Below are 43,718 nucleotides of genomic sequence, written 5' to 3'. Positions count from 1 at the left end.
GATTTTCAAAGAATTTGAAATAGGAATTTAAAATAAATTATGATTAAATCTAATATTTTATTTTTTAAATGAATTGTTATGATTTGCTATGCTAACGCAAGTTAAAATTAATATGTTTTTATCTTTCTTATAAACTAATACCAAATCGCTTTTTATATGACAATCTCTAAAACCTTTAAGGCTTCCTTGTAATGCATGGTCTTTATATTTTTCTTCTAAAACCTCATCGTTTGCTAGGCGTTTTATTATATTGTCAGTTAAATCTTTATCTTTTTTACTTAATTTATCATATTGTTTTTTATATGTTTTTGATAAATGAATTTCATACACTAGCAGTATCCATAGCTTTTTTATATTCATCAAAGTTTTTAAACTTAATTACATCTTCGTTTTCTACTTCTTTTAGAGCTTCTAAAAACTCATCACTCTTATAAAATTCAGCTAAATTACTTTTTTGCTTTTGTATTTTAATAGGCTCATTAAAAGCTTTTGCTAATTGTTTTACAGCTTTTAAAAAATGTGGGTTATCGTTTATTTTAATTGTTACTTCCATGTAATCTCCTTTGTAAAACATTATAAATAAACCAACTTAACATAACTTTTAAATTAAAAGAATTTAAAATAGGAATTTGGTTTAAATTCCTAATTCAAATTCCACAAATTTTAAGCTCTTATGTGTCCGTCGCCTATGATTTTGTATTTTGTAGTAGTTAGTTCTTTAAGTCCCATTGGACCTCTTGCGTGAAGCTTTTGTGTGCTAATACCAATTTCTGCTGCATAGCCAAACTCCGCACCATCGCTAAATCTAGTGCTTGCATTTACATAAATACAAGCTGAGTCTAACTCATCTAAAAACTTATTAATATTAGTAAAATCTTCTGAAATGATTGCTTCTGAATGATTTGTGCTGTATTTTTGAATGTGAGTTATAGCTTCATCTACATTGCTTACTATTTTAATCGCTAGGATTAAATCCTCAAATTCATCTTCGTAATCTTCTTTGCTTGCTTTAACAAATCTAGTTAAATATTTGCAAGATTTTTCGCAAACTCTTAGCTCAACATCACTTAAACGCTCTTGCACTAAAGGTAGCAAAGTTTTTGCAATATCTTCATGGATTAGTAAAGTTTCTACGCTATTACATACCCCTGGTCTTTGTCTTTTTGCATTATCAATGATTTTTAAAGCATTTTCTAATTTTGCATTATAATCAACATAAATATGACAATTTCCAACCCCTGTTTGAATACAAGCAATGGTGCTATTATTCTTAACTTCATTAATTAAACTAGCACTCCCTCTAGGAATTACTACATCTATGTAATTATTCATTTTTAATAGACTTTTTACTAATTCTTTGTTTGTATCGCTTATGATTTGAACGAAATTTTCATCTAAATTAAAGCGTTTTAATACTTTTTTAAAAATTGAAACTAAAAATAAATTAGTGTTAAGCGCTTCTTTTCCACCCCTTAAAATAACCACATTAGAACTCTTAAAACATAAAGCAAAAGCATCTACACAAACATTAGGGCGAGATTCAAAAATAATTGCAACAACTCCTAAAGGCACTCTAACTTGCTCTAATTTAAGATTATTTTCTAAAGTTTTACCAAATACTACTTGATTAATCACATCATCTAATAATGCAACATTTCTTAAAGTATTTGCCATATTTTCTATTCTGCTTTCATTTAATCTAAGCCTATCAACGAAAGCGCTTTTTAGATTAATATTTTCGTTTATATCTTTTAAATTAGCTTTTAAAAGCTCATCTTTATTTGCTAAAAGCTCATTTGCACATTCGTTTAATACTTCGTTTTTAAGCTTTGTGCTAAGTTTTATAATCTTTGTTTTAGCAAGTTTTGCATTATTTCCTAAAATTTCTAGCATTTTTCTTCCTTATCCAAAAATCGTTCCTATATCAGCTCCTGCTAAAACTTCTGTTATATTCATAGGATTATCTCCATTTAATATAGCCATTTTAATACCAGCTTTAGCACAAACTAAACCAGCTTGAAGTTTAGTCTTCATTCCGCCTACACTAAACTCACTACCTTTATCTTCTCCCATATTCATGATTTCATCTGTTATTTTTTCTACATAAGCAATTCTTTTTGCGTTAGGATTGTTTTTAGGATTTGCTGTATAAAAAGCATCAATATCACTTAAAATCATAAGCAAATCAGCACCACTAAGCACAGCAACACTAGCTGATAAACTATCATTATCGCTAAATTCAATCTCATAAGTTGAAATAGTATCGTTTGCATTAATTATGGGGATAATTTCATATTTTAATAAAGTATTTAAAGTATTTTGGGTATTTATCTTTCTTTGTTCTATTTCAAAATCATCTTTTGTTAATAAAATTTGAGCAACAAAACAACCAAAAGTTGAAAATGCGTTTTGATAAATATGCATAAGTTCAGCTTGACCTATTGCTGCTGCTGCTTGTTTTTCTTTCGTTTCTTTAGGTCTTTGTTTAAAGCCTAATTTCTTTGAACCTACTCCGATTGCTCCTGAAGTAACCAAAATCACATCTTTGCCTTGATTTTTCAAATCAGTTAAAACCCATGCTAATTTGCTAATTAAACCAAGGTTTAGATTTCCGTTTTCGTAAGTTAGAGTTGATGTGCCTACTTTAATTACGATTCTTTTGCTATTTTTTAAATTGTTTTTCATAATAATCCCCTTATTTTTTAGGAATATTAAAGATTTACAATTAACACTCGTAAAAGAATTTAGATTAGGAATTACTTTCCTAATCTAAATGATAAACTTCTTTCATATTTAGCCATTTTTGACCTGCATAGCCAAGTGATATTTGGCATGGATCCGTGCAAGCCCACCATTTGCGAGTATTCTCATCTGCTGCCATTTTTGCCATATCAGCATCAAAATCAGTTCCTACATACTCAAAATATGCGAATAAATACTCGCCAAAATTATAAATTGAATAATTACGAATATTGCAAGCCTTTATCATCTCATTTACGCCTGGCATAGGGTTTGCGTGAAGTCTTTCGTATTCAGCTAATTTTTCTGGAATAACTTTGATAATTTGTCCAAATCTTTGCATTAAATCTCCTTTATTTTATAAATTTCTTTTGCATTTAAATAAAAAATCTTTTCTTTTAAATCATCACTTTTAAAATAACTATCAATTATTTTAATCCACTCATTTGGTTTTAGCTCACTTACAGGATAATTTGAGCCAAAGCAAATCCTATCTTCTCCGAAAATATTAAAAGCCATATCAAGTAATTTTGAATAATCTTTACCTAAAACAAAATCATCTTGGCATGATAATTTCATATAAGCATTTTCTTTTTTAGCAATTTGTTTTAAGGTATCTTTGCCACTAAAATCCTTAATATTTGCAAAATGATTAAAGATAATTCCTGTTTTAAATTCCTTAATAATTTTATTAAAATTACTTAGTTCGTTTTCGTTTATGCAAACTTCAAACAATAAATCATTTGCATTTACTAAATTAATCGTTTTTTTAAACTCACTACCTAAACAATATCCGCTTTGCTTTGTGTGTAAAACTTCTCTAAAGCTATTTGCTCCTATTGTAGCAAGACATAAAGCAAGCAATTTTTCATGTTTAAAGCTAAGCATTTTAGCGCTTTCAGCCTTTGGCTCATCTGCGTTTATTTCCACATAAACGCCACCTAAAAAATCACATTCACTAAATTCAGTTAAGTATTCATCAAAAGCAAAATCACGCCTTAGTCTAGCTGGGGCATTTTGCACCCAACTAGCGTCATTTTGTTGCCATATATGAAAGTGTGTATCAATTACTTTCATGATTTTTTAGTCCATAAAAAGCTATATAATGCTACATATAAAAAGCAAGGAGCTAAAGCCAAAAACCCTGCACCTGTGCCGTAAGTATCATTTATGGCTCCCATAATTGTAGGCATTATTGCACCGCCACAAATACTCATTACTAAGATTGAACCACCAAGTTTTACTTGATTTAGTGGTAAATCTTTTGTAGCAACTGCAAAAATAGTAGGAAAGCTAATACTCATAAAGAAAAACACTAAAATTAAAGCATAAACACTAATCATTCCATCAGCTACATATAAATAAAAGCATAATGCAACATTTATAAGCGAATAAATACCTAAAATGCTCTCGCCTTTCATTACTTTCATAAGTGGAGTTGTAACAATTCTTCCTATCATAAATGCTACAAGTGCAGCTGAGAAGAAATACGCAGATTTTTCATCACTTAAAGCAGCATCGCCAAGGTTTGCTGTATGCTCTACTGCATAGTTTATAAAGAATGCTCCTGCTCCAACTTGAGCTGCAACATATAAAAATTGAGCTAATACTCCTAAATTAAAATGCTTATGTTTAAATACATCACTTGCTTTTGAATTGTCTTTAACACGAGCTTCGCCACTTACTTCGCTACCTTCTGGAATTTTATTAAATACGAATGCAAGTAAGATTAAAAATACTATTAAAGCAATTCCTACATAAACCATTTGAACGTTAAACATATTTTCAAGTAATGCTTGTTCTTTTTCAGCTGCTGTTGCGTTTTCTCCACTATGTGTGATTGATAAGAATAAGCTACCACCAATAATAGGTCCAACAAATTGTCCAAAACCATTAAAGCTTTGAGCTGCATTAATTCTAAATGAAGCGTTTTTCTCATCTCCAAGCTTTGTCATATAAGGGTTTGCGTTAGTCTCAAGTGCTCCAAGTCCGCAAGCAAGAACAAAGAAAGCAAATAAGAACATATTAAAACTAGCCATATTTGTAGCTGGAATTATTAGTAAGCAACCAATTGCATAAAGTGCAAGCCCTGTAATAATTCCTATCTTATAAGAAAATCTTGAAGCAATCCAACCAGCTGGAAGTGCCATTACAAAATACGCTCCAAAATAAGCCATTTGTAAAAGACCACTATTTTGTTGAGTAATTCCTAAATGGTTTTGAAAGTTTTTATTCATAACATCTACAAGTCCATAACTAACACCCCATAAGAAAAATAAAGATGTTACTAATCCTATTGCAATTTTTACATTTTTATTCATTTTTTCTCCTTTAGTTTTCCCAATTTAATGCACGATCAAGATGCATATAACCACCATCTGGCGTTAAGATTTGTCCTGTTGTATGAGATGCCCTTGGGCTTATTGTAAATACAGCAGTATCAGCGATTTCTTCGCAAGTTGTGAAACGATGTCCTAGTGGAATGAATTTTGCAATTTCTTGATATTGCTTTTCAGGGTCTGGGAAGTTTTTAATCCATTTTTCATAAAGTGGAGTCCAAACTTCAGCAGGGCAAATGCAATTTACACGAACATTATCAGGAGCAAAAGCGCAAGCCCACTCTCTTGTCATTGCTATTTGAGCACCTTTTGCGCTTGCGTATGCTGTGGTTCTTCCTTGTCCTGTGATACCTGTTTTGCTTGAAATATTTAAGATACTTCCTTGCTCTTTTTTAATATAAGGAAGGCAGCATTTTGTCATTTCGTAATAATGAAATAAATTACTCTCATAGCTTTTAATCAGATCCTGCGTTGTAGCACTTTCAATATGAAGATTATCATTCATACCTGCATTATTAACAAGTGCATAAATTGAGCCGTATTTAGCTACAATTTGCTCTACAACTGCACTAATTTCTTGCCATTTTGATAAATCTAATTGATAAAAGCCATAATTTGGGCAAAGCGCTTTAATCTCTGCTTCAAAATCACTATCAAGCTTAGAGCGAGATACAATAACAGGAATTGCACCTTCAGCTGCAAGGCATTTGCTAATGCCACCACCAATTCCTTTTCCGCCACCTGTAACAATTACAACTTTTCCTTTTAATCCTAAATCCATAATTTCTCCTTTGTTTTAATTTTTATTTAACAAGTTGTTGCAAGTCTCCAAACGCTAAAATCATTTTGTTTATTGATTTCTGCTTTTGTTAATTCACCTTCGCTAATTCTTACAATTAATTCAATTAATTCATCTCTAATATCTTCTTTACACTTATTGCCATCTACGATTTCGCCAGCATTTAAGTCAATTACATCAGCCATATTTGTGGCGCAAAAATTATTTGTACTTAGCTTAATCGTTGGAGTTGTAGGGCTTCCTGTTGGAGTTCCACGACCTGTTGTAAATACAACTAAGTTCGCCCCACCTGCTACCATAGCACTAAGCTGCTCTATATCATTTCCTGGAGTATCCATAAATGTAAGGCCTTTTTTAGTAACCGGCATTGCATAATCAATCACATCTACAACTTTAGTTGTCCCTGCTTTATAAACACAACCAAGGCTTTTTTCTTCAATAGTAGTAAGTCCGCCTGCTATATTTCCTGGGCTTGGATTTGCACCACGAATGTCTGAGCCACTATTTTTAACATTTTCTTCAAAGCCATAGATTTTTTCATATATTTTTTTCTCAACTTCAGCATTAATTGCACGCCTTGCTAAGATATTTTCAGCTCCTATTAGCTCAGTTGTTTCAGCTAAAATTACAGCTCCACCATTTTCAACCACATAATCACTTAGACTTCCTAGTGATGGATTTGCACTAAGCCCACTATAAGCATCACTTCCACCACATTCAGTTCCTAAGATAATATCGCTAAAATCGCCTTCACTCAATTTACATTTACTAGCATTTTCAAGCATTTCTTTAACTATTTTTATGCCTTCATTTGTTGTATTTGTAATACCACCTAGCTCTTGAATGCTAATCGCTCTTACATCTTTATAAGGTGCTAAGCTTTTAGCTAGTTCTTTAACCGAATTTGAGCTAATAGTCTCACAACCAAGCCCTACTACAAGTGCAGCATATACATTTGGGTTCGCACAATTTCCTGCCATTAGCATTCTTGTTTGCTCTGCATCAAAATCAAGTTGGCTACATCCGTGCTGATGAGTTACATATACAGCTTCAGGGCATGCTTTGGCAATATTTTCTACAACCTTATTAGCGCATACAACGCTTGGAATTATTAAGACTTTATTTCTTAAGCCAAACTTGCCATCTTCTCTTCTATAACCTTTCAAAACTACTTTTTCGTGTTTTGAATCTTGTGCGTTTAGATTTTTCTTGCTTGCACTCTCTTGGCTTAATTTTAAAGCATTTTCTAATTTTGAACTATCACAGCTATCGCCTCTACCACGAACGCCCTCGGTATTATTTGTATGAACCCATTCGCCTTTTTTGATTTCTTTACTTGCTGCTCCTATTACTTCGCCGTATTTAATGATAAAATCACCTTTTTTAATATCAGTTAAAGCGAATTTATGTCCGCTTTTAATATCATTTAGCAAAGTAACATCGCCAAAAACTTCGCCATTTTTTAAATCACTTATTGCAGTTGCGACATTGTCTATTTCGCTAACTTTTAAAAATCTATTTTTCATAATGCACTTTCTATGTTTTTAACTAATTCTTTTGCATATTCAAATTTTTCACTAAGTGCTTTTAGAGTTTCTTCGCTTAGTGGATGAATGCTTTTGTTTGCGAATGCAAAACCACGAGCTTTAAGTAAAAGTGCAAATCCCATAGGAAACGATAAGCTCATTCCAAATCTAATAGCTGGTAATAATGCTTTTTGAAGTTTTATTGCTCTTTCATAATTTTTTTCATTATATGCTTTATAAATCGCACTCATAACATCAGGAAAAACACATCCTGCACTTGTCATTGAACCTTTTGCACCCATCATTAAAGCTCCAAAATAATGCTCTTCACGACCCACAAATACATCAAAATCACTTGGCACAACATCTAAAATATGATTTAGTAATAATGCGTCTCCACTACTATCTTTCATACCTACAATATTTGGTAATTTGCTTAATTTTTCAATTAGATTTAAACTCATCGCAGGTGCAAAAAGTGGGATATTGTAAATATAAAGTGGAAGCTTTACTTTAGCTTGTAAGTCTTTTACATAAGTATAAAGCGTATCATCATTAAACTTATAATAATACGGCATCATAAGCAAAAGCGCATCAGCTCCTTTATTATAAGCTTCATTTGCAAGGTCTAAGCTTTCTTGGTAAATACAACTTCCTATTCCACAAATAACAGGCACTTTTTTATTGGCAGCTTTGATTGAAAGCTCTAGCATTTTTGATTTCATCTCATAAGGCATTGCTTGTGAATCTCCTGCACTTCCGTTGCAAAACAATCCATCAAGCCCATTAGCAATGCCCCATTCACACATTTTTAAAAACTCAGCTTCATTAATACTTCCATCATCTTTATAAGGTGTATATAAAGCTGGTAAAGTTCCTTTAAGTATTCCCATATTATTCTCCTTAACTTTTTGTATATACAAAAAAATTAAATTTTATTTTTTGTATTTATGAAAGATATTGCATAAAAGGTAAAAATTATTTAATTTAAATCAAAAATTCCAAATATTTTTAAAAAGTGTTACTTTTCGTATAAGTTAAATCATATTTTGTATATACGAAAAAATAAAAGAATGACATTTATGATTAAATGCAAAAAAATAATTAAATTAAAGAATAAAGATTAAAAAAGTTTTGGAATTTGAATTAGGAATTTCCTAATTCAAATTCTTTTAAATTAATGCTAAAGTTTGCTTTGCTATTGATAATTCTTCATTTGTTGGAATAACTAAAATAGGATATTTTGAATCAGCTTTTGCTATATTTCTTGCTACTTTTTCACGCTTAGCATTCTTTTCTTCATCAATACTAAAGCCAAGGTGTGCAAGTTGCTTACAAACAGCTGCTCTCATTAAATCATCGTTTTCGCCAATTCCAGCTGTAAAAATTAGAGCTTTTGCAGGAGTTACTGCAAGATATGAGCCTATGTATTTTGCTATTCTATAACAAAACATATCAAATGCTAATTTTGCTTTCTCATCGCCGTTTTGCATATTTTCTTCAATTTCACGCATATCATTAGCACCACAAATTCCTAATAAACCACTTTGTTTATTGCAAATTTTATCAAGTTCAGCAACGCTTAAGCCTTTATTATATGCTAGATAAAATAAAGCTCCTGCATCAATATCCCCACATCTAGTTCCCATCATTAAACCTTCAAGTGGAGTAAGCCCCATTGAAGTATCCACGCATTTACCACCTTTAATAGCACTAATACTTGCACCATTTCCTAAGTGAGCTGTAATTGCGTCAATATTTTGAACGCCTAAGAATTTTTCTGCTTCGCGAGTTACATACTCATGAGATGTTCCATGAAAACCATATCTTCTAACGCCATCTTCTTCATAGTATTTATTAGCTATTGCATAGCGATATGCGATTTCTGGCATTGTTTGATGAAATGCTGTATCAAATACTGCAACGTTTTTAACACTTGGAGCAAGGCTTATGATTGTTTTAATTCCTGAAATATTTGCAGGATTATGTAAAGGTGCTAATTTTACTAATTCATCTAAAGTTTTTAAGCAATTATCATCTACTAAAGTTGCTTTAATAAATTTATCTCCACCATGAACTACACGATGACCTACTGCTGCTAATTCGCTAAAATCAGTTAAAAGTCCGCTTTTTGCAAATAAATCACGAACTACTTTTAAGCCATCTTCGTGATTGTTTATGCCACCTAAATGCTCTAATTCTTTACCATCAAATTTAATTTTTGCTCTTGAATTACTTTCACCAATTTGTTCAACCAAGCCACTTGCAACGCTATCTTCATTGAAAAACAATTGAAACTTTAGTGAGCTTGAACCTGCGTTTAAAACTAATACTTTTTTCATTTTTCTTTCCTTTTTATAATTTATTGTGCTTGAATTGCACTAATTAAGCATGTATTTACAATATCTTCAACCAAACAACCTCTGCTTAAATCGTTGATTGGCTTGTTTAAACCTTGAAGTAATGGACCAACTGCAATTGCTCCTGCACTTCTTTGAACTGCTTTATAACCTATATTTGCTGCGTTTAAATCAGGGAATACAAATACATTTGCTCTTCCTGCAACCTTACTATCAGGCATTTTCTTACTAGCTGTTGCAATATCTACTGCAGCATCAAACTGAATAGGACCATCATATACTAATCCTTCATAAGCCTTTGCAAACTCGCAAGCTTGTTTGGTTAAATCCACACTAACACCACTGCCACTATTTGCAGTTGAATATGAAAGCATTGCCACTCTTGGCTCAAAACCAAAAGCTTCATAAGTTTTTGAACTAACATAAGCTATTTCAGCTAAGTTTTCAGGAGTTGGATTTGGAGTTACTGCACAATCTGCAAAATACCATACCTTATCACTTAAGCACATAAAAAATCCACCGCTTACACTCTTTACACCTGGCTTAGTTTTTACTATTTGAAGAGCTGGGCGAATTGTATCAGCAGTAGAACATGCAGCACCACTAACCATAGCATCAGCATAGCCTAAATGAACTAAAAGAGTTCCGAAGTAGTTTCTATCTTTTATAAGTTCTTTTGCTTGTTCGATAGTCATGCCTTTTGATTTTCTAGCTTCAAAAAGCGCATTAGCACATTCATCATCTAATGATGAATTACCTGGATTATAAGTCTTTACATCATCTAAGTCAAGACCTAAATCACTAGCCTTTTGTGCTATTTCTTTATTGTTTCCTAAGATTATTAGTTTTACTGCTTTGCTTTCTAATAATTTATGAGCTGCTTTTAAAATACGCTCATCGTTTCCTTCTGGTAAAACTATTGTTTTAATATCGCTTTTTGCTTTACTTTCAAGCATAACTTCAAATGCCATTGGACTTACATATTCAGGCTTTTTAAGATTTAATAATTCATCTATGCCTGTGTTTTCGTTATATAAACTAGTATAGTTATGATGAATTTTAGCAAACTCAAATTTGGTTAAATCACTATCAATTACATAATTTAGATTTAATTCTTTACTAAGTCTTAGATTAATCCAAAATGTATCAAGACCACCAAAAGCACCAAAACTAGAAACTAAAACAAAATCATATTTAGCTTTTAGCTCATTAAACTTGATAATTATACTTTTATAAAAAGCATTCTCATTTTCTAAATACTTCTTAACTCCACTTTGTGTATCAAATAAATATTCTGTTTTAATATTAAAATCTTTACTTAATTTATCTAAACCACAAACACCATCTTCACAAGCAAGTGCTTGAAAAACTACCATATTAGGGTATTTTTTAGATAATTTAATAGCAAGATTATTTAGGTTTTCCCTGTTACTTTTTTGAAAGTAAATCGCATTCATTGCTACTCCTTCATTGATTAAATTTTGCTAGAGTATATGCCTAAAGTATTAATAAATAAGGAAAATCTTGTGAAAAAAATATATGCTTTTATTTTAGGCGTAATAATTTCAGGTTGTGGCTTAGCAGACCCACAAATAGATATGAAAGCTCCAACTTATGTAGAACAAATTGAACCTAAGGCTGAAAATAATTTAGGAAGTCCTGGCTCACTCTTTGGCAAAGGCTCAAACCCATTATTTAGCGATAATAAAGCAATGAATGTAAATGATATTGTTACAATAATCATAAAAGAAGATGCTTCGCAAAGCTCAAAAGCAAGCAAAAGCACTAATAAATCTACAAATACTAATTTAAACGCAGGAGTATTCGCAGGATTATTATCAAAACTTAATAAAAATACTGATATAGGATTTAATACTAAAAATACTAGTGATTTTAGCGGAAGTGGTCAAGCAAGTAGAAACGAAAAATTTCAAACCACGATAAGCGCTAGAGTTATAAAAGTTTTAGCTAATGGAAATTATTTCATAGAAGGAAAAAAACAGCTTTTAATAAATGGCGAAAAACAAATTGTGCAAATCTCAGGAGTAATTCGCCCTTATGATATCTCAGGGCAAAACACAATTGAGAGTAAATATATCGCAGATGCTAAGATACTTTATTCAACTCAAGGAGAGATTGATAAGGCTACTAAAAAGCCTTGGGGAACTAAAGCAGTTGAGACTATTTGGCCTTTTTAATTCCTAATTCAAATTCCAAAGAGTTTATATGATATATTTACCTAATGAATTAGGAAAAATTAATAAAAAGGTGATTAATTCAAATTATCTTAATCTTTGCCTTTATGAAAAAAGTAAAAATGACGATTTTTATGAAGTTTGCTTTGATGATTATGCTTTAGTTTTTATAAACGAAGGGCAAAAAATAATTCATACAAAACAACAAGATTTTACTATTAATAAAAATGAGATTTTGTTTTTTACCAAAGGCTCATATTTGATAAAAGATTGCATTCGCAATAATTATTATAATTCAATCATTATTTGTTTTAAAGAAAGCATTTTGATTGAATTAATTTATAAATACAAATCTTTATTAACTAGCAATTTTGCTACTGATGAGCATATTTTTAAGCTTAATTCAAACGAGCTTTTAAACTCAATTTTTACTTCATTTTTGCCTTGTTTTTCTTATAAAACTAATGAAGAAATTATAAAATTAAAATTTGAAGAATTATTTTTAGCCCTACTTTATAGTAAAAATAATCAAAGTTTTATTACATTTTTAAAAACGATAATAACTAATTTTAAATTACCATTATTTCAAATATTTTCATATTGCGAAAAAGATTTTCAAAATGTTTTAGAAATGGCAAAATTTTCAAATATGTCGCTTACTAACTTTAGTAAAAGTTTTAAGCAAAGTTTTGGAATAAGTGCTAAAGAATGGCTTGATAATAAAAAATTTGAAAAAGCAAAATTCTTATTAGAATTTTCAAATAAAAATATCACAGAAATTTGCCTTGAAGTTGGGTTTAACTCTCCTGCTTGGTTTATTTCAAGATATAAAAAAAGATATAAAACAACCCCAAAACAATTCCAAAAAGCAAAAAACTTATATTTTTTACATTAAAACTATTAGAAAATAAAATTATTTTTTCTTATAATTTATACAAAAAACAAGGAGAGAAAAATGAGGAAAATTATTTTTAGCATGGTTGCACTAAGTTTTGTTAGTGCTTATGAAATTAAAGAAATCAATACTTTTGCTTCACCTGAAAGCGTTGTAGCAAATGATGATTATATTTTTGTATCAAATGTAGGAGCTAAATTAGAGCCACTAAATAAAGACAATGATGGCTATATAAATATAATTTCTAAGAAAAATGATAAATTAGAAGTATTTGCAAAAGATTTAAACGCTCCAAAGGGTATGAAAATCATTGATGATGTTTTATATGTTGTAGATATTGATACAATTTATGGCTTTGATATTAATACTTATAAAGAAGTGTTTAAATTAGTGATTAAAGATGCAGTATTTTTAAATGCTATTGAGAGTCTTGATGCAAATACACTTTTAGTAAGCGATACAGGAACTTACAAAATCCATAAAGTTGATTTAAATGGTGGAAAATATTCTGATTATTTAAATATTGATAAAGAAAATGGTGGTCCAAACGGCTTGTTAATTGATGAAAATTATTTGTATGTTGTAGGCTATGATCCTAGCGAAAAAGATGGCGGAGCTATTTTAAAGATTAATCTTAGTGATAAAAGTATTGAAAAACTAAGCGATAATTTAGAGCAATTTGATGGAATAGTAAAAGTTAATCAAGATATATTAATTACAAGCTGGGGCAAAGAATTAAAAGGCTATATTTATAAATTATCAAATAATAAATTAGAAAAGCTAAATTTAAGAGACTTAAAAGGTCCTGCTGATATGTTTTATGATAACAGCACAAAAACTCTATTAGTTCCTGAAATGGCTAATAATTCTTTATTAAAAATAAAATTAAATTCATTATGAGATTTTTCTCATAATGACTTATGAAAGATGTTCTTCTATTATCTTTTTATAATTTAATAATTCTGTTGTTATTATTTCTTTTTTCTCATCGTTTAAATGAAATTTTAAAATCGTTACGCTAATTGCTGCGAAAATCTCTTTATTTTTTCTAATAGGCACAGCAAAACAAGAAAAATCATCATCATATTCTCCATATTCATAAGAATATCCTAGATTTTTACAATACTCAATATTTTCATATAAATCATTTACATTATTAATCGTTCTTGCAGTGTTTTGCTCTAAGATTTGCTTTTTAAATATTCTTTTTAAATCAGCCAAAGTCTTATCAAATAATAATGCCTTGCCTAAAGCAGTTGCATTTGCATTCGCAACATCTCCTGCTTTTGTTTTTAAAGCGATTTTTTCATTCCCTTCGCTTTTATGCAGATATATAACCTTTTTACCATTTAGCATACCTAATTGAACATTTAATTTAATTTTTGCAGCTAATTCATCCATATAATAAATAATAATTTTTGTTGACTTTCTTTGTTCTAGCTCAGGATTTAGACAAAAAGATAATTTATAAACTTTATTATCGTAAGTTAAATAATCTAATTCACATAAGGTTTTTAAAATAGGATGCAAAGTCCCTACGCTTATACTGCATTCTTTAGCAATTTGGCTAATATTCAAACCTTCATCACAATTTTTCAAAGTTTCTAATACTTTTATAACCCTTAAAGTTGGTTGATGCAAATTTTCCACGATTATTCCTAAAGTTTAATTCCTATTTCAAATTCTTTCAAAATTACAAAGAATTTGAAATAGGAATTTCAAAAGAAATTCCTAGTTTTTAAATCTTGATTTTATCAGCACTAAAGCCAAAGTGTTTGAATACATCTTTTTCTTTTCCACTAGCGCCAAAACTATCCATTATTATAAGTTCATCGCAATATTTGTATAATTCATAAGATCTTGCAGCTTCAATTCCTATAACTTTTCCTTTTAATAAAGATTTATCAAATTCTTTATCAAATAGTTCAAAGCAAGGCATACTTAATACATTGATATTTTTATCTTTTGCAACTTCAAGCGCGAGTGCTACTTCACTACCACTTGCAATTATTGTAGTATCTGCAACATCATTATATTTTACAAAATAAGCTCCCTTGCTAATATCAGGAATGCTAGTATTTAAGCTAGGAAGTGCTGAGCGACTTAATGCAAATGCACTTGGATTATTTAGTTTAAGTGCGATTTGCCAGCAAGCGATATTTTCAGCCATATCAGCAGGACGGAAGGTGTATAAATTAGGTATATTTCTAAGAGTGCTGATTTGCTCTATTGGTTGATGTGTTGGACCATCTTCGCCTACTCCTATGCTATCATGAGAAAATACGAAAAACGCCTTAAGATTCATAAGTGCAGCAAGACGAATTGAAGGCTTTAAATAATCACTAAATACTAAAAATGTAGCACAAAACGGATGTAAGCCATATCTAGCCATTGCATTAACAATAGCCCCCATTGCATGCTCACGAATACCAAATGCTATATTTTTGCCACCATCTTTTAAATCTTTAAAATCATTTAAATAAGTTTTATTTGATGGTGCTAAATCAGCTGAACCACCTAAAAATGTAGGAATTGCTCTAGCAATTTCATTTAAACAAGCGTGGTTGCTATCTCTTGTAGCATAATTTTTGCTTAAATCTAATTTAGAAAAATCTACATTTAATTCTTTTTTACCTTCTAAATAAGCGATAAATTCAAGTTGTTCTTCGCTAAATTTATTAGCTTTATCCCAATTTGCAAAATACTCATCACTTCTTTTAATCATTTCTTTAAAGCCATTTTTTGCAACTTCATCTATATAAAATTCTTCTTCACTCCAAGAAGCTGCTTTTTTTGCTTTTAGTGCTAAGTCTTTTCCTAAAGGTGAGCCGTGAGTTTTCTCGCTACCTTCTAGCTCGCAAGCACCCTTGCCTATCTTAGTTTTTGCAATAATTATGCTAGGTTTTTTAGCGTTTTTAGTCATTTCTAAAGCTTGACTAATCTCATCAAAATTATGTCCATCAATAGTATAAATATCAAATCCAACGCTATTAAATCTAGCTACTATATCATCACGAAATGCGTTTTTTACATCGCCTTCAATGCTAATTTCGTTACTATCATAAATTAATACTAAATTATCAAGATTATGAACATTTGCTAAAGAACAAGCCTCATAACTTATACCTTCTTCTAAATCTCCATCTCCACAAAGGCAATAGATTTTATGATTTAAAGAATTATTTAATCTCGCACTTGCAAACTTTGCAGCCATTGCAAAGCCAACAGCATTTGCTACACCTTGTCCTAATGGGCCTGTATCAATCTCTACTCCGTGAGTTTTAATCTCAGGATGACCTGCTGCAAGTGAGCCTAATTGACGAAAATTTTTAAGCTCATCAAGACTTAAATCAAAACCACTTAAATGTAAAAACGAATATATAAGTGAGCTTGCATGACCGCCTGAAAACACTAATCTATCACGATTGATATGATTTTTTGTGTTTAAATTAAGCTTTGTGCTAAGAACTGCTAAAATATCGCTAAGCCCCATAGCTACACCAGGATGTCCGCTATTTGCAGCATTTATCATATCTACACTTAAAAACTTTAAATTATTTGACATATTTTGTAACATTTATATTCCTTTGTTTATATTGATGAAGAATTGAAAATCTCCATTTTTATTCTCGTCTTTAATATATCTTTGAATTAATATATTTAAAACTCCGCCTTGCTGAACTAGTTTATTAAACTCTGCTTTATTACGCACGATAACATTATTTACTCTTAAGATTTTATCTTTAAGCTTAAAGCCTAAATTCCTATTTGAAATTCCAATAACATTTAAGTTATTATCAAGGCTTATTCCTAAAGAATTTGAAATCTGAGTTTTAACGATAGCTTTTTTTGTAGTAAATACAGGTTGTTCGTAGATTTTAGGACTAACAACTGAGCTTATATTAATCTCTTCATTATCTCTTAAAACTTTTAGATAAATTGTGCTTTGATTTTCTGCAAATAATATTCTTTCATTTAAAGCTCTAAGCGATTCAATAGGCTTATCATCAATGCTTAAAATCTCATCATTTAATCTTAAATTACTATTAAAAGTAATTCCATTTACAAAATATCTATCCCCTCTTTGAGTAAAAGTAGCACCTATATCGCCCCAATAAACATCATTGTATTTTTTAAAATGATTTAAATAGCGATTACCTATAAATTCTCCATTAAGCAAACTAATACCTAAAACCTTGCAGCAAGGTGAGTTTAATAAACCGATTTTAGTATTAAAATCTAGTTTATCTCTTTCAAAAAGTCCTTGAGCTAAATATTTTAAATGACCTATATATTCTTTTTTAGGATCAATTACACCTAGCCAATCATTTCTAGTTTTTTTAGTTTCATCATCGGTTATAGGTTTAATTAGTGAAAAATCAGTTCTTACTAAATAAAGATTTAAAAATGGATCATATTTAATATATGAATTAAGCTTTGTTTCCGGTAGTTTAATAACTGCTAAAAGGTTTTCTTCTAAAACAAAAGCAGGTAAGCCTTCATAATTTAACATGCTTGATTTGTTCTTTTCATAACAAGCTAAAAAATCATCAAATGTAGGTCTCTCAACCCCAAATAAAGAAATGCTAAGCATTAAAGATAATGCTAGCTTTTTCATTGCCCACCCTTTAAAAACATATCAGCAGCCATATTTTTAGTATTTGCACTAGCTTGTTCTAAAGCTTCGTTTAAAGCAGAAATTAAAAGTATTTGCATAGAAGATTTATCTTTTAATAAATCATCATCAATTTTAATATCAATTACTTGAAATTTGCCATTAACTTTTACTTCTACCATTCCAGCACCGCTTTTTGCTACAAATTCTTTATTTACAAGTTCGTTTTCAAATTCTTTTGCTTTGTTTTGAACATCTTGCAACATCTCTTGCATTTTTGAAAAATCAAAATCTTTAAACATATTCGCCTTTCAATTTAAGTTTTTCTTCATAATTATTAATTTCTTCTAAGCATTCAATTGCAACTTTTTCATCTAAGAATGGATATTTTACACCTTTTATTTCTTGATAATCTTCATCGCCTTTGCCTAAAATCATAACACAATCATTCTTATTTTGTGCCATTAATGCTTTATATATAGCTAATTTTCTATCAATTACTATATTTATATTTTTAAGCTCTTCAGCACTTAAGCCTTCAATCATATCTTTTATAATTTCAATCGGTTCTTCATCTCTTGGATTATCGCTAGTTAAAAATAAAGTTTTTGCATAATGACAAGCGATTTTTGCCATAGGAGTTCTTTTGCTTTTATCACGATTACCACCTGCACCTAAAACTACTATTAGTTTTTTATGTTTCATTGCTTCTAATACATTTGCAATTCCATCAGGTGTGTGTGCAAAATCTACTATGATTTCTCTTCCGTATTTATTAGAAATTTGTTGCATTCTTCCCATTACACCTGCGTAGTTTGCTATTGCATTAATCAATTCATCTTTATTTGGCTTAACTAATTCATTTACACAAGCAAACGCAGCTAATAGATTATAAATATTAAAAACACCCCTTAAAGGTGAGCTTATTTCATATAATTCATTTTTTATTGCAAATACAGCGTCAATTCCATCATTTAAAGTATAAGCTTTAACGCTATATAAAGCTGGATTTTCAATACCATATGTAATAGCACCTTTTATATTGTATGAAAATTTATAAGCATCTTGATTTATTATTTTTAAGCACTCATCTTGAAAAAAGCTAGCCTTACATTCAGCGTAATTTTCAAATGTTTTATGGAAATCTAAATGATCTTGAGTTAAATTAGTATAAATTTTAGCTGCGAATTTCATATTGCCATAGCGATTTTGTGCAATTGCATGAGAACTTACTTCCATTACGAAATATTCGCAATTATTATCGGTAGCTATTTTTAAATAGCTTAATAATTCTAATAAAAATCCAGTGGTTAAAGACTTATTTGCAACTCTTTCATCATTACAAAAAGCCCCACGAGTTCCGCATAAAAATACCTTTTTTCCTAAATCAATTAATATTGAATAAATCGCAGCAGCCGTTGTGGTCTTACCATTAGTTCCGGTAATTCCTATTATTTTTATATCTTTATTTATATTTAATAATTTTCTTGCTTCTTCTTCATTAATTATTAAAGCACCTTTGTTTTTTGCATCATTTTCGTATTTGGAATTTGAATTCGTAATTAGAAAATAACAGCCCTTTTCACATTCGTTTGAATTATCTGTTATAAAAGTTTCATTAATTTGTATTTTCATAGTTTTAAGAAAGCTTCCTTTCCACCTTCTAAGTTGATTAAAGTTAAATCATTATCAATTTGCTCTTTTAAAGCTCTTTCTAGCCCTAATTTTAATGTAGTATTTGCAGCAGCACAACCATGGCAAGCTCCAAGTAATTTTATATAAACTACACCATTTTTAACACCTAAAAACTCTAAATCTCCGCCATCATTATGCAATATATGAAGCTTTGATTTTAATACATTTAAGCAAGGCTCAATTAACTCTTCATCGCTAAATATCATAATTTTTCCTTGAATTATTTTTATCATTATTGTGCTTAAATAAAATAAATATTCATTAACTAAGTTAGATAATAATTTTTATTTACAAATATTTTTAGGAGATTAACATGGCAAAAGAATTAACAAGTGAAAATATTAATTTAGCTAAAGAAGGCGTTGCATTAGTAGATTTTTGGGCACCTTGGTGTGGACCATGCAGAATGCTTGCACCTGCGATTGATGAATTATCAAATGAATTTGAAGGTAAAGCATTAGTAGCAAAAGTAAATATTGATGATTGCGAAGACTTAGCAGCTGAGTTTGGTATTCGTTCAGTTCCAACAATGCTATTTTTCAAAAATGGCGAAATCGTTGATACAGTAATCGGTGCTCAAGCAAAACAAGCTTTAGCTGATAAATTAAACGCATTATTATAATCTCCATGATAAATCTAGCAGTATTCGGAGCAAATGGTAGAATGGGCGTTGAGCTAGTAAAACTAGCTTCAAACGATGAAAATATTAATCTAATTTATACTTTTACTAAAGAAAATTCTAATTATGATGAGTTGTTTAAAGCTCAAGTTATAATTGATTTTTCAGCACCTGCTGCTAGTATGGAGTTATTAAAAAAAGCTAGTGCTTTAGCAAATCCACCTGCTTTAGTTGTAGGAACTACTGGACTTAGCGATGAATATTTTAATCTAGCAAAAGATTATAAAGGTAAGTTCTTTTGGGCTTCTAATACTTCTTTAGGGGTTGCGATTTTAAACGAACTAACAAAAATTGCCGCAATGGCATTAAAAGATTTTGATATTGAAATCTACGAAAAACATCACAAATATAAAGCCGATGCACCAAGTGGAACAGCTTTAACTTTAGCAAATAATGCAAAAGAAGCAAGAAATAAGGCTTTAAATAAAGAACACGCAATATGTTTTAATAGAACACAAAAAAGACAAGATAATGAAATAGGACTTGTAAGTCTTAGGGGCGGTAGTGTTGCTGGTTATCATAGTGTGGGATTTTATGGAGATGATGAAAGCGTAGAGCTAATTCATAATGCAAATTCTAGAATAATTTTTGCCAAGGGTGCTATTAAAATAGCAAAATGGCTAGTAAATAAAGAAAATAAAAATTATTCAATGAGTGATTTTGTAAAAGAGCTTTTAGATTAACGATAAAGCTCAAATATCAATAAACTTCTTAAAACAATATCGGTTATAATTAAGTCCTTTTCACTACAAGCAGTAAAAATAAGGGCAAAAATTATAGCTATAAGAATTTTAATTGCGCTCATTTTAAATAATCCCTTTCTTCAAAAATTACTTCATGCTCTAATTTTAAAAACTCACTAGGAAGTAAATAATAACCTTTATTAATAGGTAAATCCAAATAAGTCTTATTAAGCTTTATGTTTAAATATTTTTTCAAATCATTATAAATATATGTAGTGCAATATAAAGCATTTTCGCTTTCGTCTAAAACAAAATCACTTTTTAATTTAGCTTTTAAATCATCAATTAATTTTTCTTTATCTTTTAGATTTTTTAATCTTATAATTTTTACTTCTTTAGCACCCTTTAAAAAGTCCTTTAAACCAAACTGAACTACCCCACTAAAGCCAAAATCTTCATAAGTAGCATGAAGAATCTTAGTTGGATTAATGCTAGAAATTATTCCTATATGAGTGTATTTTGAATTAGTAGCTAACTTTATTAACTCACTTTCAATTCCTATACCTTCTCTTAAAATCAAATCTCCAAGCATTAAATTATTTGGAATGCTAAATGAAGAAATATTTAAATTAAAGTATAAATAAAATATAAAAATATTAATTAAAATTATTAATTTTTTCATAAAAACCTTTAATTTATAAATTATTTATTAAAATTTATATAATACTTTTTATTGCTTATTGAAAGGAAAATTATGAAAAAATTATTATTAACAATTGTTGCATTTTTGTTTGTTGCTTGTGGTGGATCAAATCCTGAAGATATTGCTAATAAATTTTTTGAAGGTGTTTTTAAAGGAAAAGTTGATAATGTAGTTGAGTGTTTTGAATACAATCAATATACCAAAGAAGTAGTAAAGGGCAAAGTATCTATGATGGTTTTAACAGCTAGTGAAAAAGCAAAACAACATGGTGGTTTTAAATCAGTAAAAACAAAACTAATAAACAAAACCGAAAATACCGCAAAAGCAACAACTACTTTAATCTTTAAAGATGGAACTAAAATAGATGAAAATGTATCGCTATACAATAAAGATGGAAAATGGTTTATACAAATGTAAAATAATCTAAATTCCTAATTCAAATTCCACTCAAAAAAATTAGAATTTGAATTAGGAAATACAATAATAATTATTATTTAAAAAATAAAAATACTATATTAAAAATTAATCTCAAAATATAACAATACTTTAATAAATTTACTTTAAATGCCTATTTTATCAAATAATACTATTTTTATCTTTTATTTTAAATTTCATTATTATTATTAAAAATTTACGAGATTTAGTTAGTATTAACATAAAAAATATTTATTATTTTTTGAATAATTTAAGGAGAAATTATGGGTACATTCGCAATGATTAAAATCGCTATTGCTTTAATTGTAGTTATTGCAACAATAACTCTTTTAATCAAGCGTCATGAATCAAGAATGGTTCTTTTTACAAGTGGTGTGATTTTATGTATTATCGCAGGTGCTCCTATGGATGCACTAGAAGCTTTTACAAAAGCTATTAAAAAGGCAAATATAATTGAGCCTATCGTAGCTGCAATGGGTTTTGCTTATGTTTTAAAGCTAACTTCGTGTGATAAGCATTTAGTTCATGCACTATCTAAAGTATTAAAATATGCAGGGATTTTCTTAGTTCCTGGTGCTGTATTGATTACTGCTTTTATTAATATTTCTGTTACATCTGCTGCTGGTTGTTCTGCTGCTGTTGGTGCTGTTATTATTCCTTTACTTATGAGAATGGGAGTTCATCCTGCACTTGCAGCTTCAACTGTTTTATTAGGAACTTACGGAAGTGCTAACCTAAACCCAGGCTATCATCAAACAAACATCGTTGCTGAAGTTAGTAAAGTTGATGTTATGGAAGTTATTCATTATGAAGCATTTTATTTTGGTATGAGTGCGATTATTTGTGCTATAGGATTAATGATAGTTGGAATTGTGCTTAAAGAATATAAAGGTTATGTTCCTGAAGATTTAGAAAATGATGATGAAAACTTTAAAATTAATCCTATAAAAGCTATTGTTCCTATTGTTCCTGTTGCTATACTTTTAATTCTTAGCAATTCACATTTTAAAGAATGGTATGAAGCAAGCTTTGCACTTAAAGTGCCAAAAGTTGGAATCGGTCATGCAATGATTATAGGTTCATTACTTGCATTTATCACTTGCATTAAAGATGTAAAAGCTGGTGATGTTATGAAGAAGTTTTGTGCTGGTATGGGAGAAGGATTTTCTCATGTTTATGGAATAATCATTTGTGCAGGAATATTCGTTGCAGGTCTTAATGCGATGGGATTTGTTCAGCAATTAATTGATTTTATGAAATCAAATCCAAGCATTGCAACATTTATTGGTTCGGTTGGAACTTTTGCTCTTGCTTTAATTACAGGAAGTGGCGATGCAGCAGGAATTGCATTTAATCAATCAGTTACTATTAAAGCTGCTGATATAGGGCTTGACCCAGTTCATTTAGGTTCAGTTGTAACGGCTGTTGCAGGTCTTGGAAGAAGTATGAGCCCAATTGCTGGTGCAGCTATTATTTGTGCTACTTATGCTAAAGTAAATCCAATTGAACTAGCAAAAAGAAACGCACTACCTACAATAATTGCTGCTATTGTTTATACGATAGTTGCTATTTAATTTAACTTTCCTAATTCAAGAATTTGAATTAGGAATTTCATTTATTTAATTTGTAAAAATTAATATCATTTATCTTTGCTAATTTAACGATATTTTTTTCTAGCAATTCTTTTAATAATTCTTTATCATTTATGCTTATTTCATCTTCGCTAAGCGGTCTTAATTCTAAAGTTTTTAGTAAATCATCATATGTTTTTTCGTTTATTGTTCTTGAAATAATATTTACATTAATATTAGTAAGCAAGCTTGCTAATTCTTGTAATTTTTCAAAACTTACAGCCTTTACATCATAATCACTTGGCCTATCAATAGTGCCTAAATCAAGTCTTGAAGCTTTTATATTTTTTAAGATTTCATTTAAAGCTATAAAATCTTCTTTATTATCATTAATTCCTTCCAAAACTAAGCATTCTAAAACAAGTTCGCCTTTATAAATATTACTAAAATTAATAATTCCTTGAATTATTTTTGATAAATCTATGTTGCTTCTATCGATCTTGCGAAAGACTTTTTCATTTACACTATCAAGGCTAAGTTTTACAGCGTCAAGTTCTAATAAGGCTTTTTGAATATTTTCATCAAAAATAGTGCTTGCATTGCTTAAGATTAGTGATTTTGCATTTTTTTTAATTTTATTAATTTCTAAAATTAATTCCTTTAATTTTGGGTATAAAGTAGGCTCTCCATTAGCACTTATGCTAATATAGTCTAAATCCTTATGAATATCTAAAGCCTTTTTTAGCTCACTTATAATATATTCAACGCTTAAACTAGCTTCATTTTTGTGCTTTATCTTTGCCTTTCCTAGCTCACAATATAAGCAATCAAAATTGCAACATTTCTCATTAGGACTTAAATCTATACCTAAAGATTTTTTAAATCTTCTTGAATTAATTGGACCAAAAATTACCTTCATATTTATCCTTAAAAATTAATAGAATTTGAAATAGGAATTAAGATTATAATAAACCAAAAGGAGATTTTATGAAAAAATTATTATTAATAAGTATATTATTTTTTACAGCTTGTTTTGAAGAAAGTTTAGAAAGCAAATGTAAAAAGAATGATAATGAAGCATGCTTTCAGCAATATAAAAATTATTATTATGATAAACAATACGATAAAGCAATGCAAATGCTTGAAATTGCTTGCAATAACAATCACTTAAAATCTTGTCATAATATAGGTGTTTATGCTTATAATGATAATGTGTATCCAAGAGATTTTTTAAGAGCGATAAAGCATTTTCAAAAATCATGCGACTTAGGAGATGTAAATGATTGCAAATTTATTGCAAAATTGCACTATGATTTTATTAAACTTAATAAAAATAATTTTAATATAGCTTTAAAATATTCTATAAAATTATGTGATTTAAACGAATACGAATATTGCTTAATGGCTGCGAAATTAAACTATTCAACCAATAAAGATAAAGCAAATATATATGCTCAAAAAGCTTGCGATGCTAAATTGCAAGAAGCTTGCAAAATGCTTGAAACTATAAAATAATAATAGGTAGAACTATTGTCTTCTACCTTAAAATTGATTTAAAATATTTTGAAGATTATTTATAAATTTTTTTTCTTTTTCTTTAAGACGTTCTATTATATCTGCCTTTTCTTTTTTATTATCTTTATCATTTTCATCTTGACTTAAATTAATCCCTAAAATAGCCATATTGCTATCTTTACCAGCTACTTGCTCCATAGTTACACCATCAGTATTAGGAGATAAAAATATTCCCAAAGGTGCGTTAAATCTATACATATAAGCACTCATTTGATACAAGTCTTCTCTACTTATAGCTCCAGCATCACAAGATGTTTTGCCTAGACTTGAATAATCTTTATATTTTGCATCTAATACAGCTACAAGCTTACTATCTTTATAAATAAAAAAATCAGGTCTAAGCTCTCTTAAATTACCATCAAAAAGATAATTTTTACTAGCAAAATTACCATTAACGACCTTAAAACCTTGCAAATTTTTACTCATAAGCTTATATAAATACCCTTCCCAAACTTCGCTTAAATCCAAAAAATATCCAAAACCATTAGAATTATCAAAACTTGATTTTGAGCCTTGATTTTTGATGATTAGCTCACTTAAAGATACTACCTTTTGATAAGCTTTATTTAGTGGGGTATAATGTATGCTTTTTAACTCATCTAATCTCACATCATCACCAACTCCAAAATCTCTTAACATTTGAATGTGTGATGAAACACTATTTAACATATTGCTAAAACCTATCTTTAATAGATGATCGTATGCTTTTAAAATCGCTCTATTTATAGGGGTATTATAAGTTTGCTTTGAGTAAGAACAATAAAATCTATTAGCATTTACAAGGTTGTGCTTTATGTGATTTGATATATCTAGGCTACCTTTAAAATACTTTTGATTTTTCTTTATTCTTTCGTAGTTTTTAGGGATATTTGATTTATTTAAGGCGTATTCAAGTGAGCCAACCCAAAGCATACATAAAAGCCAGTAATTATGCTTGCAACTTGCCGAACCTGTGACGCTTTTAGGTAAATAAAGCCCTAAAGCGTATGAGTAAAGATAATCCCTAATAGCATCTCCAAAGCGTGGAGAGATAGTGATATTTATAGTGCCTTTTGAATAAAAGCCTACATAATAAGAAGTTTTTAAAATGATATTATTTTCATCAATATAATCACAATCAATTATATTAACATCATCTTTTTTATAAGCATTCGTGCTTATATTTATAAAATCTAGCTTATTGTCTTTTAGCTCTTTTATGGCTTTCATGGTTAGGCTTGTGTTTGCTTGAGTGTTGAAAAAACACTTATGCTCAGTGCAATCATCAAGCTTTATACTTTTAATTTCTCCTTGCTTGTTTGTGTTATCAATTTTTATCATTCTTCATCTAACTTTTTTGTAAAATATTCTTTTATTTTGCCAATTCTTTCTTTGATGTTATTATCATCATAGCTTAATCCTAGATATTCCATCAAAAGTGGCTCAATATGATAAATCCAAAGTTTTTCTAAGTGGCTTCGGTTGATATTTTTTTCATCATCTTTTATAAAGCTTTTTATTTTCATAAAATACGCATGACCGATTTTGTAATAATCTTGAGTATTTTCTAGCTTTATAGCTTCTAACTCTTTCTTTTTCTTATCTTCATAATCGCTTAAATCTTCATCACCTGATAAAAAATAATTTAGTTCTATACATCTTTGAACATAGCTATCTATATTATTAAAATTATCTTTTTTATCATTTGATTGTTTATATTCTTTAAAAGCTTCATGTATTGCACCATAATCCACACCTACTTCATAAAAGCCAAATCTTCTTCTAAGTGCTAAATCAAATGTAGCCAAACTTTTATCCACATTGTTCATAGTGCCTATGATATAGACATTGCTAGGTATACAAAACTCATCAAAATTAGCTACACTTACACTCTCATCACGATACTCAAGAGCATAAAGTAGCTCTCCAAATACTTCACTAAGATTAGCCCTATTTATCTCATCTATTATAAAAATAAAATCTGTGTTTTCATTCGCTTTCGCACAATCGCAAACCTTTTTAAATATCCCATCATTTAGCTTATAAGATAAACTACCATCATTTTTTACATTTGGAGCTATACCACCTATGAAATCTTGATAAGAATAGTTTGGATGAAACTGCACTATATCCCATATTATTTTCTTATTTTCACAGATCTTTTTATATTCTTCTTCATCTTTTTTATTTTTAAGTAGTTTGCTAAATTTACAATTATCTAGCTCATTTTTCTCATCATCTTTAGCTTTTTCTACTAAGCTTTCTTCTTGTGATTTAGTTTGCCATTCTTTTATAATCTCTTTAGCTGAATAAGTCTTGCCTGTCCCTGGCACTCCATAAAGTATGATTTGTTTATGAGTTTCAAGTAAATCTGAAATATTTTTCATATCGGTTTCGCCTATACATAAAAGAGATATGATTTTTGAAACCTTTTGTAAATTTTCTGTAGTTTTATTTGCACCTTTTCCAAAAATTTTTTCATAAATTTTACCGCTCACAATCTTCCAAATTGCTGGAAAACTATCAAAATGACAATCGGTAATTTTTTTTGGATATTCGTTTACATTATCTCCAAGATTATCTTTTATTTGTTTTTTAAATTCATCTTCTTTAAAAATCTCTTGCATAAAATCAGATTTTAAAAAGTTCCTAAAAGCATCTAGACTTATAGGGTGTATTACCTTATCGGCATTCGCCCACATCCACATAAACTTATACGGAAAACGAAACTCTAAAATCTTTTTCTGTTCTTCATAGTCTATTTCTACATCTTTAGGTTTATCAATATCTGCCTTTGTCACTCTACCAGGATAGCATAATGCTATATATGTTTCTTTTTTAATATTACTAGTATCACAACAATTTTTTATAAAATCAACAAATTCTATAAACAAAGTATTATCAGAAAAATGAGAATTTATCCAAGCGCAAGTCCCTTGAGAGTATGTAGAGCCTTCAAAATCATAATTTAATTTCTTATTACTTAAAATCCTATATTCGTTAACTACGTTGTTGGTTTTAAAGTCATAACCACTCATAACAAAAAGTAATTTTAAGACAAAATCTTTTTCTATTTCATCAAGTCTTTCCTTGAAAGCTTTATTTTGATTTGTCATACCTATTAATTTTTTATCAACAACAAACACTCTACCTAACCCAAAATCTCGTTCACAACTTTTATATTTATCTAGGTTACTACTGTCTTTTGGGAATTTATTTTGAACTTCATTAATATATTTGTTTATATCTTTTTGTATATTTTGCCAATCAATTTGTATTGTTTTAGCTTTACTTAAAATATTACTAACACCATCAAATCTATCACTAATAGCTTGCTTGCTTTTTTCTAGTTTCTTATAATTATCATCTAAATAAAATTTTAAAGTATTTTCATCTATATACATTTTTTCTCCTTATATTTTTAAATTATACATTTTAAAATGTATTAATATAATTTTATAAATCATAAAACCTACAAAAGATTTTAGTTTAATTAGCTAAAAACTATCTTGTTTTATCCTTTGCACTAGCTCAAACCATTAAACTAAACTAACAAATCACAACAAAAATATGTCTTAAACTCACTTAATCTTAATACATACAAATTTGATAACTTTAAAGGATTGCTTTTTTACCATTGCTTGTAATAAACCCAATCATCGCAATCATAGTAAATAGTATAGATGAAATCAAAAATAAAAATGAAGAAAATAATTCTAAGGATATGATATAAATTAAGCTAATCATTAAGATTAGCTTAAAAAATTATTTGTTTTTTAACAAATCTCTAATTTCGGTTAGTAGCACAATGTCTTCTGCAGGTGCAGGAGCTGGAGCTTGTTTTTCTTCTTCTTTTTCTGCTTTTTTAAGCTTATTAATTAGCTTTACAACAACGAAAATTGAAAAAGCAATGATTAAAAAATCAACAACATTTTGAATAAACATACCATAATTAACAGTTACATTCTCAGCTTCTTTGGCACCTTCTTTGATAACTAATTTTAAATCACTAAAATCAACTCCACCTGTTAAAACCCCAACAATAGGCATAATAATATCGCTTACAAGTGAGCTTACAATCTTACCAAAAGCAGTTCCGATAACCACACCAACAGCTAAATCCACAACATTGCCACGCATAGCAAATGTTTTAAATTCTTGTAAAATTTTCATAATTAATCCTTTTTGAAAAAAGGCGTGATTTTATCAATATATAATAAATTAATCCTTAAAATTCATATTATTTAAGAAGTAATTAAGTTGTCCTAAAGCAATGCAACTATCATTTATAGCAAAATCTTTTGGAGTATAAAATTTATATTCTTTATCTTCTAAAAGCAACCTTAAAATAGTTTTATTACAAAACACTCCACCACTTAAAACCGCTCTTTTACTAGGACTTAAAGCTTTGATTATATAAACAATTGTATTTATAAACTTAGTGCATGCAAGCTCAGGACTTTCGTTTATGCAACTTGCAAAAATATCTTTATAATTTATAATTCCTAATTCAAATTCTATCTTATAAATATCTTTTATATTCTCGTTATAATAGCTTTCTATTAGCATTCCTGAATGTGCTTCAAAATCGTTCTTTTTTAACCCACAAACAAGATAAGCAAACGCATCAATTATCCTACCAAGTGAGCTTGTATAAAGCTTGCAGTTTTTTAAGGCTATATCATAATTATTATTTATTTGATAAGGTAATTCGTATTTTTGCATAATAGCATAGGCTAATAATTCATTATTTTTAACATTCACTAATTTAAAATTATCAAAAGAAAAAGCAGTATTAATTATATTTCTTGTAACGTCTAGCACTTCTCCACCACTTATATGATGATTATTCTTAAATCCCGTACCATCAAAACAAAATGCTCTAATATTTTTAAGATTTAGGCTCATTGCATGGGCTGCGTGATGATAGATTTTTATAATTTTTGTGGTTTTGCTAATTCCTATTTTAAATTCTTTTGTAATTTTTTCGTGGTATAAAAAATGTGGGTGTAAATCAGCCAAAATATAATCAAATTTGATTTTATAATTACTCACAAAAAATCTTAAAGTTTTAATGAAATTTTCATAAACACTAATATCCTTTAAATCCCCTATGAAAGGTGATTTTATACAAAGCCCATTTGTATATATTAAAAACTCGTTTTTTTCTTCCATTCCAAGAGCAAGAATATTTATATTTTTCTTTATTTTATGATGAAAATAATACGGCGAAAAGCCTCTAGCACTTCTTAGATGATGATAAGTATTATTAACTACTTGCCCTACACTATCATCAATTTTATTAATAATTTTTCTATTATGATTTATTATTAAATCAGGTTTTAATCTCTTAAACTCGCTTTTTTTAGAATAAATCATCTCACCACTTTTGTTTGCACTAGTAGCCACTAATGCAAAATCAAGCCCCTTAAAAAGTATATGAAATATCGGTGCAGTTGGCAAAAATATACCTATTTGGCTAAATTCAAAATGTATATTAAAAGCAGTTTTATTAAGACTTTTAAGTAGCATTATAGGTCTTTGCTCACTTTTTAAAACCTGCTCTTCTTTTTTTGAAATTTTGGCGTATTGCTTAGCCATTTTAATATCTTTTACCATTATTGCTAAGGGTTTTTTAGGTCTTTGTTTTAAAACTCTTAATTTATCAACCGCTTTACTATCGTTTGCATTACACAATAAATTAAATCCGCCAACGCCTTTAATCGCTACAATTTTGCCATTTTTAAGATATTTTATAGCCTTTGCTAAATCCACACTAAGCCTTGCTCCACAACTATTACATGCAATAGGCTCAGCAAAAAACCTTCTATCATCAAGGTCGTTATATTCTTTACTGCATTCATCACACATAATAAACTCACTCATAGAAGTATTTGCTCTATCATAAGGGATTTTTCTTATCACGCTATATCTTGTACCACAATTTGTACAATTTATAAAAGGATGATTGAATCTTCGTTTTAGCTTAGGATTATTAAGCTCTTTTATGCAATCCTTACAAGGAGCAAAATCTGGCAAAATAACTGCAAGATTACGCTTATCTTTGCTTGGTTTTTTGATAATAAAATCATTATAAGTTTCATTAGTTTTGCTTATTTTTACTTTTTCTATACTTGCTAATGGGCGATTTTTTTTAAGTATTTGTTTTAAGTCTTTTATAAATTCTCTAGCTCTTTTTTCATCGCAATCAAGAGCTAAACTAACTCCTAAAGTATCGTTTAAAATATAGCCATTAAGTCCTTTAGCTTTGGCTAATTTGCAAACTTCAGGGCGAAATCCTACTCCTTGAACCTTGCCTGTTATATTAATTAAAACACTCACTATTAGCCCATTTACTAATTTTTAAATGTGGATTTAAAAATGCGTTGTAGCTTAAAAACGAACTATACTCTATAAGCTTTGTGCTTATGTATCTTTCATCAGTATTTAAATTTCCAAGCATTTTTACAAGCCCTTCAAAAAACCCTACTTCAATCATCGCTGCATTTGCTAATCTAAAGCTCATTAATGAAGAGATTAATTTTGCTATATTTAAGCCGTTTTCATCAATTATAAAATCAACTCTAACGCCCTTTGTATAATTATTAGGAACTAGCTTTAAAACATCGCTTTCTAGTATTATGTTAGCAAGTTTAATTAGAGCAAAAATATTATCTTCAACCAATTCAAAATCACTTAAGCTAAATTTCTTTTCATAATTTGCTAAGAGTTTTTCTCCATGCTCTAAACCTTTTAAAAGCTTAATCAAACTAGCCTTATTTTTAGGTAATTTAAAGCTTAATTTATCAATATTAAAAGCATTTGATAACTCATTAGTATAAGGATTTTGAATAATACAAAATGTATCGTTATAAGGCTTAATTATTAGTGCGTTTTCTGACTGTTTTATATAATAAAGCTCATTGCTTTCTTTTAGTTCATTATACAAATCTTTATTATTTGCAAAACCTACATATAAAAAATCTTTTAAATTATGAGCTTTTTTATAAAGTGATTTTGGTGCAAGTTTTATAAATGGTTTTTCATAAGAATTTAGCAATATTTGAGTATTTTTATCACATACAAATGCTTTTTGTAATAATTCATAATTAGCTATAACTACAAAATCACTCTCATTTGTTTTTTCATAATTTTGCACTTTTAATGCTAAATCATCAAAAATCTCATCACAAAGATTTAAAGGTAATTTTGAAATTCCTATTTCAAATTCTTTTCTTTTTTCGCTTTTTTCTTCGCTTACATTAAAATCTTGTAAAAACAAAAAATAAGGAACTTTTTTAATAAGCTCATTAAACTCTAAAATCTTTTCGCTTGCATCATTTAACTCTAACGAAAACTCATTATTTTCATAAAAAAGCTTATAATTTATATTGATTTTTTTTGCAATATGGCTTAAAAATATTCCAAAATCTTTTAAATTAATCTTAAAATCATACCTAATTAACACTGCTTAAATTCCTATAATTACTAATCGCTTTTTCAATACTAAAATCACCTTTAAACTCTAAGTTAAAACCATCTTTGTTTAATTCATTTAAAAGAGTTTTTTGTAATTTAACAAAAGATTTTTGAATACTTTCACTTAAGCCAATCTTCATAGGCTCAAGACGATTTGGAACAATTCCTAAAATCTTGCACTCTGGCAAATCACCAACTAAATTCATAAAATTAAGCATCATTTGCATTTCAAGCTCATGCGCACTGCCTTGATAATTTATATTAGTTGGCACTTGCTTATAATCAAAAAATACAACATCACCTACTTCTAAATCATCAGCATTAATGCAATCAATCACATAAACTTTATCAAAATCAGCAATTATATGGGCTAAATTCATAGCCATTGTTCCGCCGTCTAAAAATACTAATTGAGTTGAAATTCCGTTTTTAAATTCCTCTTGTATTAAAGGATTAGGAGCTAGATTTTTCCTAAAATATTCAAGAAAAATAACTCCAGCTCCCTCATCTCCTATTAAGATATTTCCAATTCCTAGAACTAAAACTCTCATTTATATTTATATCCACTAAATATAGCGTCCATTGCACCATCTTTGCCTTTGATAGCATTAAATACAGCCATATAAATATGAACTCCTACAAAAATCATAGTAATCCAAGTTAAAATATGATGAAGAATTCTAACATAAGCAAGTCCGCCAAACATTTCTTCAAATGGCTTAATAAACGGAGTTATCATAGCAGCAAAACCTTCATGATATACATTTATATAAAGCACGAAACCTGTTAAAATCAGCAATGCTAAAACAATATAAAAGAAAAAATAGCTCACAAATTGAAGTGGGTTATAAACACCTTGCAAGTGTGGATGCTTTCCTAAAAATAAATAAAACTTAATTTGCTCTATCCAAGTTTTAATACTAAAGCAATCCTTTATACTTACACGCTCTTTATGGCTTAATTTATCAAAAATAAAAAGATAAAGTTTAAAGATAAAACAAGCTAAAAGAATAAATCCAGCTACATTATGCACGAAGCGAAACTTTGCTTGTATAAATAGATTTGGCTCAGTTGATTTATCTGGCGAAATAAATACACTTGCTATATAAAAGCCACTAATACAAAGGGCTAAGATAGCAAAAGCTCTTAGCCAATGAGTAGCCCTAAGACCAATAGAAAACTCATAATGTTTCATATCACACCCCTACTTTATATTCACCTAACTTATTACCTTTTTTATCCATAACATGCACAGCACAAGCAATGCAAGGATCGTATGAATGTATTTTTCTAATAATTTCAAGTGGTTTTGTAAGATCTGCAATTTTAAGACCGATTAAGCAAGCTTCATAGCTTCCCATAACGCCATTAGCATCCTTTGGACTTGCATTCCATGTAGATGGAACTACACATTGATAATTTTGCACTATACCATCTTTAATTCTAATCCAGTGGCTTAAAACTCCCCTTGGAGCATTACCTATAAAGCGACCTTTATATTCTTTGTTTTTATCTATTACATAAGGCGCGCAAGTGCTTTGATCAACTTTTAGATTTTCAATTAAACTATCTAAAGCTTTTAAAGCGTGTTCGCTTATAATTTTAACTTCAAGCATTCTTGTTGCAGTTCTTCCTAATGTGCTAAGTAAGTCTTTAAGCTCAATATTTAATTCAGCTAATAAAGCATCAACTTCTTTTACAACGATAGGATTTTTTGCTAAGTAGTTTACAATAATTGTTGCGATTGGTCCTACTTGAACAGGTAAATTATCATATCTTGGAGCTTTAATCCAACTATATTTTCCATTCATATCAAACACTTTAGAATCTTCTAACTCGCCTTTATGATTTAGGGTTTTTTCATCTACTAAACCTGTATAATTTGGCTCTTGTTCGCCATCATAAGGATGAAGTGCTTTATCATTTTTATACCAAGCCCTAGTTGCTTCTTCTGTAATTTTACTCTCATCTACTTCGCTTAAAACAGGGTTTTTTAGCATATTTGTAACAATTCCGCCTTTGAATAAATATTCATCTCCTAAATAAAACTCATTAGAACACATGAAATTATCAACGCCTACATCATTCATTACGCTTGGCTCGTTTTTATAAACAGCTGCAGCCATCTTAATATCAGCCAAATAAGCACGATGAATAAAATCACTAATTTCAAGGAATTTAGTTTTATATTCGCCAATTCTTGCAGGATCAAGTATATCCATAACGCAAGTTACACCGCCAACGGTTAAGCTTTGTGGATGTGGTTGTTTTGCACCAAAAATAGCCATTAATTGTGCTGCAATTCTTTGAATTTTTAAGCACTCTAAATAGTGGCTTAATGCAATTAGGTTTTGTTCAGGGCTAAAGCGATAAGTTTTGTGTCCCCAATAAGCGTTTGCAAATATTCCTAATTCTCCTTTATCAACAAAGCCTTTTAACTTTTCTTGAACAGCTTTAAGCTCTCCAACACCACAAGCAAATGGCTTATCACACCATTTTAGAGCTTCTTGTTCAGCTTTTGCTGGATCAGCACTTAAAGCACTTACAACATCAACAAAATCAAGACCATGCAATTGATAAAAATGAACGCAATGATCGTGCATAAACAATGCAGCATTCATTAATGTTCTTGTAAGTTTTGCATTTTTTGGAGGAACAATACCTAAAGCATTTTCAGCTGCTTCAATACCTGCTCTATAATGCGAATAAGTACAAACTCCACAAATTCTTTGTGTCATAAAGCCTACATCTCTTGGATCTCTACCTTTTACAATAGTTTCAATTCCACGCCAAAGAGTTGAACCTGCATAAGCATCGGTTACTACGTTTTCATCATCAACTATTACTTCTACTCTTAAATGTCCTTCAATTCTCGTAATTGGATCTACTACTATTTTTTGCATTTTTATTCCTTATCTTTTTTAATTGTTGAAATTGTTGCATGAGCAGCTATTGCTACTCCTGTTAGTGTTAATACACCTATTCCTATCTTATCACTTGTTGCATCATTAAAAAATGTTCTAAATGATTTATTTTTAAGTGGCTCTTCAAAAGCTTGCATACTATCCCAAAAATCAGGCTCAGAGCAACCTATACAACCATGTCCAGCTCCGATTGGCCAGTTTGTGTGCTGATTAAATCTATGCTTTGCACAATTATTGAATGTATATGGTCCTTTACAACCAACTTTATAAAGACAATAACCTTTCTTAGCACCTTCATCACCAAAGCTCTCAACAAACTCACCTGCATCAAAATGCCCTCTACGCTCACAATAATCATGAATTCTATGTTCATATGCCCACTTAGGACGATTAAAATTATCAAGTGCCATAGAACCAAATAATAATAATTGTAGCACTGAGCCAACGATATTTTTCTCACTTGGAGGACAGCCTGGAACATTGATTACGCTTTTATTTGTAATCTTGCTAATTGGCACAGCATTTGTTGGATTTGGAGCAGCTGCTTGAATACCACCAAAGCTTGAACAAGTACCTATTGCTAAAATCGCTTCTGCATTTTCACAAGCTTTTTTTGCTATTTCTTCTCCTGTATGACCTTTAGAGCCTAAAGTTAGATAAAAACTAGAACTTCCTGCAGGAACTGCACCTTCTACTAATAATACATATTTTCCTGCGTGTTTTTTAATAGCGTTTTCTAAGTTTTCATCAGCTTGATGACCGCTTGCAGCCATTACGGTTTCGTGATATTCAATATTTAAATAATCAAATATTAAGCTATCAATTGTAGGTGCGTCACTTCTAAGTAAGCTCTCGCTACAGCCTGTACACTCAGCCATATGTAGCCAAATTACAGGAGTATTACTAGCGTTTTCTACTGCATTTGCAATATTTGGAGCAAAAGTTACTCCAAGTCCTAGCATAGTAGCCATTCCGCTAGACCATTTTAAAAAATCCCTTCTACTAAAACCATGTTCGTTTAGTATTTGCATTAAATCTTTTTTGGCATTAAGATTTTGCATAATATCTCCTTAAAAAAATTTATTAATTTTAATATGATTTAAAGAATTTAAAGTTACAAAAAAGATAATTTTAATCTTAAAATAAAAGCTTTTTGATAATAAAGAAAAAAATTATTTTAGCTAATTTAAAACATTTTTAGAAATTAATTTAAGAAGATTTAAGTTGATTTTTAAATTCCTAATTCAAATTCTTTAAGAAAATAAAAATAATTAAGCCCTAAAAAGGGCTTAATATTAATTAGAATAATCAGCTGCTGCTAAACGCTTTAATTGTCTGTAGCGTCTTTGAGCGTCTGCTTTGTTGCGTGCATATAATTCTTCTGCTTCTTTTGGATTAGACTTTTTAAGAGAATTATAGCGAACTTCTGCCATTAAAAAGCTTTCATATAAATCCCAATCAGGCTCACGAGAAACAATTTTTAATGGGTTTTTGCCTTCTTCTTCTAATCTTGGATCAAAAGTATAAATCGGCCAATAACCACACTTAGTAGCAATTTCAGCATGATCTCCACTAGCACCCATTCCGCCTTTAATTCCGTGAGCTATACAAGGGCTATAGCAAATTATTAAGCTTGGTCCATCATAAGCTTCAGCTGCGATTAATGCTTTAATAAAATGAGCATAGTTAGCGTTTGAGTTTACTTGAGCTACGAAAATATTTCCATAAGTCATAGCGATTTGTCCTAAGTCTTTTTTCTGACTTGGCTTACCACTTGCAGCAAATTGAGCTACCGCACCAGTTCTTGTTGATTTAGATGCTTGTCCACCTGTATTTGAATAAACTTCAGTATCCATTACTAATACATTCACATCTTCTCCACTTGCTAAAACATGATCAAGTCCGCCGTAACCTATATCATAAGCCCAGCCATCGCCCCCGAAAATCCATTGAGATTTTTTAGCTACATAGTTTTTAAGTCCTAAAATTTCTTTAGCACCTTCAAGCTCTGCGTGTTGCTCTAATAATGGGATTAATCTATCTCTTACATCTGCTGTTATATCAGCATTTTTCTTATTAGCTAACCACTCACCATAAAGCGCAGCAATTGCATTTGGAGCTTTATCTTTTGTATTAATCATAATATCTTCAATTCTATGGCGAATTGTTTCAGTTGCAACTCTCATACCCATACCAAACTCAGCATTATCTTCAAATAATGAGTTACCCCATGCAGGTCCAAAACCTTTATCGTTTTTGCGGTATGGAGTTGAAGGCGCAGAACCACCATAAATCGAGCTACATCCTGTTGCGTTTGCAATCATCATTCTTTCACCAAACATTCTTGTTACTAAAGTAATGTATGGAGTTTCACCACAACCTGGGCACGCTCCGTGGAATTCAAATAATGGTTGTGCAAATTGAGCACCTTTTGTAGTATCTTTTGCTAAATAATTATCTTTATAACTTACTTTATGGAATAAATAATCAGCGTTATCTTGTTCGCCTTTTTCTAGTTCTTCTTCTAGTGGAACCATTACAAGTGATTTTTCTTTACTTGGACACTCAGTTACACAAAGTTCGCAACCTGTACAATCAAGTGCTGATACTTGGATTTTAAATTTAAGACTTTCGCCTTTAATACCTTTAGCATCTAGTGAATGCTCTTTTACTCCTATTGGAGCATTTGCCATTTCTTCTTCATTGATTAAGAATGGGCGAATTACTGCATGAGGACATACTGATGCACATTGGTTACATTGAATACAATTTGCTTCAATCCATTTAGGAACCATAACACCAACGCCACGCTTTTCAAATTGAGTTGTTCCGTGCTCAAAGCTACCATCTTCATATCCAATAAATGCAGAAACTGGTAAATCATCACCTTTAGCAGCGTTCATAGGTTTTACAATGTTTTCAACAAAAGCAGTTCCTATATATTTATCATCAGCTTTTTTCTCTTCAACAACTAGATTTGCCCATGCTGGATCAACATTAACTTTTACTAAGCCTTGTGCTCCTGTATCAATAGCTTTATAGTTCATTTCAACTATTGCTTCACCTTTTTTCACATAGCTTTTGTATGCAAATTCTTTCATATATTTTTGAGCATCTTCATAATCAATAATTTTTGCTAATTTGAAGAATGCACTTTGCATAATTGTATTTGTTCTATTGCCAAGACCAATTTCACGAGCAAGTTTTGTAGCATTGATAATATAGAAATTTACATTTTTTTCTGCTAGAACTTTTTTAACTTTATTAGGAATTTTTTCTATTGTAGTTTGCTCATCCCAAATTGAGTTAAGTAAGAAAGTTCCATTTTCTCTAATACCTGATAAAACATCGTAAATATCTAAATAAGCAGCCACGCTACAAGCAATAAAGTGTGGAGTACTTACTAAATAAGTAGATGTGATAGGTTTTTTAGAAAATCTTAAGTGGCTTCTTGTGTATCCGCCTGATTTTTTACTATCATAAGCAAAATAAGCTTGTGCGTATAAATCAGTTTTATCTCCGATAATTTTAATTGAGTTTTTGTTTGCACCAACTGTTCCATCAGCACCAAGTCCATAGAATAAACACTCAGTTGTGCTCTCATCTCCTAATGAAATCTTCTTGCCTAATGGTAATGAAAGATTTGTTACGTCATCATTAATACCGATTGTAAAATTATTTTTTGGTTTTTCCGAATTCAAATTCTCAAACACTGCAAGTAATTGTGCAGGATCTACGTCTTTTGAACTTAAACCATATCTACCACCAACAATAATAGGAGCATTATCTTGATCATAATAAGCTGCTTTAATATCAAGATATAAAGGCTCACCTATACTACCTGGCTCTTTTGTTCTATCTAAAACAGCAATTTTTTCAACTGATTTTGGCATTTCGTTAAAGAAATATTTTAAGCTAAATGGTCTATATAAATGAACCATCATAACACCAACTTTTTCGCCTTTTTTGTTTAGATAATCAACTACTTCAGTTAAAGCCTCATTTACACTACCCATTGCTACAACCACACGAGTTGCATCAGCTGCTCCGTAATATACAAATGGCTTATAAGTTCTTCCTGTAACTTTTGAAATTTCATTCATATAATCAGCTACTACATCAGGTAAAGCGTCATAATATCTATTTGCTAATTCACGAGTTTGGAAGTATATATCATCGTTTTGTGCTGTTCCACGAGTTTTTGGATGTTCAGGATTTAAACAGGCATCACGGAATGCTTGAACTGCATCCATATCAATTAATCTTTTAAATACTTCATAATCCATAACTTCAATTTTTTGAATTTCATGTGAAGTTCTAAAACCATCAAAGAAGTGCATAAACGGAACACGACCTTTAATAGCACTAAGGTGAGCAACACCAGCTAAATCCATAGCTTGTTGAACACTATTTGAGCATAGCATCGCAAAACCTGTTTGGCGAGCTGCATAAATATCTTGATGATCTCCAAAAATTGAAAGAGCTTGAGCTGCAATTGCACGAGCAGCAACATGAATAACACCAGGTAGCATTTGACCTGCAATTTTATACATATTAGGAATTTTAAGTAATAAACCTTGAGAAGCTGTATAAGTAGTAGTTAATGCACCTGCTTGAAGTGAGCCGTGAACACTACCTGCAGCACCTGCTTCACTTTGCATTTCTACAATTTTAACAGGCATACCAAAAATATTTTTCTTACCTTGAGAAGCCCAAATATCTGTATAATCAGCCATTGGAGAACTTGGAGTAATAGGATAAATTCCTGCGACTTCAGTAAACGCATAGGCAGCATATGCAGCGGCTTCGTTACCATCCATTGTTTTCATAACTTTTGCCATAATTTTTCCTTTTTTTATAGAATTTGTGTTTCAATTCTACTCAAAGCTTATAAATAAATGTTAATTTGATTCAAGTTTGTATGTGCTTACAAATAGGATATTTTTTGTATCAAAAAGATTATTAGTTGATAAAGAAATACTTTTTACTTTTGGATTTACAATATCATCATAATGAGTTAATAAATCAGAAAAAAATATAATATCTTTATTATTTTCAAGAAATTTTTTTATTATTTCTTTAAATTCTACAAATATTATTTTCAACGAATCATAATTTTCCATTTTTAATTCAATTTTTTTATTTTTTATCATAAGTTTGATTTTGCTTTCATCAACCAAGGTAAGCTTTAATTCTAAGTCTAATTTATCTAAACCAAGATGAGAATTTTTAATTTCATATTTTGTTTTTAGACTAACATTTATATTTTTAAAAGTATCAATAATTGTTTGATAAGAACTAATATCTACATACCAAGTTAAAAATGCAAAATCATCTAAGATATTGTTTTTAAATCTTAATTTCTTAATTCCTATTTCAAATTCTTTATGAGAATTGTCAATATTATTTATCGGATTATTAAAAAAACTGCCATCACTTAAATAATATTCAAAATTATTTTTTTTAATAAACTCTGCTCTGTAATCTTTACTATCTTTATCTAATAATTTAAAAAAAGTTATTAAATCTTGTCTATTTCTTAGATATAAATTAGAAAATTGAAAATATTTAGAAACTCCATTATCAATATTGCATTCAGAATGATTATAGCATTCAACCTTTCCAGCTAAATAAAATCTTTCTAAACTTTTTACTAATAATTCTTCTTCTTGCTTTTGTTTTAAAATTTCAATCTGTTCTTTTTGATTATTTTTATATAAAAACACACTTGTTACAACTATTATAACAAGTATGTATGCTAATACTTTTGTCATAAATTAGCTTCGTTTAAGGCCTCTGCTTGATAGTGTGCTATTAAAGGTTCTATAATTTCATCTAACAAACCATCTTGCATAATGATATCTAATCTATGAAGAGTTAAATTTATTCTATGATCGCTTATTCTATTTTGTGGATAATTATAAGTTCTAATTCTTTCACTTCTATCTCCACTTCCTACTTGAGATTTTCTACTTTCTCTTTCCTTTGCTAATCTTTCTTGCTCTTGCATTTCATAAAGTCTTGCTTTTAATACTTTTAAAGCACTTTCTTTATTTTTATGTTGGCTTTTTCCATCCTGATTAACAACTACAAGCCCAGTAGGAATATGAGTTATTCTTACAGCAGAATCAGTAGTATTAACACTCTGACCACCATGCCCACTACTTCTCATAACATCAATTTTTAAATCATTTGGATTTATTTGTATGTCATTATCCTCAGCCTCAGGCATAACCGCAACAGTTATTGCACTAGTATGAACTCTTCCTTGAGACTCAGTAGCAGGAACTCTTTGAACTCTATGTGTTCCACCTTCGTATTTTAGCCTTGAATAAGCTTTATCACCCTTAATCAATAAAATAATTTCTTTAAATCCACCTGCGCTACCTTCGCTTTGACTTACAATCTCTATTTTATAATCTTTACTTTCTGCATATCTAGCATATGCTTTAAATAAATCTCCAACAAATAAAGCTGCTTCATCTCCACCAGTTCCTGCTCTTATTTCTAGAAAAATATTTTTTTCATCGTTAGGGTCTTTTGGTAATAAAAGTATTCTTATTTCTTCTTCTAATTTAGGTTTTAAATCTTCTAAATATTTTAATTCATCTTTAGCTAATTCACCTAATTCAGGATCTTGTAATAAAGTCTTATTCTCTTCAATTGATTCTAAAGTATTTAAATATTTCTTAGCAACTTCAACTATATCTTCTAAACCTTTTTGTTCTTTTGATAAGGCTGTAACTTTTGCTAAATCTGAAGTATTTTCAATATTACTTAAAAACGCTTGAATTTCTTCATAGCGTTTTAAGAAAGGCTCAAGTTTGCTTGCTAGCATTTAAAAATTAAGCACCAATTTTATTTACTAAAAGTGCTAAACGACTTACTTTTCTTGAAGCTGTTTGTTTTTTTAGAAAACCACGGCTTACCATTTCATGAATTTTTTTATTAGCTATTTTTAAAGCTGCTGCTGCTGCTTCACTATCATTAGCTAATGCTGCTTCACGAACTGCACGAGTAATGTTCTTAAGTCTTGTTCTATAGAATCTATTTCTAATAGTTTTTTTAATTGTTTGTCTAGCTCTTTTTTCTGATGATTTATGATTTGCCATAAAAAATTCCTTCGTAAAAATTTTTAAAAGAATGATTTTAGTAAAGTTTTGTTAAAATAATCTTAATTTAAAATTAAAATCATAGTGAAAGGCTAAAAATGATATTTGGAACTGATGGAATTAGAGGCTTTGCAGGTAGCGATTTGAGTGCTTTTAAAGCTTTAAGAGCTGCAATGGCTATAGGAATATTTTTTAAAAACAAAGCTGTAACAAAAAAAGTAATAGTAGGAAAAGATACAAGAAGAAGTGGTTATATGATAGAAAATGCTATAGTAAGTGGGCTTAATGCAGTAGGTTTTAATGTATTACAAATTGGACCTATGCCAACTCCTGCTGTGGCGTTTTTGAGTGAAGATATGAGATGTGATTTTGCTATTATGATAAGTGCATCTCATAATCCTTATTATGATAATGGGATAAAAGTATTTGATGCAAATGGTTTTAAATTAAGCGAAGCTGATGAACTTGAAATTGATAGAATTTTTAATGATGAAAACTTAATTAATTCCCATCTTGTAATAAAAGATAAAATAGGTTCTGCAAAAAGAATTGATGATGTTATAGGAAGATATATAGTTCATATTAAAAATTCATTCCCAAAAAATACAACCCTTAAAAATCTAAGAATTGTGCTAGATTGTGCTAACGGAGCAGCTTATAAGGTTGCACCTGCTGTTTTTTCTGAGCTTGGTGCTGATGTAATCACTCTAGCTTGTGAGCCAAATGGAATTAATATAAACGATGGTTGTGGAGCACTTCATCCAAATATGCTTGCAAAAGAAGTAAAAAGATTAAGAGCTGATATAGGTTTTGCATTTGATGGAGATGCTGATAGATTGGTTGTAGTTGATGAAAATGGCGAAATTATAAATGGCGATATTTTATTAGGTGTCTTAGCAAAAGCTTTAAAAGATAATGATAATTTAAGTGGCGTTGCGATTAGCAAAATGAGTAATATGGGCTTTTTAAATTATCTTAAAAAACATAATATTTCTTATGTTACAACTGATGTTGGAGATAAATATATTTTACATGCAATGCAAGAAAAAAATTATAATTTTGGTGGAGAACAAAGTGGGCATATAATTTTTAGTGATTATGCAAAAACAGGTGATGGAATAGTTGCTGCGCTTCAAGTAGCTAAACTATTGTTAAATAAAAAAGCTAGCGAAATATTTAGCGAAATCAAACTTTATCCACAAAGTTTAACAAACTTAAAAATAACAGAAAAAAAACCTCTTGAAAGCCTTGAAGAAATAGAAAAATTATATGAAAAACTTAAAATTAATAATGTAAATTATTTGTTTAGATATTCAGGAACTGAAAATTTAATGAGAATATTGCTTGAATGTGAGGATGAAAAAACACTAAAAGCAATGGAAAGTGAATGTGTAAAATACTTTAAAAGTGTGCTA

General features: G+C 29.6%; 42 protein-coding genes and 1 pseudogene (1 of these 43 cut by a window edge). 9 read left to right on the top strand and 34 right to left on the bottom strand.

The features are described 5' to 3' along the window. Window positions 1-57 precede the first annotated feature (57 nt). The 13 genes and pseudogenes from AVANS14531_RS05420 to pta all read right to left on the bottom strand — a co-directional run bounded on the left by AVANS14531_RS05420 (window position 58) and on the right by pta (window position 11,220). Entirely contained in the window at window positions 58-330 is a 273-nt protein-coding gene (locus tag AVANS14531_RS05420) for a type II toxin-antitoxin system RelE/ParE family toxin (protein WP_442862400.1), read from the bottom strand. Continuing rightward, window positions 323-553: a hypothetical protein gene (locus AVANS14531_RS05415; protein ID WP_336611610.1), complete on the bottom strand. Its 231-nt coding sequence runs from the start codon at window positions 551-553 to the stop codon at window positions 323-325. Before AVANS14531_RS05415 ends, AVANS14531_RS05420 begins: the two co-directional genes overlap by 8 nt. Window positions 554-663: 110 nt before the next feature. Then, the gene (locus AVANS14531_RS05410; protein WP_336611609.1) at window positions 664-1,893 is read right to left on the bottom strand and encodes a glutamate-5-semialdehyde dehydrogenase; all 1,230 of its coding nucleotides are present in this window, start codon (window positions 1,891-1,893) and stop codon (window positions 664-666) included. A 9-nt stretch (window positions 1,894-1,902) separates the two neighbouring features. Then, a complete protein-coding gene (proB, locus tag AVANS14531_RS05405; RefSeq protein WP_336611608.1) occupies window positions 1,903-2,685 on the bottom strand; it encodes a glutamate 5-kinase in 783 nt (260 codons plus the stop codon). Between the two features lie 79 nt (window positions 2,686-2,764). Next, window positions 2,765-3,082, bottom strand: a complete 318-nt coding sequence (locus AVANS14531_RS05400; protein ID WP_239818394.1) for an L-rhamnose mutarotase — start codon at window positions 3,080-3,082, stop codon at window positions 2,765-2,767. After that, the gene (locus AVANS14531_RS05395) at window positions 3,082-3,816 is read right to left on the bottom strand and encodes an amidohydrolase family protein (protein ID WP_336611607.1); all 735 of its coding nucleotides are present in this window, start codon (window positions 3,814-3,816) and stop codon (window positions 3,082-3,084) included. Before AVANS14531_RS05395 ends, AVANS14531_RS05400 begins: the two co-directional genes overlap by 1 nt. Then, window positions 3,813-5,060: an L-fucose:H+ symporter permease gene (gene fucP / locus AVANS14531_RS05390; protein WP_336611606.1), complete on the bottom strand. Its 1,248-nt coding sequence runs from the start codon at window positions 5,058-5,060 to the stop codon at window positions 3,813-3,815. Before fucP ends, AVANS14531_RS05395 begins: the two co-directional genes overlap by 4 nt. Window positions 5,061-5,070: 10 nt before the next feature. Further along, entirely contained in the window at window positions 5,071-5,859 is a 789-nt protein-coding gene (locus AVANS14531_RS05385) for an SDR family oxidoreductase (protein WP_336611605.1), read from the bottom strand. Window positions 5,860-5,885: 26 nt separating this feature from the next. Next, window positions 5,886-7,043, bottom strand: coding sequence for a UxaA family hydrolase (locus tag AVANS14531_RS05380; protein ID WP_336611613.1), 1,158 nt, complete (start codon window positions 7,041-7,043; stop codon window positions 5,886-5,888). 102 nt (window positions 7,044-7,145) lie between these two features. Then, window positions 7,146-7,403 (bottom strand): annotated as a pseudogene (locus tag AVANS14531_RS05375) (UxaA family hydrolase); the annotation flags it as partial. Continuing rightward, entirely contained in the window at window positions 7,400-8,296 is an 897-nt protein-coding gene (locus tag AVANS14531_RS05370) for a dihydrodipicolinate synthase family protein (protein ID WP_336611604.1), read from the bottom strand. The gene AVANS14531_RS05370 and the pseudogene AVANS14531_RS05375, both read right to left, overlap by 4 nt. A 279-nt stretch (window positions 8,297-8,575) precedes the next feature. Next, window positions 8,576-9,745, bottom strand: a complete 1,170-nt coding sequence (locus tag AVANS14531_RS05365) for an acetate kinase (protein WP_239818388.1) — start codon at window positions 9,743-9,745, stop codon at window positions 8,576-8,578. Between the two features lie 20 nt (window positions 9,746-9,765). Further along, entirely contained in the window at window positions 9,766-11,220 is a 1,455-nt protein-coding gene (gene pta, locus AVANS14531_RS05360) for a phosphate acetyltransferase (RefSeq protein ID WP_336611603.1), read from the bottom strand. 69 nt (window positions 11,221-11,289) lie between these two features. Between pta and flgH the strand changes: the two genes are divergently transcribed. Genes flgH through AVANS14531_RS05345 form a run of 3 tightly spaced genes read left to right on the top strand, consistent with a single transcriptional unit; the run spans window position 11,290 to window position 13,753 of the window. Next, a complete protein-coding gene (flgH, locus tag AVANS14531_RS05355) occupies window positions 11,290-11,961 on the top strand; it encodes a flagellar basal body L-ring protein FlgH (protein ID WP_336611602.1) in 672 nt (223 codons plus the stop codon). Window positions 11,962-11,989: 28 nt separating this feature from the next. Beyond that, a complete protein-coding gene (locus tag AVANS14531_RS05350; protein ID WP_336611601.1) occupies window positions 11,990-12,853 on the top strand; it encodes a helix-turn-helix domain-containing protein in 864 nt (287 codons plus the stop codon). 60 nt (window positions 12,854-12,913) lie between these two features. Next, entirely contained in the window at window positions 12,914-13,753 is an 840-nt protein-coding gene (locus AVANS14531_RS05345; RefSeq protein ID WP_336611600.1) for an ATP-binding protein, read from the top strand. Window positions 13,754-13,771: 18 nt separating this feature from the next. Here the strand turns inward: AVANS14531_RS05345 and AVANS14531_RS05340 are convergent, their stop codons facing one another. The 6 genes from AVANS14531_RS05340 to AVANS14531_RS05315 form a co-directional block, all read right to left on the bottom strand. Next, window positions 13,772-14,503 (bottom strand): IclR family transcriptional regulator, encoded by a 732-nt coding sequence (locus AVANS14531_RS05340; RefSeq protein WP_336611599.1) that lies wholly within the window; start codon window positions 14,501-14,503, stop codon window positions 13,772-13,774. Between the two features lie 88 nt (window positions 14,504-14,591). Beyond that, on the bottom strand, window positions 14,592-16,430 hold the full coding sequence (locus AVANS14531_RS05335) for a transketolase family protein (protein ID WP_336611598.1): 1,839 nt from the start codon (window positions 16,428-16,430) through the stop codon (window positions 14,592-14,594). Beyond that, window positions 16,431-17,471, bottom strand: a complete 1,041-nt coding sequence (locus tag AVANS14531_RS05330) for a DUF7488 domain-containing protein (RefSeq protein ID WP_336611597.1) — start codon at window positions 17,469-17,471, stop codon at window positions 16,431-16,433. Then, the gene (locus AVANS14531_RS05325; protein WP_239818380.1) at window positions 17,468-17,770 is read right to left on the bottom strand and encodes a YbaB/EbfC family nucleoid-associated protein; all 303 of its coding nucleotides are present in this window, start codon (window positions 17,768-17,770) and stop codon (window positions 17,468-17,470) included. Before AVANS14531_RS05325 ends, AVANS14531_RS05330 begins: the two co-directional genes overlap by 4 nt. Next, window positions 17,763-19,103, bottom strand: coding sequence for a UDP-N-acetylmuramoyl-L-alanyl-D-glutamate--2,6-diaminopimelate ligase (locus tag AVANS14531_RS05320; protein ID WP_336611596.1), 1,341 nt, complete (start codon window positions 19,101-19,103; stop codon window positions 17,763-17,765). Before AVANS14531_RS05320 ends, AVANS14531_RS05325 begins: the two co-directional genes overlap by 8 nt. Then, window positions 19,100-19,372 (bottom strand): NifU family protein, encoded by a 273-nt coding sequence (locus AVANS14531_RS05315; protein ID WP_239818530.1) that lies wholly within the window; start codon window positions 19,370-19,372, stop codon window positions 19,100-19,102. The genes AVANS14531_RS05320 and AVANS14531_RS05315 overlap by 4 nt, the downstream gene beginning before the upstream one ends. A 104-nt stretch (window positions 19,373-19,476) precedes the next feature. On the opposite strand from AVANS14531_RS05315, the gene trxA reads away from it, so the two are divergent. Both trxA and dapB read left to right on the top strand, forming a co-directional pair. Continuing rightward, window positions 19,477-19,785: a thioredoxin gene (gene trxA, locus AVANS14531_RS05310; RefSeq protein WP_239818378.1), complete on the top strand. Its 309-nt coding sequence runs from the start codon at window positions 19,477-19,479 to the stop codon at window positions 19,783-19,785. 5 nt (window positions 19,786-19,790) lie between these two features. Then, the gene (gene dapB / locus AVANS14531_RS05305) at window positions 19,791-20,525 is read left to right on the top strand and encodes a 4-hydroxy-tetrahydrodipicolinate reductase (protein ID WP_336611595.1); all 735 of its coding nucleotides are present in this window, start codon (window positions 19,791-19,793) and stop codon (window positions 20,523-20,525) included. 118 nt (window positions 20,526-20,643) lie between these two features. On the opposite strand, the gene AVANS14531_RS05300 is transcribed toward dapB, so the two are convergent. Beyond that, a complete protein-coding gene (locus tag AVANS14531_RS05300; RefSeq protein ID WP_336611594.1) occupies window positions 20,644-21,207 on the bottom strand; it encodes a hypothetical protein in 564 nt (187 codons plus the stop codon). 72 nt (window positions 21,208-21,279) lie between these two features. On the opposite strand from AVANS14531_RS05300, the gene AVANS14531_RS05295 reads away from it, so the two are divergent. Then, window positions 21,280-21,645, top strand: coding sequence for a DUF4878 domain-containing protein (locus AVANS14531_RS05295; RefSeq protein ID WP_336611593.1), 366 nt, complete (start codon window positions 21,280-21,282; stop codon window positions 21,643-21,645). 281 nt (window positions 21,646-21,926) lie between these two features. Continuing rightward, window positions 21,927-23,237, top strand: a complete 1,311-nt coding sequence (gene dcuC, locus AVANS14531_RS05290; RefSeq protein WP_239818374.1) for a C4-dicarboxylate transporter DcuC — start codon at window positions 21,927-21,929, stop codon at window positions 23,235-23,237. A 37-nt stretch (window positions 23,238-23,274) separates the two neighbouring features. On the opposite strand, the gene AVANS14531_RS05285 is transcribed toward dcuC, so the two are convergent. After that, window positions 23,275-24,153 (bottom strand): radical SAM protein, encoded by an 879-nt coding sequence (locus tag AVANS14531_RS05285; RefSeq protein WP_336611592.1) that lies wholly within the window; start codon window positions 24,151-24,153, stop codon window positions 23,275-23,277. Between the two features lie 68 nt (window positions 24,154-24,221). On the opposite strand from AVANS14531_RS05285, the gene AVANS14531_RS05280 reads away from it, so the two are divergent. Then, complete coding sequence (locus AVANS14531_RS05280; protein ID WP_336611591.1) at window positions 24,222-24,749, top strand: tetratricopeptide repeat protein; 528 nt, start codon at window positions 24,222-24,224, stop codon at window positions 24,747-24,749. A 27-nt stretch (window positions 24,750-24,776) separates the two neighbouring features. Here AVANS14531_RS05280 and AVANS14531_RS05275 read toward each other — a convergent pair whose 3' ends face one another. The 13 genes from AVANS14531_RS05275 to rpsT form a co-directional block, all read right to left on the bottom strand. Continuing rightward, the gene (locus tag AVANS14531_RS05275) at window positions 24,777-26,129 is read right to left on the bottom strand and encodes an McrC family protein (RefSeq protein WP_336611590.1); all 1,353 of its coding nucleotides are present in this window, start codon (window positions 26,127-26,129) and stop codon (window positions 24,777-24,779) included. Next, the gene (locus AVANS14531_RS05270; protein WP_336611589.1) at window positions 26,126-28,192 is read right to left on the bottom strand and encodes an McrB family protein; all 2,067 of its coding nucleotides are present in this window, start codon (window positions 28,190-28,192) and stop codon (window positions 26,126-26,128) included. The genes AVANS14531_RS05275 and AVANS14531_RS05270 overlap by 4 nt, the downstream gene beginning before the upstream one ends. A 361-nt stretch (window positions 28,193-28,553) precedes the next feature. After that, window positions 28,554-28,961, bottom strand: a complete 408-nt coding sequence (mscL, locus tag AVANS14531_RS05265; protein ID WP_239818368.1) for a large-conductance mechanosensitive channel protein MscL — start codon at window positions 28,959-28,961, stop codon at window positions 28,554-28,556. A 48-nt stretch (window positions 28,962-29,009) separates the two neighbouring features. Next, the gene (gene hypF, locus AVANS14531_RS05260) at window positions 29,010-31,130 is read right to left on the bottom strand and encodes a carbamoyltransferase HypF (protein ID WP_336611588.1); all 2,121 of its coding nucleotides are present in this window, start codon (window positions 31,128-31,130) and stop codon (window positions 29,010-29,012) included. Beyond that, window positions 31,114-32,256, bottom strand: coding sequence for a hypothetical protein (locus AVANS14531_RS05255; RefSeq protein ID WP_336611587.1), 1,143 nt, complete (start codon window positions 32,254-32,256; stop codon window positions 31,114-31,116). The genes hypF and AVANS14531_RS05255 overlap by 17 nt, the downstream gene beginning before the upstream one ends. Then, on the bottom strand, window positions 32,246-32,818 hold the full coding sequence (locus tag AVANS14531_RS05250) for a hydrogenase maturation protease (protein WP_239818365.1): 573 nt from the start codon (window positions 32,816-32,818) through the stop codon (window positions 32,246-32,248). The genes AVANS14531_RS05255 and AVANS14531_RS05250 overlap by 11 nt, the downstream gene beginning before the upstream one ends. Continuing rightward, a complete protein-coding gene (gene cybH, locus AVANS14531_RS05245; protein ID WP_336611586.1) occupies window positions 32,815-33,462 on the bottom strand; it encodes a Ni/Fe-hydrogenase, b-type cytochrome subunit in 648 nt (215 codons plus the stop codon). Before cybH ends, AVANS14531_RS05250 begins: the two co-directional genes overlap by 4 nt. Before the next feature lies 1 nt (window position 33,463). Beyond that, window positions 33,464-35,170 carry a nickel-dependent hydrogenase large subunit gene (locus tag AVANS14531_RS05240; RefSeq protein WP_336611585.1) on the bottom strand — a complete coding sequence of 569 codons (1,707 nt, stop codon included), beginning with the start codon at window positions 35,168-35,170 and terminating at the stop codon, window positions 33,464-33,466. A 2-nt stretch (window positions 35,171-35,172) separates the two neighbouring features. Further along, the gene (locus AVANS14531_RS05235) at window positions 35,173-36,252 is read right to left on the bottom strand and encodes a hydrogenase small subunit (protein ID WP_336611584.1); all 1,080 of its coding nucleotides are present in this window, start codon (window positions 36,250-36,252) and stop codon (window positions 35,173-35,175) included. Window positions 36,253-36,486: 234 nt separating this feature from the next. Then, on the bottom strand, window positions 36,487-40,032 hold the full coding sequence (gene nifJ / locus AVANS14531_RS05230; protein ID WP_336611583.1) for a pyruvate:ferredoxin (flavodoxin) oxidoreductase: 3,546 nt from the start codon (window positions 40,030-40,032) through the stop codon (window positions 36,487-36,489). A 60-nt stretch (window positions 40,033-40,092) separates the two neighbouring features. Beyond that, window positions 40,093-40,965 (bottom strand): hypothetical protein, encoded by an 873-nt coding sequence (locus AVANS14531_RS05225; RefSeq protein WP_336611582.1) that lies wholly within the window; start codon window positions 40,963-40,965, stop codon window positions 40,093-40,095. Then, a complete protein-coding gene (gene prfA, locus AVANS14531_RS05220) occupies window positions 40,962-42,029 on the bottom strand; it encodes a peptide chain release factor 1 (protein ID WP_336611581.1) in 1,068 nt (355 codons plus the stop codon). The genes AVANS14531_RS05225 and prfA overlap by 4 nt, the downstream gene beginning before the upstream one ends. 7 nt (window positions 42,030-42,036) lie before the next feature. Next, the gene (gene rpsT / locus AVANS14531_RS05215; RefSeq protein ID WP_336611580.1) at window positions 42,037-42,303 is read right to left on the bottom strand and encodes a 30S ribosomal protein S20; all 267 of its coding nucleotides are present in this window, start codon (window positions 42,301-42,303) and stop codon (window positions 42,037-42,039) included. Window positions 42,304-42,401: 98 nt separating this feature from the next. On the opposite strand from rpsT, the gene glmM reads away from it, so the two are divergent. Beyond that, window positions 42,402-43,718, top strand: the 5' portion of a protein-coding gene (gene glmM, locus AVANS14531_RS05210) for a phosphoglucosamine mutase (RefSeq protein ID WP_336611579.1). It continues 6 nt past the right edge of the window; only the first 1,317 of its 1,323 coding nucleotides appear in the window; the start codon lies at window positions 42,402-42,404; its stop codon lies beyond the right edge, outside the window.

The organism is Campylobacter sp. Cr9 (assembly GCF_020138295.1).
GTDB lineage: Bacteria > Campylobacterota > Campylobacteria > Campylobacterales > Campylobacteraceae > Campylobacter_E.
This window is presented reverse-complemented; position numbering and strand designations above follow the sequence as displayed.

What these genes read in the sequence shown, in the direction of transcription:
- AVANS14531_RS05415 (WP_336611610.1), bottom strand. Translation starts at nt 553, where the DNA reads ATGGAAGTAACAATTAAAATAAACGATAACCCACATTTTTTAAAAGCT.
- AVANS14531_RS05410 (WP_336611609.1), bottom strand. Translation starts at nt 1,893, where the DNA reads ATGCTAGAAATTTTAGGAAATAATGCAAAACTTGCTAAAACAAAGATT.
- proB (WP_336611608.1), bottom strand. Translation starts at nt 2,685, where the DNA reads ATGAAAAACAATTTAAAAAATAGCAAAAGAATCGTAATTAAAGTAGGC.
- AVANS14531_RS05400 (WP_239818394.1), bottom strand. Translation starts at nt 3,082, where the DNA reads ATGCAAAGATTTGGACAAATTATCAAAGTTATTCCAGAAAAATTAGCT.
- AVANS14531_RS05395 (WP_336611607.1), bottom strand. Translation starts at nt 3,816, where the DNA reads ATGAAAGTAATTGATACACACTTTCATATATGGCAACAAAATGACGCT.
- fucP (WP_336611606.1), bottom strand. Translation starts at nt 5,060, where the DNA reads ATGAATAAAAATGTAAAAATTGCAATAGGATTAGTAACATCTTTATTT.
- AVANS14531_RS05385 (WP_336611605.1), bottom strand. Translation starts at nt 5,859, where the DNA reads ATGGATTTAGGATTAAAAGGAAAAGTTGTAATTGTTACAGGTGGCGGA.
- AVANS14531_RS05370 (WP_336611604.1), bottom strand. Translation starts at nt 8,296, where the DNA reads ATGGGAATACTTAAAGGAACTTTACCAGCTTTATATACACCTTATAAA.
- AVANS14531_RS05365 (WP_239818388.1), bottom strand. Translation starts at nt 9,745, where the DNA reads ATGAAAAAAGTATTAGTTTTAAACGCAGGTTCAAGCTCACTAAAGTTT.
- pta (WP_336611603.1), bottom strand. Translation starts at nt 11,220, where the DNA reads ATGAATGCGATTTACTTTCAAAAAAGTAACAGGGAAAACCTAAATAAT.
- AVANS14531_RS05350 (WP_336611601.1), top strand. Translation starts at nt 11,990, where the DNA reads ATGATATATTTACCTAATGAATTAGGAAAAATTAATAAAAAGGTGATT.
- AVANS14531_RS05345 (WP_336611600.1), top strand. Translation starts at nt 12,914, where the DNA reads ATGAGGAAAATTATTTTTAGCATGGTTGCACTAAGTTTTGTTAGTGCT.
- AVANS14531_RS05335 (WP_336611598.1), bottom strand. Translation starts at nt 16,430, where the DNA reads ATGTTACAAAATATGTCAAATAATTTAAAGTTTTTAAGTGTAGATATG.
- AVANS14531_RS05330 (WP_336611597.1), bottom strand. Translation starts at nt 17,471, where the DNA reads ATGAAAAAGCTAGCATTATCTTTAATGCTTAGCATTTCTTTATTTGGG.
- AVANS14531_RS05325 (WP_239818380.1), bottom strand. Translation starts at nt 17,770, where the DNA reads ATGTTTAAAGATTTTGATTTTTCAAAAATGCAAGAGATGTTGCAAGAT.
- AVANS14531_RS05320 (WP_336611596.1), bottom strand. Translation starts at nt 19,103, where the DNA reads ATGAAAATACAAATTAATGAAACTTTTATAACAGATAATTCAAACGAA.
- trxA (WP_239818378.1), top strand. Translation starts at nt 19,477, where the DNA reads ATGGCAAAAGAATTAACAAGTGAAAATATTAATTTAGCTAAAGAAGGC.
- dapB (WP_336611595.1), top strand. Translation starts at nt 19,791, where the DNA reads ATGATAAATCTAGCAGTATTCGGAGCAAATGGTAGAATGGGCGTTGAG.
- AVANS14531_RS05300 (WP_336611594.1), bottom strand. Translation starts at nt 21,207, where the DNA reads ATGAAAAAATTAATAATTTTAATTAATATTTTTATATTTTATTTATAC.
- AVANS14531_RS05295 (WP_336611593.1), top strand. Translation starts at nt 21,280, where the DNA reads ATGAAAAAATTATTATTAACAATTGTTGCATTTTTGTTTGTTGCTTGT.
- dcuC (WP_239818374.1), top strand. Translation starts at nt 21,927, where the DNA reads ATGGGTACATTCGCAATGATTAAAATCGCTATTGCTTTAATTGTAGTT.
- AVANS14531_RS05285 (WP_336611592.1), bottom strand. Translation starts at nt 24,153, where the DNA reads ATGAAGGTAATTTTTGGTCCAATTAATTCAAGAAGATTTAAAAAATCT.
- AVANS14531_RS05280 (WP_336611591.1), top strand. Translation starts at nt 24,222, where the DNA reads ATGAAAAAATTATTATTAATAAGTATATTATTTTTTACAGCTTGTTTT.
- AVANS14531_RS05275 (WP_336611590.1), bottom strand. Translation starts at nt 26,129, where the DNA reads ATGATAAAAATTGATAACACAAACAAGCAAGGAGAAATTAAAAGTATA.
- AVANS14531_RS05270 (WP_336611589.1), bottom strand. Translation starts at nt 28,192, where the DNA reads ATGTATATAGATGAAAATACTTTAAAATTTTATTTAGATGATAATTAT.
- mscL (WP_239818368.1), bottom strand. Translation starts at nt 28,961, where the DNA reads ATGAAAATTTTACAAGAATTTAAAACATTTGCTATGCGTGGCAATGTT.
- AVANS14531_RS05250 (WP_239818365.1), bottom strand. Translation starts at nt 32,818, where the DNA reads ATGAGAGTTTTAGTTCTAGGAATTGGAAATATCTTAATAGGAGATGAG.
- cybH (WP_336611586.1), bottom strand. Translation starts at nt 33,462, where the DNA reads ATGAAACATTATGAGTTTTCTATTGGTCTTAGGGCTACTCATTGGCTA.
- AVANS14531_RS05240 (WP_336611585.1), bottom strand. Translation starts at nt 35,170, where the DNA reads ATGCAAAAAATAGTAGTAGATCCAATTACGAGAATTGAAGGACATTTA.
- AVANS14531_RS05235 (WP_336611584.1), bottom strand. Translation starts at nt 36,252, where the DNA reads ATGCAAAATCTTAATGCCAAAAAAGATTTAATGCAAATACTAAACGAA.
- nifJ (WP_336611583.1), bottom strand. Translation starts at nt 40,032, where the DNA reads ATGGCAAAAGTTATGAAAACAATGGATGGTAACGAAGCCGCTGCATAT.
- AVANS14531_RS05225 (WP_336611582.1), bottom strand. Translation starts at nt 40,965, where the DNA reads ATGACAAAAGTATTAGCATACATACTTGTTATAATAGTTGTAACAAGT.
- prfA (WP_336611581.1), bottom strand. Translation starts at nt 42,029, where the DNA reads ATGCTAGCAAGCAAACTTGAGCCTTTCTTAAAACGCTATGAAGAAATT.
- rpsT (WP_336611580.1), bottom strand. Translation starts at nt 42,303, where the DNA reads ATGGCAAATCATAAATCATCAGAAAAAAGAGCTAGACAAACAATTAAA.